General features: G+C 63.4%; 58 protein-coding genes (2 of these 58 running past the window's edge). 32 read left to right on the top strand and 26 right to left on the bottom strand.

Annotated elements, in window-relative coordinates; genetic code table 11:
* Positions 1–469, bottom strand: the beginning of a protein-coding gene (locus ACWW36_RS28850) for an acyl-CoA dehydrogenase family protein (protein ID WP_456139321.1). The gene continues 545 nt to the left of window position 1, outside the view; only the first 469 of its 1,014 coding nucleotides appear in the window; its start codon is at positions 467–469; its stop codon lies beyond the left edge, outside the window.
* Between the two features lie 104 nt (positions 470–573).
* On the opposite strand from ACWW36_RS28850, the gene ACWW36_RS28855 reads away from it, so the two are divergent.
* Entirely contained in the window at positions 574–1,734 is a 1,161-nt protein-coding gene (locus ACWW36_RS28855; protein ID WP_456139322.1) for an acyl-CoA dehydrogenase family protein, read from the top strand.
* Here ACWW36_RS28855 and ACWW36_RS28860 read toward each other — a convergent pair.
* Positions 1,723–2,526, bottom strand: a complete 804-nt coding sequence (locus ACWW36_RS28860) for a TetR/AcrR family transcriptional regulator (protein WP_456139323.1) — start codon at positions 2,524–2,526, stop codon at positions 1,723–1,725. The genes ACWW36_RS28855 and ACWW36_RS28860 overlap by 12 nt on opposite strands.
* Positions 2,527–2,696: 170 nt before the next feature.
* On the opposite strand from ACWW36_RS28860, the gene ACWW36_RS28865 reads away from it, so the two are divergent.
* Complete coding sequence (locus ACWW36_RS28865) at positions 2,697–3,884, top strand: amidohydrolase family protein (protein ID WP_456139324.1); 1,188 nt, start codon at positions 2,697–2,699, stop codon at positions 3,882–3,884.
* On the opposite strand, the gene ACWW36_RS28870 is transcribed toward ACWW36_RS28865, so the two are convergent.
* From ACWW36_RS28870 to ACWW36_RS28885, 4 genes are read right to left on the bottom strand one after another with little or no spacing between them, the layout of a single operon-like run.
* Positions 3,885–4,709: an enoyl-CoA hydratase/isomerase family protein gene (locus tag ACWW36_RS28870; RefSeq protein ID WP_456139325.1), complete on the bottom strand. Its 825-nt coding sequence runs from the start codon at positions 4,707–4,709 to the stop codon at positions 3,885–3,887.
* The gene (locus tag ACWW36_RS28875; protein ID WP_456139326.1) at positions 4,706–5,797 is read right to left on the bottom strand and encodes a hydroxyacid dehydrogenase; all 1,092 of its coding nucleotides are present in this window, start codon (positions 5,795–5,797) and stop codon (positions 4,706–4,708) included. The genes ACWW36_RS28870 and ACWW36_RS28875 overlap by 4 nt, the downstream gene beginning before the upstream one ends.
* Positions 5,797–6,912 carry a TauD/TfdA family dioxygenase gene (locus ACWW36_RS28880; RefSeq protein ID WP_456139327.1) on the bottom strand — a complete coding sequence of 372 codons (1,116 nt, stop codon included), beginning with the start codon at positions 6,910–6,912 and terminating at the stop codon, positions 5,797–5,799. Before ACWW36_RS28880 ends, ACWW36_RS28875 begins: the two co-directional genes overlap by 1 nt.
* A gap of 26 nt (positions 6,913–6,938) precedes the next feature.
* The gene (locus ACWW36_RS28885; protein ID WP_456139328.1) at positions 6,939–7,751 is read right to left on the bottom strand and encodes an HpcH/HpaI aldolase family protein; all 813 of its coding nucleotides are present in this window, start codon (positions 7,749–7,751) and stop codon (positions 6,939–6,941) included.
* A 40-nt stretch (positions 7,752–7,791) separates the two neighbouring features.
* Here ACWW36_RS28885 and ACWW36_RS28890 point away from each other — a divergent pair, with 40 nt between their 5' ends.
* The 3 genes from ACWW36_RS28890 to ACWW36_RS28900 are packed head-to-tail and all read left to right on the top strand — an operon-like array spanning position 7,792 to position 10,663.
* Positions 7,792–8,937: an acetyl-CoA acetyltransferase gene (locus ACWW36_RS28890; protein ID WP_456139329.1), complete on the top strand. Its 1,146-nt coding sequence runs from the start codon at positions 7,792–7,794 to the stop codon at positions 8,935–8,937.
* Positions 8,937–9,362, top strand: coding sequence for a Zn-ribbon domain-containing OB-fold protein (locus ACWW36_RS28895; RefSeq protein WP_456139330.1), 426 nt, complete (start codon positions 8,937–8,939; stop codon positions 9,360–9,362). The genes ACWW36_RS28890 and ACWW36_RS28895 overlap by 1 nt, the downstream gene beginning before the upstream one ends.
* Before the next feature lie 2 nt (positions 9,363–9,364).
* Positions 9,365–10,663, top strand: coding sequence for an amidohydrolase family protein (locus ACWW36_RS28900; protein WP_456139331.1), 1,299 nt, complete (start codon positions 9,365–9,367; stop codon positions 10,661–10,663).
* A gap of 15 nt (positions 10,664–10,678) precedes the next feature.
* Here the strand turns inward: ACWW36_RS28900 and ACWW36_RS28905 are convergent, their stop codons facing one another.
* Positions 10,679–12,241, bottom strand: coding sequence for an AMP-binding protein (locus ACWW36_RS28905; RefSeq protein WP_456139332.1), 1,563 nt, complete (start codon positions 12,239–12,241; stop codon positions 10,679–10,681).
* 56 nt (positions 12,242–12,297) lie between these two features.
* Between ACWW36_RS28905 and ACWW36_RS28910 the strand changes: the two genes are divergently transcribed.
* Positions 12,298–13,164, top strand: a complete 867-nt coding sequence (locus ACWW36_RS28910) for an SDR family NAD(P)-dependent oxidoreductase (protein ID WP_456139333.1) — start codon at positions 12,298–12,300, stop codon at positions 13,162–13,164.
* Positions 13,165–13,166: 2 nt separating this feature from the next.
* Here ACWW36_RS28910 and ACWW36_RS28915 read toward each other — a convergent pair whose 3' ends face one another.
* Positions 13,167–13,997, bottom strand: coding sequence for an enoyl-CoA hydratase/isomerase family protein (locus ACWW36_RS28915; protein WP_456139334.1), 831 nt, complete (start codon positions 13,995–13,997; stop codon positions 13,167–13,169).
* Between the two features lie 88 nt (positions 13,998–14,085).
* Between ACWW36_RS28915 and ACWW36_RS28920 the strand changes: the two genes are divergently transcribed.
* The 10 genes from ACWW36_RS28920 (at position 14,086) to ACWW36_RS28965 (ending at position 23,476) form a co-directional block, all read left to right on the top strand.
* On the top strand, positions 14,086–15,333 hold the full coding sequence (locus ACWW36_RS28920) for a hypothetical protein (RefSeq protein ID WP_456139335.1): 1,248 nt from the start codon (positions 14,086–14,088) through the stop codon (positions 15,331–15,333).
* 1 nt (position 15,334) lies between these two features.
* Positions 15,335–16,141 carry an enoyl-CoA hydratase/isomerase family protein gene (locus ACWW36_RS28925; protein WP_456139336.1) on the top strand — a complete coding sequence of 269 codons (807 nt, stop codon included), beginning with the start codon at positions 15,335–15,337 and terminating at the stop codon, positions 16,139–16,141.
* The gene (locus tag ACWW36_RS28930) at positions 16,141–17,382 is read left to right on the top strand and encodes an acyl-CoA dehydrogenase family protein (RefSeq protein WP_456139337.1); all 1,242 of its coding nucleotides are present in this window, start codon (positions 16,141–16,143) and stop codon (positions 17,380–17,382) included. The genes ACWW36_RS28925 and ACWW36_RS28930 overlap by 1 nt, the downstream gene beginning before the upstream one ends.
* Positions 17,379–18,182: an enoyl-CoA hydratase/isomerase family protein gene (locus ACWW36_RS28935; RefSeq protein WP_456139338.1), complete on the top strand. Its 804-nt coding sequence runs from the start codon at positions 17,379–17,381 to the stop codon at positions 18,180–18,182. The genes ACWW36_RS28930 and ACWW36_RS28935 overlap by 4 nt, the downstream gene beginning before the upstream one ends.
* On the top strand, positions 18,179–18,979 hold the full coding sequence (locus ACWW36_RS28940; protein WP_456139339.1) for an enoyl-CoA hydratase/isomerase family protein: 801 nt from the start codon (positions 18,179–18,181) through the stop codon (positions 18,977–18,979). Before ACWW36_RS28935 ends, ACWW36_RS28940 begins: the two co-directional genes overlap by 4 nt.
* Positions 18,976–20,424, top strand: a complete 1,449-nt coding sequence (locus tag ACWW36_RS28945) for a class I adenylate-forming enzyme family protein (RefSeq protein WP_456139340.1) — start codon at positions 18,976–18,978, stop codon at positions 20,422–20,424. The genes ACWW36_RS28940 and ACWW36_RS28945 overlap by 4 nt, the downstream gene beginning before the upstream one ends.
* Positions 20,421–20,912, top strand: a complete 492-nt coding sequence (locus tag ACWW36_RS28950; protein ID WP_456139341.1) for an SDR family oxidoreductase — start codon at positions 20,421–20,423, stop codon at positions 20,910–20,912. Before ACWW36_RS28945 ends, ACWW36_RS28950 begins: the two co-directional genes overlap by 4 nt.
* Positions 20,909–21,661, top strand: coding sequence for an SDR family NAD(P)-dependent oxidoreductase (locus tag ACWW36_RS28955; RefSeq protein WP_456139342.1), 753 nt, complete (start codon positions 20,909–20,911; stop codon positions 21,659–21,661). Before ACWW36_RS28950 ends, ACWW36_RS28955 begins: the two co-directional genes overlap by 4 nt.
* Before the next feature lie 116 nt (positions 21,662–21,777).
* Positions 21,778–22,911 (top strand): amidohydrolase family protein, encoded by a 1,134-nt coding sequence (locus ACWW36_RS28960; protein WP_456142667.1) that lies wholly within the window; start codon positions 21,778–21,780, stop codon positions 22,909–22,911.
* A gap of 16 nt (positions 22,912–22,927) precedes the next feature.
* Positions 22,928–23,476 (top strand): hypothetical protein, encoded by a 549-nt coding sequence (locus tag ACWW36_RS28965; RefSeq protein WP_456139343.1) that lies wholly within the window; start codon positions 22,928–22,930, stop codon positions 23,474–23,476.
* Between the two features lie 21 nt (positions 23,477–23,497).
* On the opposite strand, the gene ACWW36_RS28970 is transcribed toward ACWW36_RS28965, so the two are convergent.
* From ACWW36_RS28970 to ACWW36_RS28995, 6 genes are all read right to left on the bottom strand, one after another.
* Entirely contained in the window at positions 23,498–24,607 is a 1,110-nt protein-coding gene (locus ACWW36_RS28970; protein ID WP_456139344.1) for an NAD(P)H-dependent amine dehydrogenase family protein, read from the bottom strand.
* Positions 24,608–24,741: 134 nt separating this feature from the next.
* Positions 24,742–25,293 (bottom strand): hypothetical protein, encoded by a 552-nt coding sequence (locus tag ACWW36_RS28975; RefSeq protein WP_456139345.1) that lies wholly within the window; start codon positions 25,291–25,293, stop codon positions 24,742–24,744.
* A gap of 13 nt (positions 25,294–25,306) precedes the next feature.
* A complete protein-coding gene (locus ACWW36_RS28980; RefSeq protein ID WP_456139346.1) occupies positions 25,307–26,263 on the bottom strand; it encodes an LLM class flavin-dependent oxidoreductase in 957 nt (318 codons plus the stop codon).
* Between the two features lie 8 nt (positions 26,264–26,271).
* Complete coding sequence (locus ACWW36_RS28985; protein WP_456139347.1) at positions 26,272–27,105, bottom strand: SDR family NAD(P)-dependent oxidoreductase; 834 nt, start codon at positions 27,103–27,105, stop codon at positions 26,272–26,274.
* Positions 27,102–27,500: a nuclear transport factor 2 family protein gene (locus tag ACWW36_RS28990; RefSeq protein ID WP_456139348.1), complete on the bottom strand. Its 399-nt coding sequence runs from the start codon at positions 27,498–27,500 to the stop codon at positions 27,102–27,104. Before ACWW36_RS28990 ends, ACWW36_RS28985 begins: the two co-directional genes overlap by 4 nt.
* Positions 27,497–28,549, bottom strand: coding sequence for a zinc-binding dehydrogenase (locus tag ACWW36_RS28995; RefSeq protein WP_456139349.1), 1,053 nt, complete (start codon positions 28,547–28,549; stop codon positions 27,497–27,499). Before ACWW36_RS28995 ends, ACWW36_RS28990 begins: the two co-directional genes overlap by 4 nt.
* Positions 28,550–28,644: 95 nt before the next feature.
* Between ACWW36_RS28995 and ACWW36_RS29000 the strand changes: the two genes are divergently transcribed.
* Complete coding sequence (locus ACWW36_RS29000) at positions 28,645–29,517, top strand: helix-turn-helix domain-containing protein (protein ID WP_456139350.1); 873 nt, start codon at positions 28,645–28,647, stop codon at positions 29,515–29,517.
* Here the strand turns inward: ACWW36_RS29000 and ACWW36_RS29005 are convergent.
* Genes ACWW36_RS29005 through ACWW36_RS29020 form a run of 4 tightly spaced genes read right to left on the bottom strand, consistent with a single transcriptional unit; the run spans position 29,495 to position 34,402 of the window.
* Complete coding sequence (locus ACWW36_RS29005) at positions 29,495–31,033, bottom strand: class I adenylate-forming enzyme family protein (protein ID WP_456139351.1); 1,539 nt, start codon at positions 31,031–31,033, stop codon at positions 29,495–29,497. The genes ACWW36_RS29000 and ACWW36_RS29005 overlap by 23 nt on opposite strands.
* Positions 31,033–32,232: an acyl-CoA dehydrogenase family protein gene (locus ACWW36_RS29010; protein WP_456139352.1), complete on the bottom strand. Its 1,200-nt coding sequence runs from the start codon at positions 32,230–32,232 to the stop codon at positions 31,033–31,035. The genes ACWW36_RS29005 and ACWW36_RS29010 overlap by 1 nt, the downstream gene beginning before the upstream one ends.
* Positions 32,229–33,200, bottom strand: a complete 972-nt coding sequence (locus ACWW36_RS29015; protein ID WP_456139353.1) for an acyl-CoA dehydrogenase family protein — start codon at positions 33,198–33,200, stop codon at positions 32,229–32,231. The genes ACWW36_RS29010 and ACWW36_RS29015 overlap by 4 nt, the downstream gene beginning before the upstream one ends.
* A 5-nt stretch (positions 33,201–33,205) precedes the next feature.
* On the bottom strand, positions 33,206–34,402 hold the full coding sequence (locus ACWW36_RS29020) for an amidohydrolase family protein (RefSeq protein ID WP_456139354.1): 1,197 nt from the start codon (positions 34,400–34,402) through the stop codon (positions 33,206–33,208).
* A 122-nt stretch (positions 34,403–34,524) separates the two neighbouring features.
* On the opposite strand from ACWW36_RS29020, the gene ACWW36_RS29025 reads away from it, so the two are divergent.
* Together ACWW36_RS29025 and ACWW36_RS29030 are read left to right on the top strand one after the other, a co-directional pair.
* Entirely contained in the window at positions 34,525–35,637 is a 1,113-nt protein-coding gene (locus ACWW36_RS29025) for an acyl-CoA dehydrogenase family protein (protein ID WP_456139355.1), read from the top strand.
* A gap of 14 nt (positions 35,638–35,651) precedes the next feature.
* Positions 35,652–36,554: a TIGR03619 family F420-dependent LLM class oxidoreductase gene (locus ACWW36_RS29030; protein WP_456139356.1), complete on the top strand. Its 903-nt coding sequence runs from the start codon at positions 35,652–35,654 to the stop codon at positions 36,552–36,554.
* Here the strand turns inward: ACWW36_RS29030 and ACWW36_RS29035 are convergent.
* Complete coding sequence (locus ACWW36_RS29035; RefSeq protein ID WP_456139357.1) at positions 36,541–36,981, bottom strand: nuclear transport factor 2 family protein; 441 nt, start codon at positions 36,979–36,981, stop codon at positions 36,541–36,543. The genes ACWW36_RS29030 and ACWW36_RS29035 overlap by 14 nt on opposite strands.
* 49 nt (positions 36,982–37,030) lie before the next feature.
* On the opposite strand from ACWW36_RS29035, the gene ACWW36_RS29040 reads away from it, so the two are divergent.
* The 3 genes from ACWW36_RS29040 (at position 37,031) to ACWW36_RS29050 (ending at position 39,422) form a co-directional block, all read left to right on the top strand.
* The gene (locus tag ACWW36_RS29040; protein ID WP_456139358.1) at positions 37,031–37,666 is read left to right on the top strand and encodes an isochorismatase family protein; all 636 of its coding nucleotides are present in this window, start codon (positions 37,031–37,033) and stop codon (positions 37,664–37,666) included.
* 92 nt (positions 37,667–37,758) lie between these two features.
* On the top strand, positions 37,759–38,952 hold the full coding sequence (locus ACWW36_RS29045; protein WP_456139359.1) for an amidohydrolase family protein: 1,194 nt from the start codon (positions 37,759–37,761) through the stop codon (positions 38,950–38,952).
* On the top strand, positions 38,949–39,422 hold the full coding sequence (locus ACWW36_RS29050) for a MaoC family dehydratase (protein ID WP_456139360.1): 474 nt from the start codon (positions 38,949–38,951) through the stop codon (positions 39,420–39,422). The genes ACWW36_RS29045 and ACWW36_RS29050 overlap by 4 nt, the downstream gene beginning before the upstream one ends.
* A gap of 193 nt (positions 39,423–39,615) precedes the next feature.
* Here ACWW36_RS29050 and ACWW36_RS29055 read toward each other — a convergent pair whose 3' ends face one another.
* Together ACWW36_RS29055 and ACWW36_RS29060 are read right to left on the bottom strand one after the other, a co-directional pair.
* On the bottom strand, positions 39,616–40,026 hold the full coding sequence (locus tag ACWW36_RS29055; protein ID WP_456139361.1) for a nuclear transport factor 2 family protein: 411 nt from the start codon (positions 40,024–40,026) through the stop codon (positions 39,616–39,618).
* 120 nt (positions 40,027–40,146) lie between these two features.
* Complete coding sequence (locus tag ACWW36_RS29060; RefSeq protein WP_456139362.1) at positions 40,147–41,361, bottom strand: cytochrome P450; 1,215 nt, start codon at positions 41,359–41,361, stop codon at positions 40,147–40,149.
* A 278-nt stretch (positions 41,362–41,639) separates the two neighbouring features.
* Between ACWW36_RS29060 and ACWW36_RS29065 the strand changes: the two genes are divergently transcribed.
* Positions 41,640–42,185, top strand: coding sequence for a TetR/AcrR family transcriptional regulator (locus tag ACWW36_RS29065; RefSeq protein WP_456139363.1), 546 nt, complete (start codon positions 41,640–41,642; stop codon positions 42,183–42,185).
* Between the two features lie 212 nt (positions 42,186–42,397).
* Here the strand turns inward: ACWW36_RS29065 and ACWW36_RS29070 are convergent, their stop codons facing one another.
* Positions 42,398–44,758 (bottom strand): CaiB/BaiF CoA transferase family protein, encoded by a 2,361-nt coding sequence (locus tag ACWW36_RS29070; protein ID WP_456139364.1) that lies wholly within the window; start codon positions 44,756–44,758, stop codon positions 42,398–42,400.
* A complete protein-coding gene (locus ACWW36_RS29075) occupies positions 44,755–46,215 on the bottom strand; it encodes an aldehyde dehydrogenase family protein (RefSeq protein ID WP_456142668.1) in 1,461 nt (486 codons plus the stop codon). Before ACWW36_RS29075 ends, ACWW36_RS29070 begins: the two co-directional genes overlap by 4 nt.
* A 255-nt stretch (positions 46,216–46,470) precedes the next feature.
* On the opposite strand from ACWW36_RS29075, the gene ACWW36_RS29080 reads away from it, so the two are divergent.
* The 9 genes from ACWW36_RS29080 to ACWW36_RS29120 all read left to right on the top strand — a co-directional run bounded on the left by ACWW36_RS29080 (position 46,471) and on the right by ACWW36_RS29120 (position 53,835).
* Positions 46,471–47,643: a cytochrome P450 gene (locus tag ACWW36_RS29080; protein ID WP_456142669.1), complete on the top strand. Its 1,173-nt coding sequence runs from the start codon at positions 46,471–46,473 to the stop codon at positions 47,641–47,643.
* Complete coding sequence (locus tag ACWW36_RS29085; protein WP_456139365.1) at positions 47,643–48,824, top strand: acyl-CoA dehydrogenase family protein; 1,182 nt, start codon at positions 47,643–47,645, stop codon at positions 48,822–48,824. Before ACWW36_RS29080 ends, ACWW36_RS29085 begins: the two co-directional genes overlap by 1 nt.
* Before the next feature lie 11 nt (positions 48,825–48,835).
* The gene (locus ACWW36_RS29090) at positions 48,836–49,387 is read left to right on the top strand and encodes an FAS1-like dehydratase domain-containing protein (RefSeq protein WP_456139366.1); all 552 of its coding nucleotides are present in this window, start codon (positions 48,836–48,838) and stop codon (positions 49,385–49,387) included.
* On the top strand, positions 49,387–49,800 hold the full coding sequence (locus ACWW36_RS29095; protein ID WP_456139367.1) for a Zn-ribbon domain-containing OB-fold protein: 414 nt from the start codon (positions 49,387–49,389) through the stop codon (positions 49,798–49,800). The genes ACWW36_RS29090 and ACWW36_RS29095 overlap by 1 nt, the downstream gene beginning before the upstream one ends.
* 19 nt (positions 49,801–49,819) lie before the next feature.
* Entirely contained in the window at positions 49,820–50,932 is a 1,113-nt protein-coding gene (locus ACWW36_RS29100) for an acyl-CoA dehydrogenase family protein (RefSeq protein WP_456139368.1), read from the top strand.
* Positions 50,929–51,381, top strand: coding sequence for a MaoC family dehydratase (locus tag ACWW36_RS29105; RefSeq protein ID WP_456139369.1), 453 nt, complete (start codon positions 50,929–50,931; stop codon positions 51,379–51,381). Before ACWW36_RS29100 ends, ACWW36_RS29105 begins: the two co-directional genes overlap by 4 nt.
* Positions 51,378–52,547: a lipid-transfer protein gene (locus tag ACWW36_RS29110; protein WP_456139370.1), complete on the top strand. Its 1,170-nt coding sequence runs from the start codon at positions 51,378–51,380 to the stop codon at positions 52,545–52,547. Before ACWW36_RS29105 ends, ACWW36_RS29110 begins: the two co-directional genes overlap by 4 nt.
* A gap of 15 nt (positions 52,548–52,562) precedes the next feature.
* Positions 52,563–53,165, top strand: a complete 603-nt coding sequence (locus tag ACWW36_RS29115) for a TetR/AcrR family transcriptional regulator (protein ID WP_456139371.1) — start codon at positions 52,563–52,565, stop codon at positions 53,163–53,165.
* A 97-nt stretch (positions 53,166–53,262) separates the two neighbouring features.
* Positions 53,263–53,835 carry a hypothetical protein gene (locus ACWW36_RS29120; protein ID WP_456139372.1) on the top strand — a complete coding sequence of 191 codons (573 nt, stop codon included), beginning with the start codon at positions 53,263–53,265 and terminating at the stop codon, positions 53,833–53,835.
* 22 nt (positions 53,836–53,857) lie between these two features.
* Here the strand turns inward: ACWW36_RS29120 and ACWW36_RS29125 are convergent, their stop codons facing one another.
* The 3 genes in view from ACWW36_RS29125 to ACWW36_RS29135 are tightly spaced (at most 53 nt apart) and all read right to left on the bottom strand, a layout consistent with a single transcriptional unit that may run on beyond the window.
* On the bottom strand, positions 53,858–55,030 hold the full coding sequence (locus ACWW36_RS29125; protein ID WP_456142670.1) for a cytochrome P450: 1,173 nt from the start codon (positions 55,028–55,030) through the stop codon (positions 53,858–53,860).
* A 53-nt stretch (positions 55,031–55,083) separates the two neighbouring features.
* A complete protein-coding gene (locus tag ACWW36_RS29130) occupies positions 55,084–56,331 on the bottom strand; it encodes a CaiB/BaiF CoA transferase family protein (RefSeq protein WP_456139373.1) in 1,248 nt (415 codons plus the stop codon).
* Between the two features lie 45 nt (positions 56,332–56,376).
* On the bottom strand, positions 56,377–56,594 hold the final stretch of the coding sequence (locus ACWW36_RS29135) for a nuclear transport factor 2 family protein (protein WP_456142671.1). It continues 313 nt past the right edge of the window; only the last 218 of its 531 coding nucleotides appear in the window; its start codon lies beyond the right edge, outside the window; the stop codon is at positions 56,377–56,379.

A 56,594-nucleotide genomic window follows, 5' to 3' on the forward strand; every position in this document is an offset into this window, starting at 1 on the left:
GCCGGCGGTTGTCTGCGAGTGGTACCACGATGAGGCGCCCCTCGACCAACGCCACCACGGCGTCCGCCACTGCTCCGGCGGGGACGAGTGCGAGCACGTCACCGCGGGCTGCACGTGGCGCGAAGCTGACCAGCTTGTCGCCCGCCAGAGCTCCGCCAAGCAGATCGGCTCCCACATCTTCGCATCGGCTGAGCAGCCTCGCTGCCACCTGAGCCTCGATAACGGGTGCCGATGCGACCGCCCGACCGAACTGCTCGGCGATCAAGCTCAGTTCGAGCTCGGAGGCACCCCAGCCACCCGCGTCGACGGCCATCTCCACGGCGCCGGTTTCGGTGAGCGCCTTCCACAGTCTTGGGTCGAATCCCGAAGGCTCTGCGGCCCGGACACGCTCAGACGTCGACTCCCGCGCGTATATCGCGGCGAACGACTCGACGAGCTGCCGCTGTTCGCCGGAAAGGCTCAGGTCCACGCTTTGGTCCCATCACGTGCGGATATGGTTACTCTCACAATTGAGAGTAACATTACCGCCGACGCGGTCCGCGGGGCGCGTGGAACACAGATGGGTTCTGATTCATGCACTTTCAGCTCAACGCCGACACTGAGATCTACCGCGAGGAAGTGCGCAACCATCTCGGTAAGGTGCTGACCCCAGAGTTGGAGGAACGGGTTTACCGCAGCGGCGTCTCGCATGACGACGACTTCGCGAAGGGACTGGTGAGCGAGGGGTATTTCGCCCCGCGTTGGCCCACCGAATTCGGCGGCCAGAACCGCGATGCATGGGACGAGCAGGTGCTCCGAGAGGAACTCATGCGGGCGGACGCGCCCATGTACCTTTCGGAGACGACTCGAATGGTCGCGTCGATCATCCGCGCGGTCGGCACACCCGAGATGAAGGACCGCATTCTCGGCGGTGCGATGAAAGGCGACATCACCATCGCGCTGGGCTTCACCGAACCCGAGTGCGGCTCGGATGTCGCCGCCGCGACGACAAGGGCCGTACGCGACGGCGATCAATGGGTGATCAACGGTTCCAAGATGTTCACCACCAATGGTCACATCGCCGATTACGTATTCCTGCTGGCGCGTACGAGTCCCGACAAGCCCAAGCACAAGGGACTCACCATGTTTCTGGTCCCACTGGACTCCGACGGGTTCGAAGCGCAAGCGGTGTGGACGCTTTCGGGTGAACGCACGAACATCACGTTCTACAGCGACGTCCGCATTTCAGATGAGTGGCGGATCGGCGATGTCGACGCCGGCTGGCAGGTGATGGGCTTGTCGTTGCAGGACGAGCATGCGTCGGGTTGGGGGCCGCATACTTCGCGGCTGCTGCACCACGCCGAGCAGTGGGCGGCGAACACAATGGCCGACGACGGGTCACCGCAGCTGGCCAAGACCGACGTCCGGCGCAGGATCGCCAGAGTCGCAATGGAAGACGAGGTCTCAAAGCTGCTCTTGCGGCGCTGCGTCTGGATGACCGAGGCGGGTCAGATCCCCGTGGCCGAGGGGCCGATGTCCAAGGTGTTCAGCACGGAAGCACTCGTGCGCGCCAGCCAGGACATCATGGAGATGGTGGGTCCCGACGCGGCGCGGAGCTACTTCGAGCCAACGGCACCGGAGCAGGGTCGTTTCGAACACCTCATGCGATTCTCGTTGGGCACCACCATTTACGCCGGAACAAGCGAGGTGCAGCGGTCCATCATCGCCCAGCGCGGCCTCGGCCTACCCCGTTAGTTTCTTGGGTTTGCGAGTCGTGGTGCGTCGCGGCACCGCTTTTGCAGGCGTTGCCTTCGCAGGCGTCGCCTTCGCCTTGGCTGCAGTCGGTGGTGTCAGCGCCTGCCTGCACCATGCCCACAGTTGATCCTCGGTGAGTTCTGCACCCTTGACGCCCAGATGGAAGACCCCGATCTGGGCGAGCGCGATCAACGTCGAGTTCAACAGAGTGGTGAGCTGCGTCGGAGTTAAGTCCTTGCGTACGAGCCCGGCTCGGGAGCATGCCGTGAGAAGCTTCGTCAGCAGTTTCTGATGTGGCTCCCAGATCTTGGCGAAGTCGGCGGGCCGCTCGATCTCCAAGCTCAGGTTGTAAATCGTCATGACTCGCCCACCGATTGCCTCGGATGACTCCGCACGGGATAGGAATCCGCGACAGAAGGCCTCGAGCTGTTCCATCGGCCCCTCGGCTGCGGCAACCTCATGGCGGATCGCTTCGATAAACTGACTCGTAGCGTTCTCGTACAGCGCCAACAGGAGTTCTTCCTTGCCCGCGAAGTGTTGATAAAACGCGCGCAGGCTCAGGTTGGACCGGTCGATCAGCGTTTGGATCGTGAAGTCGGCTCGTCCGGACTCTTCGACCAGCTCGAGTGCGGTGGCGAGGAATCTCGAGCTGCGGGCCAACGCGCGCGCTCTGGCGGTGGACAGTCGACGCTCGATCGTTCGTTCCTGCCAACTCGTCGGCATCTCGAGTTCGGCGTCGACGATTTCCAGGCCGGTTTTGGGCTCCGGTGCGGTGCGCTTTTTAGCAGTCATGGTGCATTGAGAATACGCGTTACCTCGCCTACTCGGCCAACCTACCTACACGCGCATGTTGACGTCGATTGCAAGGTTGCGACCCGGGCGCGCCGATACGGGCCGATGCGCTACTCTGGAAACGGCCATTCTCGCTTGCGGGAATCCAAGTTTCGCGAAGGAGTGCAGCGTTGAGTGCAGACATCCTGATCGTGTCGCCGGACGACCACCTGGTGGAGCCCGCCGATCTGTGGACCAGCCGGCTCCCCGAGCGCTACCGGGACATCGGCCCGCGGATCGTCCGGCACCGTGGACGCATGGACCCCAGCGTCACTTCCGATGTCGCGTTCGTCGACGACGAGGACGGTCGCGACGCCGACATCTGGCATTACGAGGATGCTGTCATCCCGATTCCGCTCATCAGCGCCGCTGCCGGCTACGAGATCGACGAGCTCACCACCGACCCGATCACCTACGACGAAATGCGCCCGGGCTGCTACCGGCCGGCCGACCGGCTCGCCGACATGGACATCGCAGGTATCGAGGCCTCGGCCTGTTTCCCCAACACCCTGGTGCGCTTCTGCGGGCAGCGGTTCCTGTACGGCAAGGACAAAGAGCTCGCATTGCTCTGCGTCCAGGCCTACAACGACTTCCAGATCGACGAGTGGGGTGCCAGCTCCAATGGCCGCTTGATTCCGCTCGGCATCATTCCGCTCTGGAACGTCGAACTCGCGGTGAAAGAAGTCGAACGCGTTGCCGCCAAGGGCATGCGCGCGGTGTGCTTTTCCGAATTGCCCGCCCGCCTCGACCTGCCGTCGATCCACAGCGGCTATTGGGACCCGTTCTTCGCCGCCTGCGAGCGCAATCAGGTGGGGATCATGCTGCACATCGGGTCGAGTTCGTCGCTGACCAAGTCCTCGCCCGACTCACCGCACGTCGTCACCAGCGCGCTGATGGCGGTCAACTGCACCATCGCTCTGGTCGACTGGCTGTTCTCGGCCAAACTCGTGCAGTTCCCCAAGCTCAAGGTCGCGTTCGCCGAGGCGCAAGCCGGCTGGATCCCCTACTACCTGCAGCGTGTCGACGAAGTCTGGGAGGACCGGCGGGCGTGGGGCGGCATTCACCCGCTGCTGACAGAGCCACCGAGCACCCAAGTACCGGGCCGCGTGTGGTTCTCCACGTTCGGCGACCCCGTCGCGTTCCGCATCCTCGATCTCGTCGGTGAAGACCAGCTCATGTTCGAGACCGACTACCCGCACAACGACACGAACTGGCCGCACAGCATGGACGTCGCTAACAAGGCGACCGAAGGCCTCGACGAGGCGACCAAGCGAAAAGTGCTGTCCACCAACGCGAAGAACTTCTTCGGGATGGCCTAGCTACAGGGCCTTCCAGTCCGGCTTGCGCTTCTCCAGGAAGGCGCGCGGGCCTTCGATCGCATCCTTTGTCAGGGCGACCTTCATCCGGTAATTCTCGGCGAGAAGCTCGGCCTCGTAGATGGGCAGCGTCAAGCCCTTGCGCACGGCCATCCGTGATCCCCGGACAGCAAGAGGTGCATTGGAATTCACGATCTCCGCGATTTCCCACGCCCGATCCATCAGAGAGTCGTGGGCCACCACTTCGGTGAAGACACCCAAATCGTAGGCGCGCTGCGCGTCGAGTTGTTCGTGCTTACCCATCAGGATCAGCCGCATCGCCACGGGTAACGGCAGAATGCGGGCGAGCCTGACGCCCTCGCGCCCTGATGCCACGCCGATGCTGACGTGTGGGTCCATCAGCGTGGCACGCTCGGACGCAATGGTGATGTCCGCCGTCGTGACGAGGTCCATTCCCGCTCCGCACGCAATACCGTTGACCGCGCAGATGATCGGTTTGGTCATCTGCAGCCACGGCGGTGTGGCCTCCTGCGGTGCGTCCCACTGCCGCATCGAGCTGAGGATGGGTTCGCCTTGGTTGTCGATACCCGCAGCGTTCTCCATGTCGTGGTCGGCAGCCTTGTTGACGTCCGCCCCGACGCACAGGGCGCGGCCCACGCCGGTGATGATGACCGTCCAGATATCCTGGGAACGTTCGATTTCCGCGTAGGCCACTGCCAGTTCGGCGATCATCTCGTCGTTGATCGCGTTCAGCACCTCGGGACGGTTCAGGGTCACACACGCGGTGTGACCCTTGACCTCGACCTCGATCGTCTCGTATTGCGTCACGTGGCGTGACTCCTGTTCTCCAAAGCCGTTGTGGCGCTGGGGCGGAATCCGAAGATGTCCTGGAATCTATCGCAATAGCGAGGCCAGACATCGGGGTTCAGCAGACGCGGTGGCATGCCGCCGCCGAAGATCGTCTGCCACTGGGTGGCCGTGGCGACGGCGAGGTCGCGCGCGGCCTCGACGGTGATCCCCGCGGTGTGCGGTGTAGCGACGACGTTGGCCAGACGCAGCAGAGGATTGTCGGGCCGAGGCGGCTCCTCGTGGAACACGTCGAGACCAGCACCTGCGATGCCTCCGTGCACCAGCGTGTCGTACAGCGCGGCCTCGTCGTGCACGGGTCCGCGCGCCGTCGTGATGAAAAAGGCCGTCGGCTTCATCGCTTCGAACTGCTCCCTGCCGATGAGCCCTTCGGTCTCGCTTGTCAGCGGGCAGGTCACCTGGACGAAGTCCGAACGCCCGAGGAGTTCCGCGAGCGTGACGATCTGCACCCCGAGAGCATCGGCCCTGACCTCGTCGAGGTACGGGTCGAAGGCCAAGACCTCCATGCCGAACGGTGCACACAGTTCGACCAAGCGGCCTCCGATTGCACCGAGTCCGATGACGCCGAGAGTCTTACCCTGCAGTTGACTTCCTCTCAGCGCCAAGCGATCTCCCAGCGGACCAGTACGCAGGGCGCGATCGGCGATGGTGATCTTCTTGGCCAGATCGAGCATGAATCCCAAAGCGTGTTCGGCGACCGCCTCTGCGCCGGGGCCTGAGTTGTTGCAGACCGCAATGCCTGCCCGCGTGCACGCTTCGACGTCGATGACGTCGTAACCGGCGCCTGCCGAACACACGGCCAGAAGCTGTTCACATCGCCTCACAAGCTCAGGACCCGCCAGCCACTGCGCTCCCCCCGCGACGGATGCGACGTCGGTGCGCGTGGCGACTTGGTATCCGTGCGCGGATTCCAATGCCGTCCAGCTGTGTTCGTCGGGAGCCGTCAAGTCGAGCTTGACGATGTCCACGTCGGCCACCTCGAGAATGTCGCCGGCGACAGGGTCGGTCCATCGCTCGAAGACCAGTCGCGCACGCGGGCTTTCGCTCATCACTTCTTCAGTTTGGGCTTCGCCTGCGCCGCCTTGAACATGTCGGCGAGTTCGGAGTTGACGTTCTTGTAGTCGTTGCGCGCGATCGACCCGTCCCGGCCGGGCACGATGTCGTACCCGAGTCGCAGATCCTTGTTCTCCATGTGGAAATACTCACGCCCGACGGGCAACCGTCGGTCCTCGCGAGGAACCTCCATCCAGGCGCGGAGAAAGCAGCGGGCCTTCTTCGGGTCATTGCTGCTGACGAAGTCGGATCGCGAGTGGCACATCGCGAAGTTGTTCGCCACGGCCGCCTCACCCGATTCCAGGCGGAATTCGACCTGCTGCTCAACCAGGACGTTGCGCAGCAGTTCAATCGCCTCCTCCTGAACGGGCGTGAACTCACGGCCGATCGTCTTCATGGCGGGCAGGATGCTGCTGTAGGTGAAGTTGATGCAAATGCGGCCGTCGATCTGTGAGAACACCGGCACATCGTAGGGCGTCACGTCCGGTTGATCGTCGGGTTGCTCGCTGCGTCGGTGATGCGGGAACCCCTGGTACAGCACCTCGAGGAGGTCGGGCCTTTCCGCCAGGATTCGGTTGTGCGCCGCCGGCCCGCTGGCGAACTGACTTTCGCCGCCTTGCGCGGCCGGGTAGACGCACAGCAGCGACAGGATGTCGGCGGCGTCGTTGTGCATCGCGAGTTCGGCGCGGGACTTCGTGCCCCTGGCGGGCTGAACGCCGTCGGGAAGGATCTCCTCCTGCACGCGCACCATCCGGTGACCGAATGAGTTGTTCGACACCAGATAACCGAGATGCGTGCAGAACGCCCAGTAGATGCGCTCCAGGTCTTCGATCGAATGCTGTTCCACAGGAAAACCTCGCACGCAGGCAAGTCCCTTGCCGAACATCAAATCCTGATACAGCCGCGCCAGGTCGTCGTCGAGGTCCGGATGACGAGCATCGTCGGGAGTGATGTCGTCGCGATCCTTGCCGGAGGTCTTCACCAAGATCGACTCGAGCGCAGCCACATTGCGGGCCGACAGGTCGAAGGTGAAGTCTTCCTTGCTCTTGAAGTCGGCGCCGGTCCAGGCCATGGGATCGGTGACTTGTTCGGTGTAGATCGCGGTGGGCATCCGTCCTCCTGTTGTCGTGCTCGGTACTACTTGTCGAGCTCCCTCAACGCGTGGGCGCGCGCGGTAGCCGCCTCGGTCATCATCCCGACGTCCGTGCCGGCCGAAATGAAGCGCAGGCCGAGGTCTGCGAAGCGTTCCAGCAGGTCAACCGACTTGATACCGGCTATTCCCAGCGCCACGCCGTGTGCACGACAAGCCGCTGCGACCGATTCTACGGCATGGTGGAAATGCTCATTCTCATACCGTCCGTGGATGCCCATTTCGGCTGTCAGATCGCTCGGCCCGATGAGGATCATGTCGACACCCTCGACTGCTGCGATCGCGTCGCTCGCCTCCACTGCTTGTGGCGTTTCGATCATCACCGCAACCACTGTTTCGCGCTCGAGGATGCCGGTGAGTTCTGCGGCAGGCCGCGGGGCGAAGCCACTCACCGCATTGGGTCCCGATATCGACCGATGCCCGATCGGGGGGAAGCGCGCCGCATCCACGGCGGCCTCAGCTTCTTCCTTCGAATTCACATGCGGGACAATGATTCCAACGGCACCGTTGTCGAGGACGCGGGCGATGACACTGGGGTCGTGTGACGGCACCCGCACTAGCCCCGAGATGCCTGCTCCCACCGCGCTGGCGCATAGCATCGCCGCCGTCTCGAACGACGTGGAGGTGTGTTCTAGATCGACGTAAACGGCGTCGTATCCAACTGCTGCCGCGATCGCGGGGACATCGGGAGTCCGTGCGTTCATCAGGGCGAGACACAGCACCATGCGGTCACCGTGTAGTGCGTCCCGCAGCGATCCCTGCACGAAATCACGGTAGCCGAATGAGAACGAGGATTCCACTAACTCGTTAACGCCATTATCAATGTGGTAACCATTACGTATGCCAGCGAACCGGGTCGCCATCGTTGGAGCAGCCCTTTCGGATTGCGGGAGGGTGCCCGACAAGACCGCCATGGCATTGATGGCTCAATCCTCCCGACGCGCGATGGCCGACGCCGGTCTGACGAAGGACGACGTCGACGGCTTCGGGGGTCACGGGAACCTGCTGCCGCCGGTCGAAGTGAGCGAATACCTCGGGCTGCGGCCGTCCTGGGTCGACGCCACCAATGTCGGCGGCTCGTCCTGGGAAGTGATGGCTGGTCACGCCGCGGGGGCCATCGCGTGCGGTGAGATCGACGTGGCGTTGCTGACGTACGGGTCGACGGCTCGCTCCGACGTCAAGCGGCGCACCCGGGCATCGGCGGCCGCGATGAGCACCGGCGGCGCCATGCAATTCGAGGCGCCCTACGGTGCGACGCTCATCGCCAAATACGCAATGGCGGCCAGGCGCCACATGATTGAATACGGCACCACGGTGGACCAACTCGCGGAGGTCGCCGTCGCAGCCCACGAATGGGCGGCCATGAACGACAACGCTTTTGAACGTAACCCAATCACAGCTGCCGACGTCGCGGCCGCACCCATGCTGGCCGATCCCTTCACCTCCAAACACGTCTGTCTGCGGACCGACGGCGGGGGGGCGGTGGTCTTGGCGAGCGAACGGGTGGCGAAGGACTGCGCCAAAGAGCCCGTCTGGATTCTCGGAGCGGCTGACGCCACGTCTCACGTCAGCATGAGCGAATGGGCCGACTTCACCACCTCCGCTGCCGCCCTGTCCGGTCCTCGCGCCTTCGCCAAGGCTGGCGTCGCCCCCGCCGACATCGACGTGTGCCAGCTCTATGACTCGTTCACCTCGACGGTGCTGCTCACCGTGGAGGATCTGGGGTTCTGCGCAAAGGGGGAAGGCGGCCCCTTCATCGAATCAGGTGCGCTGCGCCCTGGCGGCGCGTTGCCGACCAACACCGACGGCGGTGGCCTCGCATCGTGCCATCCGGGTATGCGGGGCATGTTCCTGATGGTCGAGGCGGTGAGACAGCTCCGGGGGGAATCCGGTCCCAGACAAATCGATAACGCTCGACTGGCTTGCGTACACGCGATGGGCGGGTTTTTCACACACAGCGCGACGATGATCCTCGGGAGGCAGTAATGGACGTGCCCGCGGCTCCGGACCGGCCGACCGTCGACTCAGACAGCGAGTCATGGTGGCAGGCCATTCAGGACCGACGACTGATGATCAACGAGTGTGGCGCGTGTCGACGAGACTCGCTGTATGTGCGTCCGTTCTGCCCGCACTGCTGGAGTGAAGATGTCGCGCAGGCACCGGCTTCGGGGCGGGCGACCCTCTACACGTGGAGCGTGGTTCACCAGAACGCAGCGCCGTTCGACATACGAACGCCGTATGTGGTCGCAATGGTGGACCTCGCTGAGGGCCCCCGGCTGATGACGGTGATCGAAGATTGTCCGCCCGAAAACCTCTGTGCGGAAATGGAACTCACGATCGCATTTCGCGATGACGACGACGGGTTCACCGTCCCGGTCTTCCGGCCGGCGTCCAGTGTTGGAAAGGAATAACGATGAACAAAGAAGACATGATTCTGGTGAGTGTCGACGACCATGTCGTCGAGCCGCCCGACATGTTTCGCAACCATCTGTCGGCGAAGTACATGGATGAGGCGCCACGGCTGGTGCACAACCCCGACGGATCCGACACCTGGCAATTCCGGGACGTGGTGATCCCCAACGTCGCGCTCAACGCCGTCGCGGGCAGGCCGAAGGAGGAATACGGGCTCGAGCCGCAGGGCCTCGATGAGATCCGCCCCGGCTGCTACCAGGTCGACGAGCGGATCAAGGACATGAACGCAGGCGGCATCCTCGGGTCGATCTGCTTTCCGTCGTTCCCCGGCTTCGCAGGCCGCTTGTTCGTCACCGAAGATCCCGACTTCAGCCTTGCCCTGGTGCGTGCCTACAACGACTGGCACGTCGACGAGTGGTGCGCTGCGTACCCGGCTCGCTTCATCCCGATGACGCTGCCCGTCATCTGGGACGCCGAGTTGTGTGCAAAAGAGATCAGGCGCAACGCCGAACGAGGCGTGCATGCCCTGTCGTTCACCGAGAACCCCGCCGCACTCGGCTATCCCAGCTTTCACGACGACTACTGGACACCAGTGTGGGAGGCGTTGGTCGACACCGACACAGTGATGAACGTGCACATCGGGTCGTCTGGGAGACTCGCGATCACTGCCCCGGATGCACCGATGGACGTGATGATCACGCTGCAGCCGATGAACATCGTGCAAGCCGCGGCAGATCTGTTGTGGTCCAAGCCGATCAAGAAGTACCCCGATCTCAAGATCGCCCTGTCCGAGGGCGGCACGGGCTGGATCCCTTACTTCCTCGAGCGCGCCGACCGCACCTACGAGATGCACTCGACATGGACGGGTCAGGACTTTGGTAAGCAGAAGCCCTCCGAAGTGTTTCGCGACCACTTCCTGACCTGCTTCATCTCGGACCACGTCGGGGTCAAATTGCGAAACGACATCGGCATCGACAACATCTGCTGGGAAGCCGACTACCCGCACTCCGATTCGATGTGGCCGGGCGCTCCCGAACAGTTGCACGAGGTGCTAGAGGAAAACAACGTGCCCGACAACGAGGTCAACAAGATGACCTTCGAGAACGCGATGCGTTGGTACCACTGGGACCCGTTCACCAGTCACATCAGCCGTGAGCAGGCGACTGTCGGTGCGCTGCGCAGGGCGGCCGAAGGCCACGACGTGTCGGTCAGGGCTCTGTCGAAGCACGATCACGGCGGCGGCGGAGCATCGGACTGGCAAGCCCAGATGAGCAAGGCCACCAGGAACACGGGGAGCTGAAACCCCCTCCGACGGTCAGCGTTTGGAGGCGAGGCGGTCGGCAACGACCCGTGGCCGACCCTCTGAGCGGGCGTCCAGCGTGTTGCGTTCGACCTTGCCGTTGGCGTTGACCGGCAACGGCTGATCCCAGAACACCAGCTCCTCGGGCAGCTTGTATTTCGGCAGCCCTGCAGAGACAAGCGCGTCCACCACAGCGGCCAGCGACAGATCGACTCCGCGTTCGAGCACGATCGCCATGGCGAGTCGTTCTCCGGTGGCGGAATCGGCAACGGAGTAGGCCGCACAGTCACGGACTCCGGCGATCCTGGCGACGGCCTCTTCGACCTCGGCGGCGGGGATCTTCATGCCGTTTCTGATCACGATGTCCTTGATGCGACCGACAACTCGGACCCGGCCACCGGTCAGCTCGGCGACATCGCCCGTGCGAAACCACTCGCCGTCGAATGCCGCAGCGTCGTCATCGGCGTCGGTGTATCCGAGAAACGCGTGCGGACCGCGGATGCAGCATTCGCTCGGATCGCCAGCCGAACCGACCCGCACCTCAACGTCGGCGAGCGGCCTCCCGTCGTCGGCGTGGCGGACGTCTCTGGGTTCGGTGCGCAGTCCACATGTGCTCGCCGGCACCTCGGATGATCCGTACGCCCGGACGACGATGATCCCGAACTCGTCCTCGATGCGTTCCACGATTCGCCGGTCCAGCATCGTCCCGCCAAGGCATACCGCCCGCAGAGGAACCGCCTCGCCCCCGTCGACAGCTTCGTCGAGCAACCTGTCCAACAACCGGTCCGGCCCCCCGTACCAGGTCGCACCGGTGGAAACCAGTAGCTCGCAGGTCGCCGACGGGCTCCAGCGGTCCTCGAGCACCACAGGAGCGGACAGCATCGGACCGACGAAGACCGCCTGCAGCACGCCAGTGATGGATGCAAGGGGACTGATGAGGAATATCCGGTCATCGGCGCCAAGGCCGGTCGCTTCAATGTAATTCGACGAGGCTTTGAGCAGTGTGCTCACCGAATGGATGACGCCCTTCGGCCGCGACGTGGTGCCCGAGGTGAACAAGACGAAGGACGGCTCGTCAGCGGGTCGTTGCGACTGGCGAACCGTGCCTGCGCCAGTGCGGCCATCGAGCTCGACCCAGGTGCACATTCCCGCAACTTCTGCCACGGCGGGCCAGTTCGGCGCGACTCCGTAAGCCGCGCCCGTGCGGGCGATGATGTCGGACACCTGGGTCGGGCCCGCGCTGCGCGGCACCAGGAGCACCACCGCATCAAGCCGCAGCGCGGCGTGCAGGGCCACCACGGAGTCGACGTCGTTGCCCACCACGATCACGACCTGGGTCGACGAGGTGACACCTGCCTCGAACAGCGCGTCGCAGGCCACGTCCACACGCGCGTCCAGATCGGTGTAGCTGAGTTCGGCGTTCCTTTCAGCCAGTGCCAGCAGGTCCGGGCTTCGCGCCGCGGCTTGCCGCAAGACGTCAACCGGCTCCGACGACCACAATTCGGCTGCGCGGTAGCGATCCTGCAACGCCTCGGCCCTGCGCCGCGCCTGTCGCAGCAGCTCAGTCGAGCCAGTCATGGGGTCCTCTGATGCAAATGATGGTTCTCATCTGAGGTAAATGTAACCTCTCACCCATGCAGCCAATAACTTTCGACAGTCAGGTGGCCATTGTGACCGGCGCAGGCGGCGGCCTCGGGCGCTGTCACGCTCTCGAACTCGCGCGCCGGGGTGCTCGCGTCGTGGTCAACGACCTGGGCAGCGCCGTCGACGGCAGCGGCGCTTCGACGTCCGCGGCACAGCGTGTGGTCGACGAGATCACCGCAGCGGGGGGCACGGCCATTGTCAACGGCGACTCGGTTGCCACCGAGTCCGGCGGCGCTGCGATCGTCGCCGCGGCGATGGAAGCCTTCGGCCGAGTCGACATCCTGGTGAACAACGCGGGCATACTGCGCGACGCCGCATTCAAGAACATGACCGCCGAGCAGGTCGATGCGGTGATCGCCGTCCATCTCGCAGGCGCTTTCAACGTGACTCGCGCTGTGTGGCCGGTCATGCGCGAGCAGAACTACGGTCGCATAGTCCAGACCACTTCGGGCACTGGCCTGTTCGGCAACTTCGGGCAAGCCAACTACGGCGCCGCCAAGATGGGACTGGTCGGCATGATGCACGTGCTCGCCATCGAGGGAGCCCGCAACGGCATCGCCATTAATGCCATCGCTCCGATCGCTCGAACCCGCATGACCGAGGACATCATGGGCGAGGCAGGCAAGTCGATGGACCCAGAACTCGTCACCCCGGTGGTGGTCTACCTGGCGCACAACAGCTGTGACCGTACGGCACACATCTATTCGGTGGGCGCGGGAAAGGTGTCGCGAGTCTTCATCGGACAGACCAAGGGGATCGAGGACAGCGCACTGACTGCTGAGTTGGTGGCCGAGTCCATCGACCGGATCGACGACATCTCCTCGTTCACCATCCGCGGCGGGCCTACCAAGGGGTGACGTCAGAACCCCCTGAACCGGGGAGGACGACGCTCCGCGAACGACAACAGGCCCTCCTGTAGGTCCGCGGTGCGTGAAACCACTTCGGCGGCCCAGGCCTCCTGCTCGAAGGCGCGGTCTCGGCCCGACTCCGACGACACCGAGAGCAGTCGCTTCGTCAGGGCCAGCATCACGGTCGGCCCGGTGGCCAGTCGCCCTGCGATCTCTTCGGCTACAGCGTCGGTTTTCTCCGGAGCGACCACCCGGTTCACCAGCCCAAGCCGATCGCACGTCGCGGCATCCGCGGATTCGCCGAGCATCAGTAGTTCAGTGGCCCTGCGCAACCCGACGATTCGCGTCAGCAAGTGAATGGCCCCGGAATCGGGCAGAATCCCGCGGTGCACGAACGCCGCGACTAGCTCTGCCTCTGTGGACATGACGACCAGATCACAGGCCAACACCAGGCTTGCCCCAGCACCCACCGCCATACCCTTGACGGCCGCGACCACCGGCTTGTCACAGTCCAGAACCGACGCGACCAGCCGCTGCCAACCCTGCTGCAGCATCCGAGCGATATCCCCCGGCCGTTTCTCTGGCGTCGGTTGCGGCTCAGCACCCTCAGCTCGTGGAGCGAGGCCCGCGCCTGCGCAGAAGTGCCGAGTGCCGGCTGCACCAAGCAACACCGCGCGTACGGCAGGGTTGCCGTCGGCCTGCAAAAAGGCTTCAGTAAGTGCATCACGAGCCAAGGGCGACAACGAGTTTCCAACTTCGGCCCTGTCGATGGTGATGCGTTGGATGCCGTCATTGCCGAGCGTGACAACGATTCCGGAAGCTTCTTCACCCATGTCCTTCATCCCCTGCGTTAACGGCGTTTCCGCTTTTCGGGTATCTTAATTTCCACTGTCGATCCGACTGCGATGCGGGCCCGGGAGGAGGCACTGGATGGAGACCGGCCAGATCACCGATGAGGGGCTGGCCCGATTGCGCGCCACCATCGGCATCGCGGTCCCCCATACACAGCCTCCGCACTACTTCCGCCCCAATGAGGACGCCTTCCGGCACGTAGCCCAAAGCTACGGGGACGCCAACCCACTGTGGTCGGATCCGGAATACGCCGCCAAATCGGTATGGGGCGAGCCCATCGGTCCCCCCGCACTCGTCGGCGGTGACACCCTCATCGGCGAGGACGAGGTCACGACGCTGTCCGACGACGAGCGCGCGCTGACCAAGGGCGACCCGCTACGCGGCGTGCACGCGTTCTATGCCTCATCGGCACGGGAGTGGTGGGCCCCGCTGCGCGCGAACCACCGCGTCTTCCGGCGCAACGCGTTGGTCGCGGCGCTCGACAAGCGCAGCGAGTTCGCCGACCGTGCGGTCCACGAATGGTCCGCCCAGGTGTTCCGCGACGACGAGGGCGTCATCCTCGGCGGTCAGTACCGCAACATGATCCGCACGGAACGCAGCAAGGCGCGTGGACGCAAGAAGTACGAGGCCGTCGAGCTCAAAACGTGGACGGCCGAGGAGATCGCCGACATCGACGAGCGGCTTGCCAACGAGGCAGCGCGAGGCGCCGAACCCCGGTGGTGGGAGGACGTCAACGAGGGTGACGTGCTCGGGCCACTGACGAAGGGCCCGCTGACGGTGACCGACATGGTCTGCTGGCATGTCGGGATGGGCACTGGGATGTACGGTGTGCGGCCGCTTCGACTGGCGTGGCAGAACCGGCAGCGGATCCCCCGCTTCTACACGCCCAACGAGCACGGCGTGCCCGACGTTCAGCAGCGCGTGCACTGGGAACCCGACGCCGCACGCAACGCCGGCAACCCGACCACGTTCGACTACGGCCGGATGCGCGAAACGTGGCTGATCCACCTGTGCACCGACTGGATGGGCGACGATGCTTGGTTGTGGAAGCTCGACTGCGAGTTCCGACTGTTCAACTATGTCGGCGATCTGCACACGATCTCCGGCGCCGTGACGCGCAAGTATCTCGCCGAAGGTGATCGTCCCGCAGTCGATGTCGAGTTGAGTGCGACGAATCAGCGCGGCGAAGTCACCGCGCCGGGACATGCCAGCATTCTTCTGCCCAGTCGCAAGCACGGTCCGGTTCGCCTACCGGACCCGCCCGGCGCGTCGACCAACCTGGCGGATCTGCTCACTGCGGTGTCCGCGCAATTCGCCGAGCGCTGACGTGAGCTACGCCAGCGTGGACGGCCTTCGCGCCGAACGACAGGGACCGGTCCTCGCGCTGACCCTGGACCGCGCCGACAAACGCAATGCGGTGAACGACGTGATGCTCGACGCGTTGGTGGGCCATCTCGCGGCCGCAGGTGTCGACGAGTCGGTGCGTGTCATCCAGATCGATGCCGCAGGCCCCGATTTCTGCGCAGGATCAGATCTCATCGCCAACAACGCACGCTCGGAACGCAAGCCGCGCGTCGGCAGCACGCAGCGCCGTCTGCCCAACAAGGCCAACAGGCTCATACCGCTGATGCTCGAAACCCAGGTCCCGATCGTCGCCGTGGTCCGCGGGTGGGCGGCGGGTCTCGGGTTCCACCTCGCGATGGCCGCCGACTTCTGCGTGGCCGCCGACGACGCGCGGTTCTGGGAGCCCTTCATGTCGCGCGGCTTCACTCCAGACAGCGGGGCGGCGTGGCTGTTGCCGCGACTCGTCGGGATGGTGCGCACCCGACAACTGCTGTTGCTCGGCGAGGAGATCTCCGGGGCGACGGCGGCCGAGTGGGGGATCATCCACGGCGCCCACGCCGACGGTCATTTGGATTCGGCCGCAGAGCAACTCGTCACCAGGCTGGCCGAGGCACCGACGGTTGCGCTTGGGCTCACAAAGTGGCTGCTGCAGAGCGGCAACGGTCTCGACCTCGACCGCCACCTGCAGAACGAAGCCCTGGCGCTCGAACTGTCCAGCCGCAGCGAGGATTTCAAAGAGGGCCTGGCGGCCTTTCGGGAAAAACGCGACACAAAATTCGAGGGTCGATAATGCTGTCGATCACCGAAGCCACCAGCACCGCCGACGCAATCACCGAAGTCGAACGGTGGATCGAGGCCGAGGTCCCCGCCGCATGGCGGGCGGCCGCGTCCGAAGGACCGGCAGCTCTGCGGTCGGTGCGCAGCCTCGAGGACTACCGGCAGTGGTATCCGACGTTCGCGGCGACGGGTCTGGTCGCCCCGACATGGCTGCCCGAGTACGGCGGCCTGGGAATCGGCAACGACCTCGCCCGCGCCATTGAAAAGGTGCTGGAACCGTTCCGATTAGCCCGCCTGAATCCTTTGGGCCTCAACAACGCTGCCGCGGCACTGTTCAGTCACGGCAACGAGGAGCAACGCCTGCGCTTCCTACCGCCCATCGTGCGCAACGAGGAAAAGTGGTGTCAGCTGTTCAGCGAGCCCGGTGCGGGTTCCGACCTCGCGTCGCTGGCGACGAAGGCCGTCCGCGATGGCGACGACTGGGTGATATCCGGGCAGAAAGTCTGGACGACATGGGCCGATGAGGCCGACTTCGCGATCCTGCTCGCCCGCACCGATCCCAATGAGCCCAAACACAAAGGCATCACCTACTTCCTGCTCGATATGCACCAGACCGGTGTCGAGGTTCGACCGCTGCGACAGATCACCGGTGAGGCGGAGTTCAACGAGGTGTTCCTGGAGGGCGCACGGGTGCCCGACGTTCATCGCGTTGGCGAGGTCAACGACGGCTGGCGAGTCAGCGCGTCGACGCTATCCAGTGAGCGACAGATGGTTTCGGGTTCGGGCTCGGGCGGGATGGGCCGTCTCGGCGGCTCCAGCGCCGAACGGTTGATCACCCTCGCACAGGAAACCGGCCGGTGGGCCGACTCCGTCATCCGGAACAAGGTCATGCGATTATGGGCGCAGGAACAGATCCGCGGCTGGACCAATGCCCGTGTCCGCGCGGCGCTTTCGGCCGGACAGTCGCCTGGCGCGGCGTCCTCGATCGGGAAGGTCCATCAGGCCACGCTCAATCAGCAGATCCAGGATCTGATGGTCGACCTGCTCAGCACCGCAGCGGTGGCGTGGCCTGTTACCGACGATCCAGATGCGCTGCCGCGCGAAGTTCAGGGCATGATGCGCAGCCTCGCCAACAGCACCGAGGGCGGTACCACCGAAATCAACAAGAACATCCTCGGAGAGCGTGTACTCGGACTGCCGAGAGAGCCGGATCCCTGGAAAGGCAAGCCCTGGAAAGACATTCCGCGCTCGTGAGCGACTACGAGCGTCTGACCGTCGCAAGGTCCGACGGCGTCGGCTGGCTGATCCTCAACCGCCCGGAAGCCGGCAATGCGTTCGATGCGCTGATGCTCGATGAACTCGAGGCCGCGTGGGCCGAACTGGACGCGGACCCCGATGTGCGTGTGATCGTCAACACCGCCAACGGGAAGGCCTTCTGCACCGGCATGGACGTCGTGCAGGTGGCTCGGGACAAAGAGGCGATGCGCAAACATTCGCGCCGGACCAGGGACGCCACGCTGAAGATTTCGTCGTGGCACTGTGAGGTGTGGAAGCCAGTGATCGCAGCGGTCAATGGGGTGTGCGCGGGCGGGGGGCTTCATCTGGTTGCCGACGCCGACATCGTCATCGCCGCGCAGGAGGCTTCGTTCGTCGATCCCCACGTTTCGGTGGGGCAGGCAGTCGCGTATGAGGCGATCACGTTGCTGCGAAAATCGCCGATGGAGGCGATCACCCGAATGACGTTGAGCGGTAACGGTGAGCGCATCTCCGCGCAGCGCGCGTTCGAATTGGGCATCGTCTCGGAAGTCGTGCCGGCCGGACAGCTCAGGGCGGCAGCGGGACGGTTGGCCGGCTCCGTGGCGACCAATTCACCCACCGCGATGCGGGCCACGAAGAGGGCATTGTGGCATTCCCTCGAAGTCGGGTTGTGTGAAGCCAAGAATGCTGCCGCCGAAGAGATCTGGCGGTTGCGCAACCATCCCGACCACGCCGAGGGCGCACGGGCCTGGCGCGAGAAACGCCCCGCCCATTGGCAACCTCTGGAGGTTTCATGACATACGAGAGGCTCATTGTCGAGCGGCGCGGCCCCGTCGGCTGGATCATCAACAACCGTCCTGATCGCCTCAATGCCTACGACGCGCTGATGCGCCAGGAATTCCCGAAAGCATGGGCCGAGTTAGACGCTGACCCCGTTGTGCGCGTCATCGTGCACACCGGTAACGGCAGAGCGTTCCAGGTGGGCGCCGATGTCGACGATCTCGACGGCGAAGCGGTGCAGCAGTTCCAGGAGACCATGCGCTCACTGGACCTGAAGCTCACGGGCTGGCACTGCAATGTCGGCAAGCCCGTCATTACCGCCGTCAACGGCGTCTGCGCAGGAGGCGGACTGCACTGGGTCGCCGATGCCGATGTCGTCATTGCCGCCTCGGACGCCAGCTTTGTTGACCCGCACGTTTCCATCGGCCAGGTCAGCGCGCTGGAAACCATTGCTCTGATGCGCAAGGTGCCCGCTGAAGCGATTCTGCGGATGGCACTCGTCGGCAGTCACGAACGTCTGAGCGCCCAGCGCGCTTATGAACTCGGCATGATCAGCCAAATCGTCGACCCACCCGACAAGCTGCGTGACGTTGCGCAGGAGCTCGCGGAAAAGATCGCGAAGAACTCACCGGCCGCCATGCGCGCGACCAAGCGCGCGTTGTGGGGTGCGCTCGAGTACGGCTTGACCGACGCATGCAGGGAGGGTGCGAAGCACCTGACCTCGATGTGGGGTCATCCCGACCAGAACGAGGGTCCAAAGGCGTTCGCCGACAAGCGGACGCCCGATTGGCAACCGCTGGAGGCGGACTCGTGAGTCTCGCCGAGCTGCTGGCCGAACTCCCCGAAATCGCAGTGCACACTTTGGCTGTCGATGTCTCACGCGATGAACTCATCGCAAGCGCTGATCATTTGGGCCGGCTACTCGACGAAGCGGGGCTGGTGACCGGCCAAGTGGTCGCGGCCATGCTGCCCAACGACGCCACGACCGTCGCCGCACTGTTCGGCACATGGCGAGCCGGCGGCGTTTACACGCCACTCAACCCTCGGGCGGCCGACGCGGAGTTGGAAGAGCAACTCGCGACGCTGCGGCCGGTCGCTGTGATCACGATTCCAGAACTGGCGCAGCGATTCTCGACGTCGGGGTTACCCGTCGTCTCCGGGTCACAGTTGACGTGGTCACTGACGCCGTCATCTGTAATGCCGTCCGACCCTCGACAGTACGACCCCGACGTCGCGTTGTTGCAATTCACCTCGGGAACCACGGGTGCGCCGAAGCCCGTGCCGCTTCGGCACGCGACAGTCCTCGACTTGATCGACCGGCTACTCGAGAAACTCCGCGGTCGGAAACCCTCGCCAGGTAAACCAAAATCCGCCCCAATGCCGAACCTGGTTCCGCTGTCGCTGTCCCTTTGGGCCGGTATCTATCAAGTGCTCTTCGCATTTCGCGCCGGCTCCGGTGTTGTGCTGATGGACAGGTTCTCGCCTGCCGACTTCGCCGCTCTGGTCAAGCGCCATCAACTGCGATCCACGGTGTTGCCGCCCGCTGCCTTGACCATGGTCCTACACGACGAAACGGTCACGGACCTGTCGCCGCTCAAGATCGTCCGATCGATCACCGCTCCCCTATCCCCCGTGCAAGCCGCACGCTTCCGAGACAAGTTCGGCGTGATCGTGCTCAACTCCTACGGCCAAACCGAACTCGGAGGCGAGGTCGTCGGATGGTCAGCCGCCGATGCGCGCGAGTGGGGCGAGACCAAACTGGGCTCCGTCGGGCGTCCGCTGCCAGGCATTGATGTCACGATCGCCGACGACGAGGTGATGGTCCGCACTCCGACGACCGCCGCGCGGAAGATCGATTCCGCGTTCCTCGACAGGCTCACCGACGACGGCTGGTTCCACACCGGCGACCTCGGGTGGTTTGACGAGGACGGATTCCTCTGGCTCGACGGCCGGGTGTCGGACATGATCAACCGCGGCGGCCTCAAGGTCTTTCCGGGAACGGTGGAAGACGTGCTACTCGCAGCCGATGGCGTGCGAGAAGCCGCGGTAGTGGGGATTCCCGACGAACGCCTCGGCGAGGTGCCATGGGCGTTCGTCGCCTGTCATACCGAGCTGTCCGAGGACGATCTGATCGCGTGGTGCCGTGAGCGCCTGACGCCCTACCGGGTGCCTGTCCGCGTGGTGTTCGTCGAGCAATTGCCGCGCAACGACGTCGGCAAGGTGGTCAAACGCGAACTCGCCGCGCTGGCCGACGCGTGACCACAATCGTCATCGGCCCCGCCGATGCGTTGACGAAGACGCTGACTGAGGCGTTCGACAACGTCGTCGTCATCGATGGTCATGCCGCGGCCGACGAAACGATCTGGCACACGCTGGTCGCCCTGCAGAGGGCGCGCTCATCGATGGCGGGCGGCGGTCGGATCGTGCTGATCGTGCCGACAATCGGCATGGTCGGCGCGGCCGGGCTGGTCGACTACACCACTGCAATCGAGGGCATCCGGTCGATGGCCAAATCGGCTGCGCGGCAATGGGGTTCCGAGGGAATCGCGGTCAACATGATCGCCGCACCTCTAGCCCTGTTTGCAGTCGCCGGCGATGCGTCCCATTTGACCGCTGCCGCAGAGCGAAACGATGCCACACTGACCCACTCCATCGTCGAGGCCGCGAGGTTCCTGTTGCGTAGTGATCTGTACAACCTGACGGGCGACACGATCGTCGTCGACGGAGGTTCGGTGATGTTGCCGTGAGTCTCGACGGCCACGCAGTCCTCGTGACCGGTTCAGGCGCCGGGGTCGGGCGAGGTATCGCCATGGCCCTGGCCGCCGATGGCGCGCACGTCTTTATCGCCTCCCGCTCCGAGACCGGCGTCGCCGACGAAATCGCAGCACGCGGACATCGAGCGACTTGGGCGCGCTGCGACGTGACCGATCAGCAGCAAGTCGCTGACGCGGTGGCATTGGCGCTGCAGAAAACCGGGCGTCTCGACGCCGTGGTGCACAACGCCACCAGCAACAAGTCCAGCCAACCGCACCGGCTTGAGGATGTGGACCGGCAGCTGCTCGACGACCACTACTCCGTCTCGGTCGGTGGCGCGCACCACTGCGCCGCCGCGGCATTCAACGCGCTCAAACAGGGCGGCGGCACCTTCCTGGTCTTCACGTCGCCTGCGGGTATCGAGGGCAGTGCGACATTGCCGCTATACGCAACGATGAAGGGTGCCCTGCGCGGGTTCGCCAAGAGCCTGGCCCGGGAGTGGGCACCACATCAGATCACCGTGAATGTGGTCTCTCCGCTTGCCTATTCGCCTGCGATGACCGCGGCGATCCAGGCCGATCCCGCGATGGCGGAGAGGTTGTCGCGGCGGGTGCCGCTTGGGCGCATCGGCGACCCGGAGCGCGACATCGGCGCCGCCGTCGCGTTTCTGGTCGGCCCTGCGGCGCGGTATGTCACTGGGCAGACGCTGGGGGTCGACGGCGGTCATTTCATGAATCTCTGAGGCGGCCGGCCGACGGATACCACCGTTTGCTATCTTGAGAATCAACATTCTCGCGCAGGTTGGAGGCATTGGTGAGCGACGGAAAGACATTCGAGGTGTGGGATGCCGACAACCACATGTACGAAACCATCGACGCCTACACGCGTTATCTGCCGGACAAGTATTCCGAGGCGCTGAAGTTCATTGACGTCAATGGTCGCAAGAAACTGCAGATCCTGGGCGTCGTCACCGAGTGCATCCCGAACCCGACGTATGAGGTGATTCCCACACCGGGTGCGTGGTCCGACTACTTCCGGGGCAACAACCCGGAGGGTAAAACGCTGCGCGAGCTGGCCCAGCCGATCCGTTGCCCCGACGAATTCCGGCGCCCGGACCTGCGCCTGGCACTGATGGATCGCCAGGGCGTCCACGGCGCGGTGATGTTTCCCACGACGGCTGGCATGCTCGAGGAGCGGACCAAATCCGATACCGAGCTCACCCACGCGGTCACGCATGCATTCAACCGCTGGCTGCTCGACGACTGGACGTTCAACTACCAAAACCGCATTTTCCCGGTTCCGGCGATCGCGCTGAACGATCCCGCCATTGGGGTCAAAGAACTCGAGTGGTGCCTGGACAACGGCGCGAGGACGGTGCTGATCCGCCCGGCGCCGGTGCCGCGCGAGGACGGCACGTCACGCTCACCCGCGCTTCCGGAGTTCGACGACTTCTGGCGCCTCGTCGAGTCCGCCGGAATTTCGGTGCAGATGCACAACTCGGACTCCGGTTATGAACGCTACGTCGACGACTGGGAGGACGCGACCGAGTTCAACGGCTTCGCGTTGAGCAAGCTGCGCGGATTCATCTATGAGGAGAGCCGCAACATCTTCGACACGCTCGCGGCGTTCATCGCCCACGGGGTGTTCGAGCGATTCCCAGGCGTGCGCATCGGCGTGGTGGAGAACGGCGGCTCCTGGGCGTTCCGACTGATGGACGTGTTCGATCGGGTCTACCGCAAGAAGCCGTCGGATTTCAGCGAACATCCCGCCGATACCTTCCGCAGGCATATCTGGGTCAACCCGTTCCACGAAGAGGACATGTCGCACCTCGTCGAGATCCTCGGCGCGGACCGGGTGATGTTCGGCTCCGATTACCCGCATCCTGAGGGGCTGGCTGAGCCCGCGGAGTTCGTCAGTGAACTCGCGAGCCTACCGCCCGACACCACCGCGCGTGTGATGGGCCGCAACCTCAAGGAACTCATCGGCATCTAACGAAAGGGGCGGATGCATGACTGTCAATCGCGTGGGGTTGCATGGAAGACTTGCCCACGCCAAGTGGGAGGCGTACGCCAAGGCCCCTGAAACGAACCATGTCCACTACGGCGACGAGTGGATCTACGCACCCGATGCCACAATGATGTGCCCTTTGTTCAACGGCGGTGTCGCGCAGTCGATGGCCGACCTCTTCTCAGACGAAGTGGCAGCAGCCATGGCCACCTACGCGCCGGACGGTGACATGCTCACCCCGGAGTTTCGCATGTGGTGGAAGTACATGCCGGACTTCAGAACCGTCACGCCGTTCGACTGTGATGTTTTCGACTGGGGCTTTGCGGCCCGCGACACATACGCGGGGACGCTCGCCGACGGGACGGTGCTGGAACTCCGGGAGTGGGACTATATCTGGACCAATGCGGACGGACACATCACTCGCTGGGACTGGTTCGTCGACTCCCGCGAGTGGTACCCGTTCCTGGCGCTCATCGGCCTAGATCCCGACGTACTCACCTACCAGGGCTACACCGTCAACTTCCTGCGTCAAGGCGGTGTCGAAAGCTGACCCAGTGGCAAACAGCCTCTCCTACTGACGTCTAGTCCGCGATTGCCTGCTCACGATCGCAGGACCTGCCAAAGGCTGGGTGAGGACACCTGTCGGCGCATCTACGACCTGGGGTACGGAGTTGACCGCAGCCAACGCCGTCACGGCCACGCCCGGGTTCACCCGATCTGAGGCTGACTGCTCGAAATACAGCTCCAGACACATACTCGGCGAGCCCTCGACGCGGATGACCATGCCGCCTTGGTCCTCCCTCGACGGCCTCGGCCAGCGCTGCGGCCAGGGTGTTGAACTCACAGTGGCGAAGTATTGAACCGCGACCGCGGGCCGGCCATCGACAACGCCGGCGAGTTGCCAGCGGTGCGCGCAAATCGTCCCTTGCGGGATCACGCCGATCGCGGTCTCGAGATCTGTCGGCGCGAGAAGTGTTTCCCAATCCAGTTCGACACCGTCGAGTTCCAGTCCGAGTATGTCGGCGATATACCGCACCACAGTCTCCCAGTCATGGTTGACCTTGCCTGACGCGATTCGAGCTGGTACATGCCCGTCCGGTTTTCCGAATCCCATGGATTCGTGCAGGACATCCCAGATTGGGTACGACTTGTCCAAGTCGATTGCGTATTCGTCCATCCGATAGGACTCGACGATGCCCGCACCGGTGAGCAGGGCGGTGGGAATGTTGAGACTGATGAACCCTGGCTCGGCGCCGGTGGCGTAGAAGGTTGAATTGCCCTGCGCCGCTGCAGCCTCCACGGCAGTTCGCCACTCCGGCGGCGCGGCTGACGGGTAGACCATCGGTATCGTCGAAATCGTGACGACGTTGATCCCCGCTTCGAGATAGGTGACGATGTCTGCAATCGCTTCAGCCTCGCGTCGAACCGCAGTGGCACAGTAGACAACGCAGTCGGGCGCGAGAGCCAGCACTGCGTCGAGATCATCAGTTGCCGAAACACCGACATCCGCGACACCACACAGGCGACCAGCGTCTACTCCGGCTTTTTCGGGCGTCGACACCTTGACGCCGACGAGTTCCAAAGCGGGGTCATCGATAATCGCCCGGAGTGCCTGCTTACCGGTCAAACCAGTGCCCACGTGGACAACCCGACACATTCGAGATTTCTCAACTGCCACCATTGGCGCCTTTCCTGTCGTTTCACACTGTCCGCAACGTAAGGGTAAACGCCTCGTACCAATATTGAGAACGAATGTTCTCAACTAGGCAGCACCCAGAACACCAAGAACGGGGCAACGTTCTGTTGTCGTCAGCCTCAGCTGCCGACGCCCCCCTCCCGCAAGAAGTTGACCGTGTACTGCTGGCTCGTCAAACCCTTTGGATCGAGCCCGACGAGCCCCAGCAACTGCTCCCACTTGTCGGGGTCGACAAACCAGTCCCAGCGCGTGACCTTGCCCTCCTCGTTGACCCAGATGTAGTCCCATTCCCGCAGTTCCAACACCGTGCCGTCGGCGAGCGTCCCCGCGTAGGTGTCGCAGGTCGAGAAGCCCCAGTCTCCGGCAACATATTCGAACGGACTGACGAGGCGATAGTCCGGCATGTGCTTCCACCACATTCGCCATTCCGCGGTAAGCATGTCGCCGTCGGGCGCGTACTTGGCCATGGCCGCCGCCACCTCGTCGGAGAACATCTCGGCTGCCGACTGGGCGGCGCCATCGTTGAAATGGGGGCTCATCATCACGTAATCGGTTGCAAAGACGAACTTCTCACCAAAATTCACGTGGCGGCCACGGTCGATGGGTTTCGCATAACCCTCCCATTTCTGGAAGGCAATCTCTTCGTTCAAGGCCACGCGATCGCTGCTCATGTCTTCCTCTCCACTAGCCCAGCTCGGCGAATGTCTTCAAGTACGGCCACGCGATCGCCGGGGGTATTCCTCCGCACAGCGGATTGATGTTGAACACCTCGCCTGCGGCAAGCCGCTTTCGTGCTTCGTCGACTGACAGGATCACGTGAGACGTTGATTCGTACCGCAACTCATCGACAGTCTTGGCTGTGGTGATATTCGCCGATACGGTGTTGTCGGGATTCCATTCCGAGTAGGCCATCGCGTCGTGCAGCAGATACTGGCCGATCTCGTCCCATGCCGCGTCAACATCATCGGCGACAAAGCAATTGGTAGCCGCGTCCTTCTCGGGTATCAGCATGAAACCCGGTTCGAAACCATTCTCCCGGCAAGCACTTTCGTAGGCCTCCTGCATTCCGGAAACACCCCCATTGGCCAGCAGGCCAAGACCGTTGCGGCCTGCGCGACGCGCGGCAGCGAGGCTGGCACCGCCCCAACTCATCATGGGACCTTCGGGGGTTCGGGGCTGCGGGGTCACCTTCATCCGCCGGCCGGCGTGAATGACCTCTTCTCCCGTGAGTAGGCGCCGCAGCAGCCCAAGTTTCTCGTCGGCCAGCCGCCCGCGATCGGATAGCGACAATCCAAAGTGGTCGTATTCTTCCTGGCGGTAACCGATCCCGAATACATAGGTCGCCCGGCCGGCACTGATGTGATCCAGGACTGACATGTCCTCTGCCAAGCGCGCGACGTCGTAGAACGGAAGGAGGATCACCAAGTTCAGCATCAACTGCTCGGTACGCGCGGCGATCGCCGCGCCGAGCAGCAGCGGCGACGGGAGATATCCGTCGTCAGCGCAGTGATGCTCGCACAAGACGGCGGCAACGCACCCGCGGGTCTCCGCCCACGCAGACATCTCGCTTGCGGCCGCGTACAGCTCCGTCGGAGATGCACCGATCGACGGTGCCCGCATGTCGAAGCGAAGGGTGAACATCTCGGTGTCTAACTTCCCTGGCGGTCGTCGGTACCCATGACTTCGGTGGACATCTGCATGATCAGTCGGACCACGTCGTTGCGTGACATGGACTTGAAGAGCTCAAAGGCCATCCGGATGTCATCGCCGGTGGCGATCGTCGGTCCGTTACCGAGGTTGGCGAACGCCTCGTCGACGACGCTTGCGGCGGTGACCGCGCCCTCGGGGACCTCGTCGATAGACGTCAGGCGCCCGCGCCCGAACTCCAACTTTCGCAACGCCGGGGTGTCCGTCATGCCGAGGACCAGTCCAAGCACATCGACACCCTTGTCGTGCAGCTCCACCCACAAACCCTCGGTGAACACCATGTCGAAGGCTTTAGTTCCACCGTAAGCCACCATGTTTCGGCCACCGGCCAGCGCGGCCCCCGACGTGAAGTTCACGATGCCACCTCTCCCCCGCTCGACCATCTGGCCTGCGAAGTGGTGACACAACCGCATCAATACCAGGCAATTGCGTTGCAGTAGGTCTTCCGCTGCCGACACCGGATTAGCAAGGAAGGGTTGATAATTCGGATCGCCGCCCGCGCAATACACCAGCATGCCGACCTCGAGGTCATCAGTCGCCTCGATGATTCGTTGCGAAGCGTCGGGGTCGGTGAGGTCGATGGCAAACGTCCGCGTCTCGGTACTGGTGTGCTCGCTGATTCCGTTGGCCACCCCGTCGAGCACGTGTTGTCGACGGGCCACTAGCGCGACGTTCACACCTTCGTCAGCAAGGCGCTCAGCGAACAGCGCCCCGACTCCGTCGGACGCACCGACCACCAGGGCCCACGGGCCATACTTCTCAGCGATATCGGTCATGGCGCCGGCACCGTGACGAGGCGAACGGAAGTGTAGGAGCGACGTGCGATTCGCCAGCCGTCTGGTGTCCGCACCGCTTGATCGTCGTAATAGCCGACGGGGTTCGCCCCCCCACCCTCGAAAAGGATGAGGGCGTCGACATACGTGCGGATCGTGGCAATGTCGCCGTCGATCTCGATCGCCTGATTCGTCATCCGGTGCATGGTGTGGGTCGCCATGACATGCGCCGCCTCCATGAACTCGGCGACCTCTGCGCCCCCCGTCCATTTGCCGACCTCGCCATAATCCAGTTGCGCGTCGTCGGTGAAGACCTTTTTCAACAGCGCGTACTGCCGGGTATCGATGGCCGTGGCGTAGCGAATCGTCAGGTCGAAGAGGTCGTCTCGGTCACTCATGCAACGTCTCCGTTCGGATGCACAACGATGCGAGGCGGCCCGTCAGACCGGCGAGCCTCGTCGAGTGCATCGGGCACAGCGTCGAGACTGATGATCCTGCCGACGCTGGGCATCGGGTCGAGGCGTCCTTCGACCACCGCGTCGAGCACGCCGTACCAGTCCTCAGGCATCGGCCCGCCGCCCAACCGGAGCGTCAGTCCTTGGCGGGTCGCCTCGGTGATGTCCAGCGTGTCGCCGGTGTACCAGCCACCGGCGCAGTAGATGCGGGTGTAGAAATCCGCCTCTTTGACGATCGAGTTGATGAGGCCCGGCGCTCCGACACATTCGAACACCACCGCCGTTCCGGACAGTTTGTGTTCTAGGCGCGTTTCGCGGAAGACATCGAACACAGATCCTTCGGCGGGATCGTGCAGTACGTGCGCGCCGAAGCCTGAGCGCGCGAGTTCGCGGCGCTCCGCCTTGAAGTCGGACACGATGATCGGCGCGATACCGCGGGCAGACAACGCCGCAACCGCCGACAGGCCGATCGCACCCGCACCGACGACGATCGGTATCTCACCGGGTTGGAGTTCGGCGACCCGGACGTAGTACTCGCCGACGGCGAACGCATCGACGATCGCGATCGCGTCGCTGGAAACCGATCCATCGACGACCCTGGCCGTCGCCTCCGGGACCACGAGCAACTCGCCGAAGCTGCCCTGCGCCTCGGGGTGCTGGCCGATGATGCGGAGTCCGCCTGCACCGCCGTCCACCAACCGGATCGGCATCGATGTCGCCCGACTCCCGATCGGAAACGCGTCGCTGCACCCCGGGCCGTGGCCGATCACCTCGCCGACGAACTCGTGACCCATGACGATGTCGCGGTCGACGTCGTAGAGCGACCGGCCAGTCGGATCGTCGATCGCGAGTTCGGGATGGTCCATGAAATGGACGTCCGAGGCGCAGATCGCCGTGCTCAGCGTCTTCAAGAGCAGCTCGTTCGGACCGGGAACTGGGTCGGCGGTCTCGCGGACCGTTAATTCACCGTTTCGCAGGACGACTGCACGCACCGGCTCACATCCTCGTGAGTAGTTCTCTATTATTCGAGAAATATCTCTCTAATTGCTGAGAATGACCGTAGGATGTGGACGAGGAGGAGTCAAGGTTGCGGGGAACGAATTCAGCGCCCACCGAGCGGGTATTGGGCGTTATCGAGCTGATCAGCAGGTCGGGCAGCAATGGTTGGCGCTTCTCCGACGTTGTCCGTGAGCTCGATCTGTCCCAAGCCACGGCACACTCCATCCTCAAAACACTCTGCGATCGCGGCTGGGCCACCCGGGATCCGATATCGAAAGAGTTCGCACCTGGCCCAGCACTGGCCGTGATTGCACATCGGCTCGACACAACCCGCCCGCTGGCTGGAATCGCGCGCGATGCCATCGATCGCCTCGTCGAATCGACCGGCATGCCGGCTTCAGTAGTCGAACGCTACGGAGACGAACTGGTTATCACCGCGTTTGCGAACCCCGATGGTTGGGCCGAACGTACCCTTCCTCAGGAACGTATCCCCTACGCGCCCCCATTTGGAATCGCCTGTGCCGCATGGGACATACCCGACGAGCAGGAGTCGTGGGTGCAGCGTGGCGCAGCAGGCGACACATCACTGGCTGAACGCCTGCACGGGGTGTTGACCGAGACCCGAGCGCGGGGTTATGACGTTGACTGGATGACCCCAGCGCTCGCGCAGGCGGCGCATGCGCTCGGAACGTTGTCTGGAGAGACCGTCCCACACAACTTGCGCTCAGTAGTCGACCAACTGCGCGTCGAATTCATTTCGGCCAACCTTTTGTGGGACGACAACGCGCTCGGCGCTCGCCCGGTGGCCACGATCTCGGCACCCGTCTTGGACGATTCCGATCGGGTGCGGCTTATCCTCGGGATCCATCCCCTGCGACCCATGACTACTCACGAAATTCGTTCTGCTGCAGAAACTTTACTGAGCGAAATCGCGATAGTTAGCGGCCGAACCGCTCTCTGAGTTCGTTCTTGAGAACCTTGCCAGTGAGGTTGCGCGGCAACGCGTCGATGAACTCCAGGCGTTCGGGCGACTTGTGCTTGCTTAGACCCCGCGCCTGACAGTGTTCGGCGAGCGACGCTAAATCGACTTCGGAACCCGGCTTGGGAACCACAACAGCGCACACCCGCTCCCCCGTCCGCGCATCGGGCACACCGATCACCGCAACATCGGCAACGGCGGGGTGCGTCGCGAGCACTCCCTCGATCTCCAACGCCGAGATGTTCTCCGCATTGCGGATGATTGCGTCCTTGATGCGTCCGGTGATGGCGACATTGCCATTGGCGTCGATCCGCCCACGGTCTCCGCTGCGGAACCACCCGTCCGCATCGAATGCGTCAGCATCGAGTGTCGAATCGACATACCCCAGAAAGCACTGCGGACCCTTGAGCCGCAGTTCGCCCTCCTCGCCCGCGGCGACATCCCGCTCGGTCTCGTCGACGACGCGCACCGAGACTCCCGGCACCGGCCGACCGACGGTGTGATCGAGGACGTCGGGCGTGCCGTCCGGCGGCGGTGAAGTCGCCACCGGGAACTCGGTAAGCCCCCATGAATTCGCCACTCCCGCAACCGAAAGCGTCTCGCGCACCTGTCGGGAGAGCTCCGGGGTGATCGGCGCCCCTCCCCCGACGCAGCCGCGCAGATCCGGAAACAGCGGTTCGGCGCCGTGCTCGCGCTGCGCGGCCATGTAGGCGACGAAGAAAGGGGTTGCCGAACCGAGAATTGTCGGTCGGTGCGCCGCGATCGCCTTCGGCGTGACCGCGGGATCGAAGGCATCGAATAGCACCATGCGCATACCGGTGAGCAGGCTCGCCGCCAGCATCGCCGCGCCGCCGATGTGCGACACCGGAAACGCGACGGGGTTCACGTCGGTATTCGAGGCGCCGAACATGCCGAGCACCCCGGCTGAACCTGCGATCACCGACCGATCGCAGTGGCGTATTCCCTTTGGCGCTGCGGTCGTGCCCGACGAGTAGTAGACCCACCGCGCATCCTCGTCAGACCTAGGTGGCGGCGGCAGGTTCGCCGGATCGCCGGACGGCAACCGCAACCCGTGGGTGATCGGTGCCTCGTGGTCGATCACCACGATCGTCATCGGTCGTTCGCGCGTCAACGATTCGGCAAGCGCGACGTGGTCGAAACCGCGCCACACGCCTGGCACGATCAGCATCTCAGTGCCGAGTTGCGCTGTCACGAAACCGACTTCGCTCTCGCGCCAGATAGGCAGGATGGGGTTTTGGATGGCGCCGAGGCGCGTCAACGCCACCATAACGACCATCGTCTCGAGCGTGGTGGGCAATTGCCATGACACAGCGGTCCCGTCGACTACACCACGTTCGGCCAGCGCCGCCGCGGTGCTCTCCGCCGCATCACTCAACTGCGAGTTCGTCAGGCTCCGGCCGAAATCGTCGACGAGCACGATGCGGTCGGGGTGCAATTGGGCCGCCGCTTCGACCAGACTCCAATAGGGTTGAGCCATCAGCCGCTCGGCAGTAGCAGCCGTCGTTTGGCCAGTATGTTCCGCATCATTTCATTGCTTCCGCCGGACACGGTGTACGCGCGGGACCACAACCAGCACTCTTTCAGACGCTGTTTGGCCAGCGCCACACTCGGATCGGCGGCCACGGTGCACACCATCGCCGCCAATTCAGTGCCGTACGCCGACACCCGGTGATAGGTCTCGGCGAAGCTCAGCTTGGCGATCGAACCGTCACCCGGTTCGTCGGCGCCGACGACGAGGCGCTCGACGTGATCGTCGATGAATGCCTTCGCCACCTCCACTTCGACAGCCAACTCGGCGACCTTCTGTCGGATGTCCTCATGCTCGAACGCCGCCTTGCCGTCCAGGGTCGCGTGACGCACGACTGTGACGAGATCGTCGATCAACAACTCGAGCAGGATGACGTTCCCGCCGATCCCGAAACGTTCGAAATCCAAGCCCGCCATGATGATCGACCAGCCCTGGCCGACCTCGCCGATCAGATTGGCCGCCGGGACATTTACGCCGTCGAGGAAAACCTCGTTCACTTCGATCGCCTCATTGATGGTGCGGATCGGACGAACCTCGACTCCCGGGGTGCTCAGCGGCACGATGAACACCGACAGCCCGTGGTGGCGCGACGACGACGGATCGGTGCGGATGAGCGCCAGACCCATCTCGGCCCAGTGTCCGTCGGTGATCCATGTCTTCTGCCCGTCGATAACCCACGTGCCGTCGGCCTGCTGGACACCGTTGGTGCGGACATTGGCGATATCGCTGCCGGCGTCGGGCTCGCTGAGCAACTGACACCACACGTGTTCGCTGGTGCGCATGGGAGGCAGAAGCGTGGCCTTCTGCTCGTCGGATCCGAAGTGCAGCAGCACATGTGCTGCGAGGTTGACCTGGTCGACGGGGCGCGGCGCGCGGGCGCGCAGGATTTCCTCCGAGACGATCCGGTCGTGCAGGGGATGATGATCGGCGCGACCACCGAACTCCACCGGCCAGTCCGCGCCGACGAAGCCCGCGTCGAATAGCGTCGCAAACCACGCGCGCAACTGGGCTTCCTGCTCGGCGTTTTCCGGCGCTCGACGCCCTTCCCTCGCGTCGAACCGTGGTGCATGTTCGGCAATGTGCGCCCTGACGCGGCTCCTGAAGTCCGCCAAATCCGCCTCGCTGGGCCGGGTCCCCGCAGCGTTCACCAGTCAGCCCTCTCTGTGAGAAGCGCGCGACTCGAACGCGCCGTGCCGAGGAGATAACCGTTGGTGAACACCCGACGTAGCTCGTGGTGAAGTGGGTACTCCCAGGTGAATCCGATACCGCCCGACAGCTGCATGCATTCGTCAACCGCGGCGGCGGTTTTGGCGGCGACGAACGCGTGCGCCACGGCGGACAGAGCCACCACATCGTTCGACTCGTCATCGGCGGCCAGCGCGCGTGCGGCCTTCATGATCGCCGCGCGCGCCTTCGCCTCAAAGACACGCAGATCGACCAGACGATGTTGCACCGCTTGGAAACTCGCGATTGGTACCCCGAAGGCGATACGTTCCTTCAGGTAAGAGACCAGGCGCTCGAACGTTGCCGAGAGCGCACCGAGCGAGTCCGCGCTGAGCAGGACCCTGGCGAGGGCGAGCAATACGTCCGCCCGCTCAGGTCCGCCGATCAGCACGCTCTCCGCTTGGGAGACATCGACACGCCACACCGGACGGCTGACGTCCAGAAGCTCATCGTCGAGCTGTCGCGGCAGCGCGTCGGACATCTCGATCACATGGATTCCGTTGCGGCCCAAGGTAATGAGAATGTCGATCGCATCGCCGCGGGCCACCCTCACGACGTCGCCGGATAGCGTGACACCAGCCGTGCCGCTGCCGTCGAGCATCGCAGGCAACCATCGGTCACGTGTCTCGGCGGGCGCCCCGCTCAATGCCGCGGCCGCAATGACGCAGCCAAGCCACTGCGCCGAGCTCTGCGCGCGACCGAGCTCCTCGGCGATGACCGTCGCCTCTACCGGACGCCATCCGCTGCCGCCGAGCTTCTCGTCGACGAGCAACCCGGTCCAGTCCATCGCCGCGAGCTCCTTGACGGAGTCCTGCGTGGCGCGTCCGGCCAGGAAATCGCGCGCTGCAACGCGCAACAGATCGAGATCAACGTCTGCGTCGTCAGACCCCATAGGCGCTAGCTCCGGCTGAGCAGCTGATCAGCGTTGTCGCGCATGATCCGCTTCTTGGCGGCATCGTCGAGGGGATCCAGCAGCTTGACGAAGTCGGCAGGCTCGGCCAGCCCTTCGGCGTGCGGATAGTCCGAGCCCATCACCAGACAGTCGTCGTAGCCGAGGCCGGCGACGATAGCTGGAATATCGTCCTCGGGATATGGGACCACCCGGACGTGCTCGCGGAAGATGAGGGACGGCCTTTCCGTCAGCTTTCCGCCGATCCACGGACCGTTCCGACCCATGCCACGGCTCTTGTCCATATGTTTCGTGAAAAAGGGCACCCATTCGGCCCCGTGTTCGGCGACCAACACGTTCAACCCAGGGAACCGGCCGAACAAGTTGTCGAAGATCAGCGCTGAGAGGGTGTCCTCGATCGGTCGCTGGCCGTAGATGTTCATCCACTGCCATGCCGACATGTGCCAGGAAGCGGGGTCTGGGTTTTGCCCCCATGCAGGTGAGATCGCGTCGAAGTACCAGTACGGCATGATGTGGAATACCAGGACACAACCGGCTTCTTGGAGTCGCGCGTAGATCGGGTCAAAGTAGGGATCGCCCGGAGATCGGCCGTAGGCCGGGCCGGTAGGCAGCAGAACGAATTTCGCGCCCTGCGCGATCAATGCCTCGGTCTCGGCGACAGCCAAATCAAGGTCACGAAGTGAGAGCAATCCGGTTGCGTACAAGCGGTTCTCGTAGTTGAAACCCCACTCTTCGTCGAACCAACGATTGAACGATCGGAGATTCGCATACAGCGCCGCGGTGTCGTCGACGTAGTGCTCCGCAGACAGGGCCATTCCACTCGGATAGATGACCATCCGCTCGACGTTCTGTTTCTCCATCACCGCGAGCCGTGCTGCACGCTCGATGTACTCGGGCTGCATGGGCTGCGGCTCGTAGGATTCCTCGGGGTTGCCCGATCCCATCTGCTTGAGCATCTCTTTCAAAGATCCGGGGCGATAGGCGACATCCAGGCCCAGCCCCCCTTCACTGTTGAAAGTTGCAACACGGTGGCCGGCGAGAATCACCTCGACCCCGTCCGCTCCCCGCACGGTGGTAATCGCCCGGTCCTGAAACTCCTTGGGGAGATACCGGGTAAACGCGTCGCGCGTCTCGTAGCAGTGCGTGTCGCAGTCAAAGATCCCGTACTCAAGTTTCTTGGTCACGACGCTGCTCCTTCATGCGAGAATGGATATTCTCCTATTTCAGAAAAGATACTATCCTCGTCCGGGAATGCCTATCCCGGGCCCATGTGGCGCGGTGCCAACGAAGCAGCTGGAGGCGGCGCGTGCCGACGAATGACATCAACGAACTACGCGCGGCGGTGCGCAAGTTTCTCGAGGTCACCTCCCCCAGCAGCCGTGTCCGCGAACTCATGGACACCGGCCACGATCACGAGGTCTGGCGGCAGATGGCCGGTGAACTCGGATTGCACGGCATCGCCATCCCAGAGGAGTGGGGTGGCGCAGGCGCCGGGTTCGCCGAACTCGCGGTCGTCTTCGAAGAGATGGGCGCAGCACTACTGTGCTCGCCGTTCTTCTCCACCGTCGGCCTAGCCGTCCAAGCCATTCTCAGCAGCGGCGACCGCGACGCGATGGCGGACTACGTCCCCTCATTGGTCGACGGAGCATCCACCGCGACGCTGATCCTCAACGGACGGCTCGACGCATGGGATCCCGCCGCGGTGACGCTGACGGCACGCAGTGACGGTGATGCGTTTCGGATTTCGGGCGATGCGGATCTGGTGCTCGACGGGCACACCGCCGACGTCATCTTCGCCGCGGCGGTCACCGACGCGGGAATCTCGTTGTTCGCCGCGCAAGCGGATGCACAGGGCCTCGAGCGAGAACCGCTCGCCAGTCTCGACCGCACGCGCAAGGTTGCGCGTGTCCGGTTCGATGACGTGCAGTGCCGTCTCATCGGGTCCGACGGCGATGCGGCGGCCGGATTGGCCCGCACATCTGACCTCGCGATCGTCGCGCTGGCCAATGAGCAGGTCGGTGCAGCGCAGCGGTGTCTCGACATGGCCGTCAGCTACGCGAAAGAGCGCATTCAGTTCGGTCGCGCCATCGGCAGCTTCCAGGCGATCAAGCATCGGTGCGCGGACATGCTCGTACTCGTCGAGGGCGCGCGCTCGGCCGCCGCGCACGCGGCGGACGTGGCGGACTCCGGGGATTCCGAAGCACTGACTACCGCGGCTTCGGTCGCGAAACTGGCTTGTTCAGAAGCGTTCCTGCACAACGCGCTGGACAACATGCGTATCCACGGTGGGATCGGATTCACCTGGGAACACGACGCGCACCTCTATGTGCGGCGAGCCAAGTCGACACAACTGATGTTCGGCAGTCCCGACGATCACGCTGCGCGCCTGGCGGACCTCGTCACGTCATCAAGTCACTAGCCGGAAGGACCACCGTGACCATCTCGTACTCTCTCGAACTGCCCACCCAGCGCGTAGAGGATGTGTCGGAGTTCGTCTCCGCAGAGGCAATCGCCGAAATCGCCCGCATCGCCGAGGCAAGCGGATTCGCCGCCGTGCACGTCACCGACCATCCGGCGCCCGACGCGAAATGGCTCGACCACGGCGGCCATCATGCGCTTGACCCGTTTGTCGCGTTGTCGTTCGCGGCGGCTGCCACGACCGACGTCAAGCTGCTGACGAACGTCTATGTCGCGGCCTACCGCAATCCGTTTCTCGGAGCGAAGTCGATCCAGAGTTTGGCCATCCTGTCGGGTGGCCGGCTCATTCTCGGCGTCGCAGCCGGGTACCTGAAGCCCGAATTCAAGGCGCTGGGAATCGATTTCGATACTCGCGGTGCTCTACTCGACGAGTCGCTCGATGTCCTGAGCAAGGTTCTCACCGGCGACGATGTCGCATACGAGGGCACGTCATTCGCCTCCCGGGGGGTGCGCCTGCGTCCGGTGCCCGCCACCCCACCGCCGGTCTGGGTTGGCGGTAACAGCAAGTCCGCGGTTCGGCGTGCGGTGTCCCGCGCTCAGGGCTGGGCGCCCTTCAACACGTTCGGCTACGCCGCGGCATCACGCACGGCGGAGATCTCGACGCTCGAGGATCTCGAGGCGGCGATCGCCTGGGCCACGAAGTACGCCGCCGAGATCGGGCGCACCGAGCCGTTGGACATCTGCTTCTCGGCGGGAAACCTGTTGGACGACAGCAAGTCTGCGGATGAACGACATGCCACCGTTGCGAAGTTGGAGGCCATGGGCGTTACGTGGCTCACCATCGCCCCTTTTGGGAAGGACCGCGCCGAGTACGTCGACCGCGCTCACGCGTTCGCCGAGGAATTCATTGCGCCATAAGGCTCTCTGGCGAGAACGCATCGACGCTGATGCGCCGATGGGCGAACAGCCACCGTCCATCGACGGGGATGAGCACGTCGCGGTATCGGCCCCAGTGGTCGAGACCCACGTCGGTATGCACCGCGAAGTAGCTGCTCACCTCGACGCGATCACGCGTCACCGAGCCGAATCGGATGCTCGAGACGTGGTGACGCACGTGCGTCGGCATCCGTCGTGCCGGATCGGGTGGTGAGGCCAACGCCGCACCGAGTCCGGCCTCGATCGCCGCGGGGCCCGTCAGAGGTTTGTCACCCCCGGTGAACTCGAGCACACCCGTCGGGGCGAAGCACCCGGCGAGCGCTCTGAGATCGAAGCGGTCGGTGGCCGCGGTGTAATCGGAGAGCGTCTGCCGGATCGACTCACGGATCTCGACGTCCCAAGCTTCCACAGCCCCTCCTCTGGAAATCGCGTTCTGTCAGACGATAACGTGTGTTCTCATGCCAGCACCTAGCCTGCTCGATCTGGTCGATCCGGCCACGACCGCACTGGTCACCCAGGAATGCCAGGGCGGGGTGATCGGCGCTCAAGCCGGCCTGCCGATGCTCGCCGAAGAAGCACGCAAAGAGGCGATTCCCAACATCGCGCTCCTGCTCGACGCGGCCCGCGCCGCCGGGGTGGCGGTCGTGCACTGCCTGATCGAAAAGCGCCCCGACAACCGTGGGTCGAACACCAACGCCAGGCTGTTCATGGCCGGCAAGTCGTTCGCGGCCGACCTGACGCCCGGCAGCCCGGGCGCCTCGGTCCTGCCCGAATTGGGTCAGGTCGACAGCGATATCGTGCTCACCCGTATTCACGGCGTCGGACCGATGACCGGTACCGACCTTGACTCGGTGCTCCGCAACCTCAATGTCAAGACGATTGTGGGAGTGGGTGTTTCGGTCAACATCGCGATTCAGAACTTCGTGATGGACGCAGTCAACCGCAGCTATCAGTTCGTGTTGCCCCGGGATGCCGTCGCCGGCTACCCGCGCCAGTACGCCGAAGCCGTCATCGACAACACGCTGGCCCTGCTGACCACCGTGACCACCACAGAAGCAGTGGTCAACGCATGGAAAGAGCTGTCGGCGATCTGACCCCGATCTGGATGTTGCCAGGCGTTGGTGATAACGTCATTCTCAGAAAGCGTAAACGGTGATATTCGCTGCTCCGAGGAGGAATCGGAACCATGTCCCCCCGTTCATTGCCGTATCCGGTGTTCGACGTCGACAACCACATGTACGAGACCGAGGACGCGCTGACGAAGTACCTGCCGAAGGAACACCGGGGCAAGGTCGGCTACGTCGAGGTCAACGGGCGACCGAAGCTGGTCGTCAAGGACCACATCAGCCACATGATCCCCAATCCGACGTTCGCCAGGGTGGCCAGACCGGGCAGCGCCGAGGACTATTTCCTCGGCAACAACCCCGAGGGGCTGAACTTTCGCGAATTCATCGGCGAGGCAATGGATGTCATCCCCGCTTACCAAGCGCCTGCCCCTCGGTTGGAGCTGATGGACGAGCTCGGTATCGACCAGTGCGTCATGTATCCGACCCTCGCCAGCCTCATCGAGGAGCGCACGACCGATGATGTCGTGCTCACCCACGCGATCATCCACGCTCTCAACGAGTGGATGTACGAGCACTGGACGTTTAACTACAAGGAACGCATCTTCGCCACACCGGTGATCTGCTTGCCGCTGGTCGACGAGGCCATCAGGGAGTTCCACTGGGGTCTCGAGCGCGGTATGAAGACATTCCTGGTCCGGCCCGCGCCAGTGCCCAGTCGGTTCGGCGGCTCGCGCTCGATGGGTCTGCCGGAATTCGACCCGTTCTGGCAGGAGGTGGTCGATGCCGGAACGCCGGTCACCATGCACGCCTCGGACAGCGGCTACCAGAAGCACCTCATGGAGTGGGAGGGCGGCGACGAGTACCTGTCGTTCAAGCCGAGCGCACTGCGCGAAGTCGTGATGGGACACCGTGCGATCGAGGACACTTTGGCCGCGATGATCTGCCACGGCGCGCTGTCGCGCTTCCCCGACCTGAAGATTCTGTGCGTCGAGAACGGCAGCGGCTGGGTGCGCAACCTTCTCGAACAGCTCAACACGGCGTACAAGATCATGCCGAAGGAGTTCGACGAGCATCCCGTCGAGGTGTTCAAGCGCAACATCTATATCCACCCGTTCCTCGAGGACGACCTCAAGGGCATCGTCGACATCATGGGCGAGGACCACGTGATGTTCGGCTCCGACTTCCCGCACCCCGAGGGCATCGGCGACCCCTTGAGTTTTGTCGACCGCATCGATGGCTTCTCCGAGACGGCGAAGGCAAAGATCATGGGCGGCAACGCGATGGAGCAGCTGGGCATCAAGGTCCCGGCGTGACGCAGGCGCCCACGAATCCGACTGTCTACGAGGGCATCTCGGCTTTCGAAGCCCACGTGGGTGAGCACCTCGGCTACAGCGACTGGCGACAGATCACCCAGAGGGAAATCGACTTGTTCGCGGAGGCGACCGGGGATCATCAATGGATCCACGTCGACGTCGTCAAAGCGGCAAGCGGCCCGTACGGCAAGACCATCGCGCACGGCTACCTGACTCTGTCGCTGGTTCCCATACTGGTGCAGCAGATCTACCAGGTGACCGGGTTGTCGATGCAGGTGAACTACGGCGTCGACAAGCTCCGCTTTCCCGCGCCGGTTCCGGTCGACTCACGCATTCGGGCCGGCGCAGAGCTGATCAAGGTGGAACGCAACGACAAGGGCGGCCGAGCGACCGTCCGGGTCACCGTCGAAGTCGAGGGCTCCGATCGACCGGCCTGTGTCGTCGACACCATCGCTGCGATGATCGCCTAACAGTCGCGAGCGGCATCTCGATGTTGACTACTACTGCACGGACCGCAACCCGCGCACGCACCCAGCGTTCAGGTACGGCACGCACGCATATGTGCCTGGGACCCCCACCCGCATGGGGCACACGCGGAGCTGCCGCAACTCCGAATAAACGGCACGTGTCATTGGCGGAAGTCTCCAGACACCTCATCGACAACTAGGCGAACTCCATTAGCAGATGGGTCAACCTCAATTCCGCTATCCGCCAACCTCGTTCGTCGCGAATCCAGCGGTCGTGATAATGGCCGTAGGCGGTAAGTGAGGCACCGCTCTTCCACACCACTCGCTCCTGCACCGCCCAGACCACGCGTGCCTCGTCACCATCGAGTTCGAATTCGGGCGAATGAACCTGATGAACGGTCTTGGCATCTCCGACCGATGCCCTGACCGCTTCGAGCGCCGCGTTTCGCCCGACGATCGGCGACGCCTTAGGGTTGCCGTCGGTCAGATCGAACACCAGATCCTCGGTGAGCAGGGCAGCGAGTTCCGCCCAGTTCTTGGTGTCCATCAATCGGCAGTACCGTGCTTTGGCTTGTTCCAGATCGAAGCAGGCCTGGAGATCGTCCATCTTGATGTCCTCTCAGCCGGTATACGCCGAATAGCGACTTTGACCGCGAGCCAGCGGGTTGATTCATCACTACTACGGGCCCTGGGCCGAACGCGACGCGTCGGATCTGCAGCCGGCCAGTCATCGAACGGCCAAGCGCAATCGTTCACGACGGCGTACCAGAATGCTTGGTAACCAAGGCCCTATTTCAACAGCGTCGATCCAATGGGTGCGCTCAAGTAAAGTGCCCAACACAATCTGCGCTTCCAGCCTGGCCAATGCGGCCCCTATGCAGAAGTGCGCGCCTTTACCGAAGGCGAGGTGTCCTTTCGCCGCAGTCCGGTCCAGTCGAAACTCATTGGGTTCGTCGAACTGCGCTGGATCGCGGTTGGCTGCTCCCCATAGGAGCAATAGGTGCGAATCGGCGGGAATATCGACACCGCCCAGCGAGGTGTCACGCCAAACGTGTCGATAGTGCCCCCTGAACGGGGGTTCGAATCGCAGGGTTTCCTCGATGAAAGCGCCCAAGAGCTCCGGCTCGTTGCGGAGCTGCTGTTGAACATCTGGCTTCTCGGCCAGAATCCCGGCAGCACTGCCCAACAGCGAGGCTGTCGACTCGCCGGCCGCGCTGAACAACGTCAGCATGATGGTGAGGGCAACCACCTGGTCGATCTCTCCCGATGCGCAACGCGTCGCCAGATCGCTGATCAAGCCGGGCTGAGGGTCATTCGCCGCCGTCTCGAAATGTTCGAGGACGTAAGCTCCAAGTTCCATCGCCGCCATTCCCGCGGCCTCGATCTGTGTAGAGGTGATCAAGCCATCCAGTAATGCGGTCGTCGCATAACCGCATCTGATGAGATTGTCGACATCATTCTCCGGTAGCCCCAACAATTTTGCGACGACCATCATTGGAAGTCGGTTGGCCATGGCACTCATCCACTCGTAGTGCCCGTCATCGAGGTTCTCATCCCACAGCCGTTTCGCGGTCTGGTCCGCGAACTGTTCGATGATTCGGACCCGTTTGGCGGAGAGATGCGGCACCAATATCTTGCGATGATCGGCATGCAGCGGGTCGTCTGCGGTAGCCAGAACATTGTGAGAACCGCCGGGCTGACCCATGGCGAATGGCACGACGGTGCCGTCTTCCTGATACACCATCGTGGCGGTGAGGTTCGATGAAAAGTCATCCACTCGAGCAATGGCCTCGATGGTTGCGTCCCAACCACACACGACGTAGAACGGCGATTCTCCGACTCGATGTACGGGGGCTCGCCTGCGCAACTCGTCATAAATCGGGTAAGGGTCCTGGATAGCGTCTGCGCCAAAGAACTGAATCGGATCGTTGATGACGGTCACCGATTCAGGGTGGTCGTAGGCCGCCGAGGTCGTCAACGGTGCGGCACAAAGTTGCAATGGCGGAGTCGCCCGATGCCAGAATCGTTTTCTCACACTAGTGCGCTGATTAGGCAATTCGCGAGCGTCTTGTAGAGCGCCGGTTCTCACCGCGAGAGAACGGCTTATCCGCTGGCGGGTGTCTCGCAGTGCCGCGCCGCCGTAGAGTTGCGAAGAATCAGTGCGCATCTACAAGCCTCGCGACGGATTCCACTGACATGGCCCATGGAAGAAGGTTCGCGGTGACACAACGCGATGACTGGCTCGTCGGTTCGAATCGGGGCAGCGCAGCAACTGAGCGAATTTTCGCAGCAGCGACTGATCTGGTCTCCCGAAAGGGCATCGAAGGCTTCAGTATCGAAACACTTGCTCAGAAGGTCCACTGCTCGCCGGCAACGATCTACCGTCAGGTGGGCGGTAAGACGGTGATACTCGAGGGCATCATTCGCCGAGCTTCGCAGCACGTGCTCGGATCGGTCCGGCAGGCTATTGAAGGACTGACAGGACCGGATCGAGTCGTGACTGCAATCGAAGTAGCGCTCGAGAACATCCGTGCACAGCCCTTCGGCGAGCTGATGATGGGCGCGATCAGTCCCGACAGCGACCGAGGATGGGTAATCACGTCACCTCTTGTGGCCGATCTCGCCGGGGAGATGATCGGGGAGGCCGACCCTTTGGCCGCTCAATATCTTGTTCGGATCACTTTTGCATTGTGGTACTGGCCGGTGGAAGATCGAGAATGCGAACGCCAGTTGATACGCAGATTTGTGGGACCCTCGTTCTTCTGAAGTAGGGCCACAAAATCTCCGGTGGGATCCCGCGACGTGCGCCAAGAGTGCGCTGCAATGGTCGCCTGACTTGTCGCGAGCGGCGTCACTCGAGTGGGATCAGTCTGAACTCTCTGCACAGAGAGTGCTGTTTGTGCAAAAATGTAAACAGTTATTTTCGCTCGGTAGGCAGATCGTATAACACTTCGCGCCTCGTTGATCACGAGCGGCCGTCACGCATTCAGCAGCCGCTCGCCGATCACCCGTCGTTCGCGCAAACCCGCCACGTCGGCGTCCGACAACCCCAGAGCCTGCAGAACCTCGGCGTTGTGCTGACCCAGCGTCGGCGACGGCGAGCGGTGGTGTTGCGAAGGACCCGGCGTGATCCGGAAAGGCCAGCCCGGGTAGCGCTGGCGTCCCGAGAGCCGATGCTCGAGATCGGTGTAGTAGCCGCGGGCTTCGAGCTGGTCGACGTCGTACATGCGGTCGCCAGTAAGCAGACGCTCGGCAGGCACACCGTGACGCCGGAGCGTCTCGGCCACGTCGTCCGGCCCCCGGGTGACCGTCCACTGCTGTAGGACGTCGTCGAAAGCGTCATGGTTGGCCAAGCGGGCTTCGGGTGTGGCGAATCGCGCGTCATCGCGGAGTTCTGGGCGACCGATCACCTCGAGCACAGCGGCCCAGTCGGCGTCGTCGCGCACCGAGATCGCCACCCATTCATCTTCGCCACTGGCCGGATAGACACCCTGGGCATAGGCGCGGTGCCGGTTCCCCTCCCGCTCGGGCACTCGGCCAGTCAGCGAGTACTCGATGACCGGTTCCGCCATCAGCGCGGCGCCGACCTCGATCTGCGCAACCTCGATCAGTTGGCCCTCACCGGTTCTGCGCTTGTGGTCGAGCGCAGCAAGGAGCGCGACGGTGGCGTGCACACCCACAATCGGGTCGGCGGGTCCCTGCAGGTTGCACGGTGGGCCGTCGGGGTAGCCGGTGGCCGCCGACATGCCGGACAATTGCTCGAAATTCAGCGCCCACCCGACGTAGTCGCGCCACGGACCTTCGAGTCCGAGGCCCGGCATCCGCATCATGATGACGTCGGGGTTGATCTCGTTCAAGGAGGCATAGTCCAGACCGAAATGCTCCACAACGCGCGGTGAGAAGTTCTCCACCACCACGTCGGCCTCTGCCGCCAGCCGCAGCGCAAGTTCGCGACCGGCATCCGATGTCAGGTCGAGGGTGATATCACGCTTGTTGAGGTTGGTGGCCTGCCACATCGGCCCGATCTCGTACCAGTCGTCGCTGCTGCGCAGTAGCGAACCCGAGTATCGATGACCGTCGGGGCGTTGGATCGACTCGACCTTGAGGACGTCCGCGCCGAACGCGCCCAAGTACATCGTGAGGTACGCACCGGACCAGAATGTGCTCAGATCAAACACTTTCAGGCCCGAGAACGGTGCGTCGATCTGCTCGACAGGTCGTGACGACGATGGCGCGGCGCGATTATCCCAACCGACTGTTGCGTCACCCAGTCGCGGCGCGGACCGCGGAGCACTCACCGGCGTTTTCGCCAACCGGAAGGGTGCGCCCGGTCGCATGAAGCGTGAACCGTCGACGTCCCCTTCGACGAAGAACCCACGATCGCGATATTGCGGCGACTCCAGAATGGTCGCTCCGTCGTTCACCGGTGCCGCGGGAATCCGCATGGCCTGACTGAGCTCCACCAGATCGGCTACGTTCATCGATTCGAGCCACGGCTGCGCTTTTGCGAAGAACTCGTCCCGCTCGGGCCCACCCAACATGATCGCGATCTGATGCTCCCCGAATTCGGGAAGCCCGACCATCGCGCACACATCCAGCCAGTGCTGACCGGTCAGGCAGTTGATCCCGATCCAGCCGTCGGCTGCCCGCACGATGCCCAGCATTGGTGCGGCCTTGGAGTTGGGCGGCAGGCCAAGGCTTTTCAACCGCGCGGCCATCAGCATCGGATAGGGCAACGTCGACAACAGGGCCTCGAAGGCCGAAACGTCGACCTCGATCACCCGGTTCGTCCCGGCGTCGGCGATCCGCAACGCCGTCAGGGCGCCGAGCGCGGCGTAGCAACCGGCGATGTACTCGGGGATGCGTGCGCCGGCCTGCACCGGTGGCCGGTCAGGCTCGCGGGTCGACACCCAGCCGGCGGCGGCCTGCAGGGTCAGCGGTGTGGACTGCCGATCGAATCGCGGTCCGTCCTGTCCGTAGTCGGAGATCCGCACTACGACGAGATTGGGGTTGATCTGTTGCAGACTGTCGTGGTCGATTCCCCAGTCCCAACGCTGCGCCGCTCCCGGTGCCAGATTCTCGACCAGCAGATCTGCCTGCGCGATCGGAGCGTGGAGCACATCGGTGTGGGAATCGAGATCGACTGTCAATCCGCGCTTTCCGGCATTCAGATATTCAAAGAGTCCGCCGGAAGTCCCCCACTTCCTCAGCGGATCGCCTGCCGGTGATTCGACCTTCAACACATCAGCGCCGAGATCGACGAGCAATTTGGTGCAGTACGCCGCAGTGATGTCGCCGCCGAGCTCGATGACACGCAGACCAGCAAGCGGTCCCGTCATGCAGGCACTCCAATTGCCTTGGGCTCCATGTAGGCCCGCATGCCCATCACACCGCCTTCACGCCCGATACCGCTCTGATTGAAACCCCCGAACGGGGCGTCGCCCGATATGGTGCCGTTGATCGAAATCTGACCGGTCCGAATCCGTCGCGCGATATCGACTGCCCGGTCGACGTCGGTGCCCCAGATCGCACCGCCGAGGCCGTACGCCGAGTTGTTGGCGATCGCAACGGCGTCGTCGTCTCCGCTGTAGGACAACACGGTCATCACGGGACCGAACACCTCTTCCTGCGCGATGTAGGACTCGGCGGTCGCATTGGTCAGGATCGTCGGCTCGAAGTAGTAGCCAGTGCCGAGATCCTTCGGACGTCCGCCGCCGGCAACCACTTTCGCGCCGTCCTGCTCCGCACGCTTGACGAAGCCCTCTACTCGGTCCAGGTGTTGACGACTGATCAACGGTCCCATCGTCACATCCGCGTCGCGCGGATCCCCGACCTTTACGTTCTGTGCGAGTTCCACCAAGCGGCTCACGACATCGTCGTGGAGGGCGTCGGGCACCACGAGCCGACTGTTGAGGATGCAAGCCTGCCCGGCGTGCAATGTGCACCCGTCGAAGAGAATCCGCTCGAGCAGTTCGTCGGTGACGTCGACATCGTCGAGAAAGATGCACGCGGACTTGCCGCCGCATTCGAGCAGAATCCGCTTCATCGTGGAAGCCGAAGCGGCCATCACGTCGCGACCGACCGACGAACTGCCGGTAAAGGTGACCATGTCCACCCGGGGGTCGAGGGTCAATACCTTGCTGGCATCGATGCCGCTCGGCGTGACGACATTCACCACGCCGGGTGGGATGTCGGTCTCCTCGTCGATGATGCGCGCCAGCGCCAGCCCGGCCAGCGGGGTGAGCGGCGACGGCTTGAGGACCATCGTGTTGCCCGCGGCCAGCGCGGCACGCAGCTTCATGATGTTCAGCGTGTGTGGGAAGTTCCACGGCGTCATGGCCGCGACCACGCCGAGCGGCTCATGCCTCAGCAGCGTGGTGCCTGCGGCCCCCCAGAAATCTTCGGGAGCTTCGACGGGCTCGAGTGCGAGTTCGGCGGCACGGCCTGCCATGAACGCGGGACCGTCGACCTGGATCAATCTCTCGTTTGCTGTGCAGCCCCACTCGGTCTGCGCCAGCGCGTAGATGTCGTCCCCCCGCGCGAGCAGCGCGTCACTGAGCTGCTGGAGGCAGCGGGATCGTTCCTCGGGTGCCGCCGCGGACCAGATGCCGGAGTCGAACGCGGAGCGCGCCGCGGCGATCGCCGATTCGACCTGGGCCACGCTGGCGTCGGGTGCCGTCGAGATGACCTGCTCAGTGGCGGGATCGACGACGTCGTAGCGTCCGTTGTCCGGTTCCACCCACCGACCGCCGATGTAGTGCCCGTAGCGGTCGACGAGGGGACACGACTCGGCCATTTGCAACTCCGCCTTCCGCACCGCACAGAATCCGACATCTTCAACAAAGATGTACACCCACGGACCTTGAGACGTCAACGTACTCGGATTTTACCTGGATAGATACCTAATTGACAGGTGCCGTTTGAGTGCGGTAGACACATTGTTAGCGGACATTATTGCCATATCTGTCCGATCAATCTTCGGCGACGAGGAAGGTCTGCAGTGCCCACTGAGCCCGCACCTGGAGTTTCTCGCCCCACGTCCGCGTATCCACTGCATTCCCCCGATTTCTACGCAGGGGATCCATACCCGGCCTATCGGGAACTGCGCAACAGCACACCGGTCGTCTGGAACGACGTCACGAACTTCTGGGCGCTGACGAAGTACGAGGATGTGCGCTTCGTGTCCGGACACCCCCACATATTTTCGTCGACCAAGGGCATCACGATCCCGGATCCCGAAATGCCCAGCCCGGTGCAGGAGGGGAATCTCATCTTCACCGACCCGCCGCGGCACCGGCAGCTGCGCAAGCTCATCAACTCGGGCTTCACGCGACGCCAGGTCACGTTGCTGGAGCCCAAGGTCCGCGAGATCGTCAAGGGCATCCTCGACGACGTCGATCCGTCCAGGGAGTACCAATTCGCCGAGGAGATCGCCTCTCCGCTCCCCACCCGGATGATCGCCGAGATGCTCGGTGCGCCGCCGGACGACTGGGAGCAGTTCCGGGCCTGGTCGGATGCAGCGGTGGGGACCGCCGATCCTGATATCGAGCTGGACAACTTTGTTGCGCTCGGCGAGCTCTACGAATACTTCACGAAGTTGATCGATACACGTCGCTCCGGCGAGGTCACCGGGCAAGACGACCTGCTCAGCATCTTGGCGGCGGCAGAGGTCGACGGCGAACGGCTAACGGATGCCGACCTGCTCAATTTCTCGTTCCTGCTCCTGGTGGCGGGCAACGAGACCACCCGCAACCTGATTGCGCTCGGCACCCTGGCGCTGCTTGATCATCCCGATCAATTCGCACTTCTCCGCTCGAACCCCGAACTCATGGGAAGCGCTGTCGAGGAGATGCTGCGATTTACCAGCCCCGTGACACATATGGCGCGGGAAGCCACCGAGGACGTCGAGATCCGCGGCCAGTTGATTAAGTCCGGCGAGACGGTGGTCATGCTCTACGGCGCGGCCAACCGCGACGAGGAGATCTTCGGCGCCAACGGGGAGGAGTTCGACATCACCCGTAGCCCAAACGTGCACATCGCATTCGGTGCCGGTGAGCACGCCTGCCTCGGCGCGCAGCTGGCGCGGCTCGAGGCTCGGATCATGTTCGAGGTGTTGCTGGGTACATATCCGACGATCGAATTGACCGGAGACGTGACTCGCCTGCGCGCCACCATGGTGCCCGGAGTCAAGAAGATGCCCGTACGACTGGGAGTGAGCATCTGATGGACTTCGACTACACCCCCGAGCAAGAACAGCTCCGCAAGGACTACCGCGAACGCCTCGAGGCCGTCATGACCCCCGAGCGACGTGCTGCCGTGGCGGGGCTGACGGAGGGCGGCGCGGCGATGACCGAGTGCCGGCGCGCCCTCGGCGAGGCCGGCCTGCTCGGCGTCGCGTGGCCGACAGAGTACGGCGGCGGTGGCCTGACGGCCTTGGAACAGTACATCTTCGGCGAGGAGGCGCGGCGGGTGAAGGCACCGCTGCCCATGATCACGCTCAATACCGTCGGACCCACACTCATTCAGTACGGAACCGAGGAGCAGAAGCAGAAGTTCCTTCCCGCGATCCTGAAGGGCGAAGTCGACTTCGCGATCGGATACTCCGAACCGGGGGCCGGCAGCGATCTGGCCTCTCTACGCACCAGCGCGGTGCGCGACGGCGACGAGTTCGTGATCAACGGGTCCAAGATGTTCACCAGCGGGGCCGAATTCGCCGACTACATTTGGCTGGCCGCCCGAACAGATCCGGAAGCCAAGAAGCACAAGGGCATAACGGTGTTCATCGTGCCGACCGACTCACCCGGCTTCTCCTGGAAACCCCTTCACACGATGCCGGGTGTCTCGACGTACTACACATTCTACGACGACGTGCGTGTTCCGGAGAGCGCCATCGTGCTCGGCGAGAACCAAGGTTGGAAGCTTGTCACCAACCAGCTGAACCTCGAACGGGCCGCGCTCGGCAATCTCGGCGCGCTGGAACCGCTCTTCAACAAGACCCTGGAGTGGGCCAAGACCACCGAACTCGACGACGGGTTCGTGATCGATCAGCCCTGGGTGCAGCAAGCCTTGGCGCGAGTGGAAGCACAAGTTGCCGCCTATCGGCTCCTGAACCTGCGAGTCAACACGAACATGAGTTCAGGTGGGCTGGGCATGGGTGAAGCCTCGGCCGCAAAGGTTTTCGGCACCGAACTCACCCAGCAGGTGGCTCGTGAACTGCTTGACGTCGTAGGCCAAGCCGGCTCACGAAAAGGCTCAACCGCGCCTCTGAAGGGTGAACTGGAAAGCGCCTACCGATTTGCCGTCATCAATACCTTCGGTGGCGGCGCCAACGAATTGCAGCGCGACATCATCGCCATGGCCGGTCTCGGAATGCCGCGCGCACCCCGGGACATGCGAGCCTCCTGAAAGGAAACGCAGTGACCGAGACGACGAAAGACGAACTCCGCCAGCGCCTCGACGCGCTGGTCGGTACGCCCACCGACGGAGTCGGCAAGCCCTCTCACGCGCCCGATCCGGTAAACGCCGCGATGATCCGACACTGGGCGTACGCGCTGGACGACATGAATCCGGCATACCTCGATGAGGAGTTTGCCGCATCGTCCCGGTACGGAGGGATCGTCTCGCCTCCGGTGATGCTGCAGAGCTGGACGATGCCTCCACCCAAGCTGGCGGGCATCCACGAGCGTGGCGGTGTGCCAATCGAAATCAAGACCAATCCGCTGCAGTTCCTCTCCGACGCCGGCTACACGGGCATCATCGCGACGAACTCCGAGTTCGAAATCGAACGCTATCCCCGTGTCGGAGACCAGATCACCGCCGAGACCGTCTTCGACTCGATCTCTGACGAGAAGAAGACCGCGATGGGCAACGGCTTCTTCGTCACCTGGGTGACCACCTACCGCGATCAGAACGGCGACGTCATCGGACGCCAATGGTTCCGTACCCTGCGATTCAAGACGGGAAGTTGATGGCCAGCAGACTCGCACCCTCGATCAGCCCGGACACCGAGTTCTTCTGGTCGGGCTTGAAAGACAACGAACTTCGCATCCAGCGTTGCGTGGATTGTCAGACGTTGCGGGTGCCACCGCGGCCGATGTGCGGCAAATGCCAGTCGCTCAACTGGGACTACGTGGTGTCGTCCGGTCGCGGCACGGTGTACAGCTTTGTGATGCCGCAGTATCCCCCGCTGCCGTTTCTCCAGTACCCCTATGTCGTTGCGCTCATCGAACTCGACGAGGGCGTCCGCATCGTGTCCAACCTCTGCGACATCGAACCTGATGCCATCGAAGTCGGAATGCCGGTCGAGGTCTTTTACGAGACCTTTGAAGCCCTGCCCAGTGGTGACGAGTTGGTATTGCACCAATTCAGGCCAGCCAACTGACTGAAGGCAAGCAGACACAATGGATTTCACGTTCACCGAAGAACAAGAGACGGTCGGCAAAGTTGCGCGTCAGCTGTTCGAACACCGCGCGACGCCAGAGCACCTGACCGAACTCGAGTCCAAAGACGAGCGCTACGACGCCGCGCTGTGGAACGAACTCGCATCCTCAGACCTGCTCGGCATCGCACTGCCAGAGTCGGTGGGCGGCAGTGGCGGCGGATTCCTCGAACTGGGCGTTCTGCTCAGCGAGGTCGGCTACAGCGTCGCACCGGTTCCTGTGTACGCCACCCTCCTTCTCGGCGCGGACACGATTGCTCGGCACGGCGATTCGGAGATGCAGCAGCGGTACTTGCCCGGCGTCGTCGATGGCAGCACGATCCTCACTGCCGCGCTCGCCGAGCCCGGGAGCTCCGATCCGACCACACCCCGCACCACCGCCCGTTCCGATGGCGACACTTGGCGACTCTTCGGCACCAAGGAGCTCGTGCCTGCGGCTCAACTCGCTGCGGCGATCGTGGTGTCGGCGCAAACAGATAACGGTCCCGGGCTGTTCGTGGTGGAGACAGGAACCGACGGCGTGACCATCACGCCTGTACGCACCACCAACGGCGAACCCCATGCCGACGTCGAGTTGACCGGAGCTGTCGGCCGCAGGCTCACCCAAAACGAGGGCGCGGACATCGTCGGCTCGCTCTACTTCAGAGCTCTCGTCGGTCTGTGTGCGATCCAGATCGGCGTCGTGGAAAGAGCCTTGAAACTGGCCGCCTCGTACACCAGCGAGCGCGAACAGTTCGGCCGCCCGATCGGATCCTTCCAAGCTGTTCAGCAGCGTCTCGCCGACGCCTTCATCGACGTCGAAGCCATCCGATGGACCACCTGGCACGCGGCATGGCTGATCGCGGAGAAAAGGCCCGCCGGTCGCGAAGCGCGCATTGCCAAGTTCTGGGCGGCCGAGGCGGGAGCCCGCGTTGCAGCGTCGGCCCAGCAGGTACACGGCGGCATGGGTATCGACGTCACCTACCCGCTGTCCCGTTATTTCCTGTGGGCCAAGCAGAACGAACTTGCACTCGGCTCGGCGTCTCAGCAGCTCGCCCGGCTCGGAAACACGTACTCGGAAGGAAATGGCAAATGACCTCCACACTCAGGCGCACCGAAACCCTCGCCTGGAACACCATCAACGTCGGTGACGAGGTCACGCCAATGGACGTGCCGGTGACCACCACGCTGATCGTCGCGGGTGCCATCGCCTCGCGCGACTACATGCCGGTGCACCACGACCGCCACTTCGCCAATTCCCAAGGCTCCAAGGACATCTTCCTCAACATCCTGACCACCAACGGGCTGTGCGTGAAGTTCCTTCATGACTGGGCCGGACCCGAGGCGATGGTCAAGAAGCTGTCCATCCGTCTCGGCGTTCCCGCATACCCGAACGACCCGCTGCACTTCGAAGGCAGCGTCACCGATAAATCGTCGGCAGACGGCGAAGGCTTGGTAGAGGTTACGTTCAAGGGCACCAACAGCCTCGGTGCACACGTCAGCGGGACAGCGGTGCTCAGCCTGCTCGACGGAGTCGAGGCATGACCGACCGTCTGGGCGGCAAGGCGGCGCTGGCCGGCATCGGTCAAACGGAGTTCTCCAAGGAGTCGGGCCGCACCGAAATGCAATTGGCCTGCGAAGCGGTCAAGGCGGCCATCGATGATGCGGGTCTGCGCCCCAGCGACATCGACGGCATGGTGACGTTCAGCGTCGACGAGAACGAGGAGATCGAGGTCGCGCGCAACGTCGGCATCGAAAACCTGTCGTTTTTCACCAGGGTCCCGCACGGCGGTGGCGCAGCTGCGGGCACCGTGATGCAGGCCGCAATGGCCGTCGCGACCGGGGTCGCCGAAGCCGTGATGTGCTATCGGGCTTTCAACGAACGCTCCGGTTTCCGCTTTGGTGGCGCTGGACGCCAACCCGGCGTGACACCTCTGTGGATGGCGCCGTACGCCCCCTTCGGCTTCATGACGCCTGCAGCTTGGGTCTCGTTGCACGCTCAGCGCTACATGTCCACCTACGGGGTCACCAATGCCGACTTCGGCAAGATCTCCGTCATCGACCGCAAGCACGCCGCCAAAAATCCAGACGCCTGGTTCTACGGAAAACCGATAACCATTGAGCAGCACCAGGAGTCGCGCTGGATCGTCGAACCGGTGGTGCGCTTGCTGGACTGCTGTCAAGAGAGCGACGGCGGCGTCGCGATGGTGGTGACCAGCGTCGAGCGGGCGAGGGATCTGCCCAATCCGCCGGCCGTCATCACGGCGGCCGCACAGGGCGCGGCCTACGACGGCGAGGTGATGACGAGTTATTACCGCGACGAGATCACGGGTCTACCCGAAATGGGTGTGGTCGGCAACAAGCTTTGGGGCGATTCGGGATTGAAGCCAGACGACATCTCAACGGCGTTCCTCTACGATCACTTCACTCCGTTCGTGTTTACACAGCTCGAGGAGCTCGGTTTCTGCGGACGAGGCGAGGCTAAGGATTTTGTGTCGATCGACGAGTTGTCACTGGGTGGGCGGATGCCGATCAACACCAATGGCGGGTTGTTGGGCGAGGCCTACATCCACGGAATGAACGGCATCACCGAAGGAGTGCGCCAGGTACGCGGCACGTCGTACAACCAAGTCGACAACGTCGAGCACGTTCTGGTCACCTCGGGCACCGGCGTGCCGACCAGCGGCCTGATCCTCGCACCCGACCGGTAAGAAAGAGGGTCCTCGATGACGCAGGCAACGGCGACTGACACCCGAGATGCCATCATCTCGGCGGCCTTTGCGTGTTTCCGGACCCGGAGCCTCGCCAAGACGACCATCGTCGACATCGCCAGGGAAGCCGACGTATCACGCAGCACGTTCTACGAATATTTCCGCGACAAGGAGACGGTCGTCGAGGCATGCGCCGAGGCTGCGTCACAGCGGTTCTACCGAAACATGGCGAAAGCGATCGACCGTCACGGTGGCAGCACCCTCGAAGGCCGGCTGGTTCGCGCTGCCGTCTTCGTCGCCCAGGCGCGTCGAGTCGTCGAACCGGAGGCGTACTTCGACGACGCCGAAGTGAATTTGATGATGACGAAGAACGCCGCAACGCTTCTGAAGGAATGCACCGAGTTTCTTGCGCCGTACGTCTCGGCCGCCAGGCTGACCGGCGAGGTCCGAAGCGATCTCGACGTCGCTTCTGCCACAGAATGGTTCGCGCGCATGCTGTTCTCGCTGTTCACCACCCCGTCTCCAACGATCGATATGCGCGATGACGATGCCGTCGCCGAGTTCGTGCGTGCCTACGCCGTCAACGGATTCATCGACGGCCGCTCCCGACGGCGGTAGCGCACCCATGACGCAGCCATTGGAGGTCGCTCGCGTCTGTGGAAATGTATATTCTCATAGTTGCAATGCGTTATTATCGCCGCAAAGGAGAGGTCCCGTGAAACAGACCGTGGCATCCGCGTTGAATGATCCCGTACCGCCGCAGCCACGGACCCGCCCATCGAGCCGAGGCAGAGCAACCCCCCACCAACTGCTGGTGCTGGGAGTCGATATCGCCGACGTCGTCACAGGAGCGGGTGGACTGATCTGCGACTCGGTTCGGGCCGGCTTGGACGTCAAGGTCTGCCTGGAAGTAATCGGTGACGAACAGGCCCTGCGGATACTGGGCGTGCGCGCATGTGAACTGCCGGATCGCTTCGAGTTCGAATCGGAGTGGCCGGACGCCGTCTACTTTGCGTCTGCGTTGCACGAGCGGCATCCGGGTGTTCGCCGGCTGGTCACCGGTGCCGCTCGACGCCGTTGCACTGATGCGGGGGTGTGGGGTGGCATGTGGCCACTGGAACGCGAGACCGGAGTCGGTATCGAGCACCGACTCAGCACCGCCGCACGCGCATTCAAGATGCACGCGATGCAGGCAGTCGGGAAGCCAGCACACATTTCGCCCACGGAACCGTTTCGGAGCGGCCTACGAAGCCTTGCCGATGTTCCGCTGCCGTTACCGCGTAGATAGTGCCGCGACGAGAGGCTTTGTGTCAGACCGCTTTACGTACTGGGACATTGGCCCAGCCACATACGTTGGACATCGCTAGCCGTCGCAACCCGCCACGGTCCACCTCGTAGTCGGGAATGAAGTTGAGCAGCGCCTCGAGTGCGATGCGGCTCTCCATCCGCGCCAAGGCGGCGCCCAGGCAACTGTGTATGCCGTATCCGAACGCGAGATTGAAGCCCATCTTGCGTTCGCGGTCGATGTCCAAACGGTCGGGATCGTCGAACATCCGCTCGTCGCGTGTCGCCGAACCGGTGACGAGAAGCACCGCGCTGTCGACGGGAATCGTTGTTCCGTAATACGTTACGTCGCGTGTCGCGGTGCGGACCTGATACTGCGATGGCGCTTCATAACGCAGCAGTTCTTCCACGGCGGCGGTTACTTTGCTTCGGTCTTCGCGGAGTTTGCGCCACTGGTCGGGAAAGTCGGCGAACGCGACCATCGCATTGCCAACCAACTTCGTGACGGTTTCGGCGCCCGCACCGCCGAGCATCGTTGCGAACCCGGTGATGTCGACATCGGTGAGTTTCTCGACCACACCGTCACGCTCGATCTCCGTCTCGATCAGACGGCTGATCATGTCGTCCTCGGGCTTGGCTCGCCGCTGCTGCACCAGATCGTAGTAATACAGTCCGGTGTTGACTGAGGCCTCGTATCCCCTTTTGGTGGTGGCGATTTCACCCGGATGGCGCTCCAGCAGCAGATCCAACCACTGCCGGATCTGGTCGCGGTCCTGCTTGGGGACGCCCAGCATGGTGGTGATGACCTCGTTGGGAAAGAGAGCCGAGAAGTCTGCGACGACATCGAACGATTCGGGGTTCAGCGCGTCGAGTCGTTCGTAGACCTTCTCGCGCACCATGTCTTCCAGCGCCGCAATCGCCCGAGGGGTGAACACATTGCTCACAAGCCTGCGCATCTTCTGATGCTCAGGCGGATCCATGGAGATGATCACCTTGGGCACAGGGATGGCGTCGTCATGGGCCTTGACCATGTCAAGGGTCGCACCCTTGGCAGACGAGAAGGTCTCGTGATCCTTTGTCGCAGGTGCGACATCGTCGTAGCGCGTCAGCGCCCAGAAGTCCCATTGTTCGTTGTAGTACACGGGCGCTTCGTCGCGAAGCCGACGATAGGTGTCATAGGCCCCGTTGAAGAAGTCCATGGAGAACGGGTCGAAGTCGATGGAGTCGTCGGTGAGCCTGGGTGTCGCCGAGTTCACAGGATTGCACCTGATTTCTTGTACGTCTCGATGGTGTCCCAATCGATGCCCGCATCTAACAGGATTTCCTCGGTGTGCTGACCGTGCTCCGGCGCGCCGGGCGGGACCACGGCCTTTTCGTCGAACTGAACTGGGTTGGTAGGCAATGAAAATGGCGTCCCACTAATGGTCTGCGTGTGCGCCACATATCCGTTCGCGGTGACCGCCGGGTCCTGGCACAGCTCGCCCGGTGTCTGCACGATTCCCCACGCGCCGGAAAGCGGTGCCAACGAGACGCGCCACTCCGCAAGTGTGCGCTTCGCGAACGCCTCGTCAAGCAACGCGATAAGCGCGACCCGGTTCTCGTATCGCGACGCCGGGTCGGCGAAACGCAGATCGTCAATCAACTCCGGCAGACCGATCACCGCCATCGCCTCGGCGTAGAACTTGTCGAGCTGCAGCATCATCAGCTGGACGTAGCGATCGTCGCGGGTTCGGTACGTTCCCACCAACGGGTTGGGCGCGTCGGCGTGCCCGAACTTGGGAATCGCACTGCCACCATGTATTTGGCTCACCGCCACATCCGGGCTGAGGTTCCATGCGGCCAGGGCCAGAAGCGACACGTCGACGATCGAACCGTTACCGGTGGTCGCCTTTTTGTAGAGCGCAGCAGCAATGCCGCCCGCGATTGTCATTCCTCCGAGAAGGTCACCGAAGGCCGGACGCGAACGCACCAACTCGTCGGAGTCCTCCGTCAGGACGGTGGCGATGCCGCCGCGCGCCCAGTAGGACACCCCGTCGTAGCCGGGCTTGTCGGAGTCCGGCCCCTTCGGGCCGTGCCCTGACCCGCGCACGTAGACGATGCCCGGGTTGGCGGCCCTGATGTCATCGACATCGATGCCGAGTTTCCTGCGTCGCTCCGGCAGATAGCTCGTCAGAAACACATCGCAGGTTTTGGCCAGTTCACGAACCACTTCCTGACCACCAGGCGTGCTCAAGTCGACTCCGATCGATTTCTTTCCGCGGTTGGGGATCTCGATCATGTAGTTGACCGCACCGCCGCCCGAGTCGACGATGCCCATCGTGACGAGACCGCGTTGCGGATCGCCACCGTCACGCGGCTCGACCTTGATGACCTCTGCGCCCCATTCCGCGAGGACTGCTCCTGCCGATGGGACGAACGTCCAAGCGGCGACCTCTAGGACGCGTACTCCCTTGAGCACCTTGTCGTCGGAAATGTCGGCCTCCCCAGCGATAACGGGCATTTTCGTAAAACGAGAATGGCACTTGCGAACCGCTTTGTAAACCTGCTACGGCCGCGGTGAGAGCCGTTTGGGCAGTTCGGGGTCTCCCTCCTCCCAGAACGCGCGCCATGTCGGCATCCGGTGCGGCATCGCCGCCCGGAGTTCGACATCGGTCGGCCACCGGATGAAGTCCGGTCCCGGCCGCTCCGTCACGTCAACTGAGTACCACGGATGTTCGCGCCGCTTGACGAAACACCACTGGCCGTCGCGACGTTCGTAGACGT

It is taken from the genome of Mycobacterium sp. MMS18-G62 (assembly GCF_053877835.1).

Bases quoted from the DNA above. Each gene is read 5' to 3' on its own strand.
- ACWW36_RS28855 (WP_456139322.1), top strand. From the start codon at position 574: ATGCACTTTCAGCTCAACGCCGACACTGAGATCTACCGCGAGGAAGTG.
- ACWW36_RS28860 (WP_456139323.1), bottom strand. From the start codon at position 2,526: ATGACTGCTAAAAAGCGCACCGCACCGGAGCCCAAAACCGGCCTGGAA.
- ACWW36_RS28875 (WP_456139326.1), bottom strand. From the start codon at position 5,797: ATGAGCGAAAGCCCGCGTGCGCGACTGGTCTTCGAGCGATGGACCGAC.
- ACWW36_RS28880 (WP_456139327.1), bottom strand. From the start codon at position 6,912: ATGCCCACCGCGATCTACACCGAACAAGTCACCGATCCCATGGCCTGG.
- ACWW36_RS28890 (WP_456139329.1), top strand. From the start codon at position 7,792: ATGCCAGCGAACCGGGTCGCCATCGTTGGAGCAGCCCTTTCGGATTGC.
- ACWW36_RS28895 (WP_456139330.1), top strand. From the start codon at position 8,937: ATGGACGTGCCCGCGGCTCCGGACCGGCCGACCGTCGACTCAGACAGC.
- ACWW36_RS28900 (WP_456139331.1), top strand. From the start codon at position 9,365: ATGAACAAAGAAGACATGATTCTGGTGAGTGTCGACGACCATGTCGTC.
- ACWW36_RS28905 (WP_456139332.1), bottom strand. From the start codon at position 12,241: ATGACTGGCTCGACTGAGCTGCTGCGACAGGCGCGGCGCAGGGCCGAG.
- ACWW36_RS28910 (WP_456139333.1), top strand. From the start codon at position 12,298: ATGCAGCCAATAACTTTCGACAGTCAGGTGGCCATTGTGACCGGCGCA.
- ACWW36_RS28915 (WP_456139334.1), bottom strand. From the start codon at position 13,997: ATGAAGGACATGGGTGAAGAAGCTTCCGGAATCGTTGTCACGCTCGGC.
- ACWW36_RS28920 (WP_456139335.1), top strand. From the start codon at position 14,086: ATGGAGACCGGCCAGATCACCGATGAGGGGCTGGCCCGATTGCGCGCC.
- ACWW36_RS28930 (WP_456139337.1), top strand. From the start codon at position 16,141: ATGCTGTCGATCACCGAAGCCACCAGCACCGCCGACGCAATCACCGAA.
- ACWW36_RS28940 (WP_456139339.1), top strand. From the start codon at position 18,179: ATGACATACGAGAGGCTCATTGTCGAGCGGCGCGGCCCCGTCGGCTGG.
- ACWW36_RS28960 (WP_456142667.1), top strand. From the start codon at position 21,778: ATGTACGAAACCATCGACGCCTACACGCGTTATCTGCCGGACAAGTAT.
- ACWW36_RS28965 (WP_456139343.1), top strand. From the start codon at position 22,928: ATGACTGTCAATCGCGTGGGGTTGCATGGAAGACTTGCCCACGCCAAG.
- ACWW36_RS28970 (WP_456139344.1), bottom strand. From the start codon at position 24,607: ATGGTGGCAGTTGAGAAATCTCGAATGTGTCGGGTTGTCCACGTGGGC.
- ACWW36_RS28975 (WP_456139345.1), bottom strand. From the start codon at position 25,293: ATGAGCAGCGATCGCGTGGCCTTGAACGAAGAGATTGCCTTCCAGAAA.
- ACWW36_RS28980 (WP_456139346.1), bottom strand. From the start codon at position 26,263: ATGTTCACCCTTCGCTTCGACATGCGGGCACCGTCGATCGGTGCATCT.
- ACWW36_RS28985 (WP_456139347.1), bottom strand. From the start codon at position 27,105: ATGACCGATATCGCTGAGAAGTATGGCCCGTGGGCCCTGGTGGTCGGT.
- ACWW36_RS28990 (WP_456139348.1), bottom strand. From the start codon at position 27,500: ATGAGTGACCGAGACGACCTCTTCGACCTGACGATTCGCTACGCCACG.
- ACWW36_RS29005 (WP_456139351.1), bottom strand. From the start codon at position 31,033: ATGGCTCAACCCTATTGGAGTCTGGTCGAAGCGGCGGCCCAATTGCAC.
- ACWW36_RS29015 (WP_456139353.1), bottom strand. From the start codon at position 33,200: ATGGGGTCTGACGACGCAGACGTTGATCTCGATCTGTTGCGCGTTGCA.
- ACWW36_RS29040 (WP_456139358.1), top strand. From the start codon at position 37,031: ATGCCAGCACCTAGCCTGCTCGATCTGGTCGATCCGGCCACGACCGCA.
- ACWW36_RS29045 (WP_456139359.1), top strand. From the start codon at position 37,759: ATGTCCCCCCGTTCATTGCCGTATCCGGTGTTCGACGTCGACAACCAC.
- ACWW36_RS29055 (WP_456139361.1), bottom strand. From the start codon at position 40,026: ATGGACGATCTCCAGGCCTGCTTCGATCTGGAACAAGCCAAAGCACGG.
- ACWW36_RS29070 (WP_456139364.1), bottom strand. From the start codon at position 44,758: ATGACGGGACCGCTTGCTGGTCTGCGTGTCATCGAGCTCGGCGGCGAC.
- ACWW36_RS29075 (WP_456142668.1), bottom strand. From the start codon at position 46,215: ATGGCCGAGTCGTGTCCCCTCGTCGACCGCTACGGGCACTACATCGGC.
- ACWW36_RS29085 (WP_456139365.1), top strand. From the start codon at position 47,643: ATGGACTTCGACTACACCCCCGAGCAAGAACAGCTCCGCAAGGACTAC.
- ACWW36_RS29095 (WP_456139367.1), top strand. From the start codon at position 49,387: ATGGCCAGCAGACTCGCACCCTCGATCAGCCCGGACACCGAGTTCTTC.
- ACWW36_RS29100 (WP_456139368.1), top strand. From the start codon at position 49,820: ATGGATTTCACGTTCACCGAAGAACAAGAGACGGTCGGCAAAGTTGCG.
- ACWW36_RS29105 (WP_456139369.1), top strand. From the start codon at position 50,929: ATGACCTCCACACTCAGGCGCACCGAAACCCTCGCCTGGAACACCATC.
- ACWW36_RS29110 (WP_456139370.1), top strand. From the start codon at position 51,378: ATGACCGACCGTCTGGGCGGCAAGGCGGCGCTGGCCGGCATCGGTCAA.
- ACWW36_RS29115 (WP_456139371.1), top strand. From the start codon at position 52,563: ATGACGCAGGCAACGGCGACTGACACCCGAGATGCCATCATCTCGGCG.
- ACWW36_RS29125 (WP_456142670.1), bottom strand. From the start codon at position 55,030: ATGGACTTCTTCAACGGGGCCTATGACACCTATCGTCGGCTTCGCGAC.
- ACWW36_RS29130 (WP_456139373.1), bottom strand. From the start codon at position 56,331: ATGCCCGTTATCGCTGGGGAGGCCGACATTTCCGACGACAAGGTGCTC.